Genomic DNA, 56985 nt, shown 5'->3' on the forward strand with positions numbered 1-56985 from the left:
CACAAAACCGGTCAGTGCCGCAGCACCATCTTTATCTTTGGACATACCGTAAGCCACACCAATGGCGAACAGTACGGACATGTGGTCGATGATAGCCGAACCGGATTTGATCAGCAGCGCCGCTAGAGCGTTGTCGCCACCCCAGCTAACCGGGTCAATCCAGTAACCGACACCCATTAAGATCGCTGCCGCTGGCAGCGTGGCGACCGGCACCATCAGTGCGCGACCAACCTTTTGTAAATAGCCTAGAATGCTCACTTTATTCCCCCTATTAGACCCCGTAAGGCTCGTGTAAAGCCATTTTTTTATTGTGTAACCAGGTCAGATTTTTAACTTACTGGTAAAGTGTGTTGAAAATTAATTCGTATCGCAAATTAATTACGTATTTTTTGTGACTATAATCACCAAATATCGTATTAACCCCTCCCGATGGCTGGCTAACTTCGAAAACTTATTTTATCATTCAAAAAATCAACACGGATTGACCCCGGTCGGCGTAGAGACTGCAATACTCTTAATAGTATGCTGGCGCCAATCCGCCAGGTTCTAATTTAACTATAGAGGTGAAGAATGAGACTGATCCCCCTGGTAACCGCTGAACAAGTCGGCAAATGGGCCGCTCGCCATATCGTTAATCGCATCAATGCGTTCAAACCGACAGCAGACCGTCCGTTTGTCCTTGGTCTGCCTACCGGTGGCACCCCTCTGACCGCTTACAAAGCGCTGGTTGAGATGCACAAATCAGGCCAGGTCAGCTTCAAACATGTTGTCACCTTCAACATGGACGAATACGTTGGTCTGCCGAAAGAGCATCCGGAAAGCTATCATAGCTTCATGCATCGCAACTTCTTTGATCACGTTGATATTCCGGCGGAAAACATTAACCTTCTGAATGGTAACGCGCCAGATATCGATGCAGAGTGCCGTCGTTATGAAGAAAAAATCCGCTCTTACGGCAAAATTAACCTGTTTATGGGCGGCGTGGGCAACGACGGACACATCGCGTTCAACGAACCAGCTTCTTCTCTGGCTTCTCGTACCCGCATTAAAACCCTGACCCATGACACCCGCGTGGCAAACTCCCGCTTCTTCGACGGCGACGTTGATCTGGTACCAAAATACGCCCTGACCGTTGGCGTGGGTACTCTGCTGGATGCCGAAGAAGTGATGATTCTGGTGCTGGGCCATCAGAAAGCGCTGGCGCTGCAGGCGGCGGTAGAAGGCAACGTCAACCATATGTGGACCATCACCTGTCTGCAGCTGCACCCGAAAGCGGTTGTGGTCTGCGACGAGCCGTCCACCATGGAGCTGAAAGTGAAGACGTTGAAATACTTCAATGAATTAGAAGCCGAAAACGTCAAAGGGCTGTAAGGTAGTCTGGTCCTGCGGCCCGTCCGCGGGACATTTCATTTTTTTGATGCGCCCGCTCCCCTCTCGCTACCCAGGCCTGGTCTGGAGAAGCCAGCGGCAGGAGCGTGCGTGAACCGGGGGTCGTAATGTATGCATTAACCCAAGGCCGGATTTATACCGGCCATGAAATTTTGGATGACCATGCGATTGTTATCGCTGATGGCCTTATCGAACGTATCTGTTCACTGGCTGATTTACCGTCTGGGATTGAGCAACGCTCGGTCAATGGCGCCATTCTTGCCCCCGGTTTTATCGACGTCCAGCTGAATGGCTGCGGCGGCGTGCAGTTTAACGACAGCCCTGATGCGGTCACTGTCGACACGCTGGAAATCATGCAAAAAGCCAACGAACGTTCTGGCTGCACCAGCTATCTGCCGACGCTGATCACCTCCAGCGACGAGCTGATGAAACAGGGCGTGCGCGTGATGCGCGAGTACCTGCAAAAACATCCGAACCAGGCGCTGGGCCTGCACCTCGAAGGCCCGTGGCTGAACATGGTGAAGAAAGGCACGCACAACCCGGATTATGTTCGCAAACCGGATGCGGCGCTGGTTGATTTCCTGTGTGAAAACGCCGATGTGATTACCAAAGTAACGCTTGCGCCTGAGCGCGTCGGTAGCGAAGTGATTCGCCAGCTGGTTGCGGCCGGGATCGTGGTGTCCGCCGGGCATTCCAACGCCACATTGAAAGAGGCAAAAGCAGGCTTCCGCGCTGGCATCACCTTCGCCACGCACCTGTATAATGCGATGCCGTATATTACCGGGCGTGAACCGGGCCTGGCGGGCGCGATTTTCGACGAGCCGGACGTCTACTGCGGTATTATCGTCGACGGGATGCACGTCGATTATGCTAATGTGCGAAATGCAAAACGCCTCAAAGGTGACAAGCTGTGTCTGGTCACCGATGCCACCGCCCCGGCGGGTGCAGAGATTGAGCAGTTCATTTTTGCTGGTAAAACAATATACTACCGGAATGGGCTGTGCGTGGATGAAAACGGAACCCTCAGCGGGTCTTCACTGACCATGATTGAAGGTGTCCGGAACCTCGTCGAACATTGCGGTATTGCGCTGGACGAAGTGTTGCGGATGGCAACCCTCTACCCTGCACGCGCGATTGGCGTAGAACAGCAGCTCGGCAGCATCGCACCGGGAATGGTCGCTAACCTGACCGCCTTTACCCGCGATTATAAAATCATCAAGACCATCGTTAATGGTAACGAGGTCGTCACTGAGTAAGTAAAGTATGACAGCAGGCGGACATGCTCAAATTGGTAACGTTGATCTCGTAAAACAGCTGAACAGCGCGGCCGTGTACCGGCTTATTGACCAGCACGGCCCTATCTCGCGCATTCAGATCGCGGAACAAAGCCAGCTTGCCCCTGCCAGCGTGACCAAAATCACGCGTCAACTGATTGAACGCGGACTGATCAAAGAAGTCGATCAGCAGGCCTCCACCGGAGGCCGCCGCGCCATTTCTATTATTGCGGAAACCCGTAATTTCCACGCGATCGGGGTACGTCTTGGCCGCCATGACGCCACCCTGACCCTGTACGATCTGAGCAGTAAGACGCTGGAAGAAGAACACTTCCCGCTGCCGGAGCGCACCCAGGAAACCCTGGAACATGCCCTGCTCAACATCATTGCTGCCTTTATTGAACGCTGTCAGCGCAAAATCCGCGAGCTTATCGCCATCTCGGTGATTCTTCCTGGTCTGGTTGATCCGGAAAGCGGCGTGATCCGCTACATGCCGCACATTCCGGTGGAGAACTGGGGGCTGGTCGAGGCGTTAGAAAAGCGTTTTAAAGTTACCTGCTTTGTGGGGCACGACATCCGTAGCCTGGCGCTGGCCGAACACTATTTTGGTGCAAGCCAGGACTGCGAAGACTCAATTCTGGTGCGTGTGCACCGCGGGACCGGCGCGGGGATTATCTCCAACGGTCGTATTTTTATCGGCCGTAACGGCAACGTTGGTGAAATTGGCCATATCCAGGTCGACCCGCTCGGCGAGCGCTGCCACTGCGGCAATTTCGGCTGTCTGGAAACCGTGGCGGCAAATGCTGCCATCGAGCACCGCGTGCATCACCTGCTCGAACAGGGTTACCAGAGCCGACTGACCCTCGATGACTGCTCGATCAAAACCATCTGCAAAGCCGCCAATAAGGGCGATGCGCTGGCTTGTGAAGTGGTCGAACACGTCGGGCGCCACCTCGGGAAAACCATCGCGATTGCGATTAACCTGTTTAACCCACAAAAAGTGGTGATCGCCGGCGAGATTGTCGAAGCGGAGAAAGTGCTGTTACCTGCCATTGAAGGCTGCATTAATGCCCAGGCGTTGAAGGCGTTTCGCAAAAACCTGCCGGTGGTGCGTTCCACGCTGGATCACCGTTCTGCCATCGGCGCTTTTGCGCTGGTGAAACGCGCCATGCTCAACGGTATTCTGCTCCAGCGTTTGCTGGAAAGCTAATGCAGCTATATAGTTTCGCCTTTCTTTTAATGATGTCGGACAGTCGATGACCATTCAAAACGTAATCTGTGATATTGACGGCGTGCTGATGCACGACAACGTGGCCGTACCGGGCGCGGCTGAATTTATCAAACGTATCCTCGATAAAGGGATGCCGTTGGTGATGTTAACCAACTACCCTTCCCAGACCGGGCAGGATCTGGCCAACCGCTTCGCGACCGCCGGGATCGATGTACCGGATAGCGCCTTTTACACCTCCGCGATGGCGACGGCGGATTTCCTGCGCCGTCAGGAAGGCAAGAAAGCCTACGTCGTCGGAGAAGGCGCGCTGATCCACGAACTGTATAAAGCCGGCTTCACCATTACCGATGTTAATCCGGACTTTGTTATCGTCGGTGAGACCCGCTCCTTTAACTGGGAGATGATGCATAAAGCCGCCTTCTTCGTCGCTAACGGCGCGCGTTTTATTGCCACCAACCCGGATACCCACGGGCGCGGTTTCTACCCGGCCTGCGGCGCGCTCTGTGCCGGTATTGAGAAAATCTCCGGGCGCAAACCCTTCTACGTGGGCAAACCCAGCCCGTGGATTATCCGCTCTGCGCTGAATAAAATGCAGGCGCACTCCGAGCAGACGGTCATCGTCGGCGATAACTTACGGACCGATATCCTGGCAGGCTTCCAGGCGGGCCTGGAGACAATCCTGGTGCTCTCCGGCGTCTCGACCCTCGACGATATCGACAGCCTGCCGTTCCGGCCGTCGTGGATCTATCCCTCCGTCGCCGAAATTGATGTTTTCTGAAAATAACCACGTCTCAGGACGTGGTTATTCATTTACACCCCACCGAAAAGCATCACCATCTAATAAAAAAGGCATATTACTGAGGATTCATCAATAAACCAGCTCAAAAGATGTGCTTTTTTTACTATTCAACAATCGTCATTGCGTTTTTTCTTTTAGTGACCCTAAATCCCTTGCGCCCCTCTCTCCTTTGCGGCATTTTCTTATCCATGCACTAAGACATCGCAGTAAGACGACGTCTGCACAACATCACAACACGATAGGGTAATGGAGAAGGTTATGTGTTCAATTTTCGGCGTACTGGATATTAAAACTGACGCGGTCGAACTGCGTAAAAAGGCACTGGAACTTTCCCGCCTGATGCGCCACCGCGGTCCTGACTGGTCCGGTGTGTACGCCAGTGACAAAGCGATTCTGGTCCATGAGCGTCTGTCTATCGTTGACGTTAACGCCGGCGCCCAGCCGCTGTACAACCAACAAAAAACTCATGCCCTGGCGGTCAACGGTGAAATCTACAACCACCAGGCGCTGCGTGCAGAATACGGCGACCGCTACACCTTCCAGACCGGCTCCGACTGTGAAGTGATCCTCGCGCTGTATCAGGAAAAAGGCCCGGCATTCCTCGACGATCTGCAGGGGATGTTCGCCTTCGCCCTGTACGACAGTGAGCAGGACGCCTACCTGATTGGCCGCGACCATATCGGTATCATTCCGCTGTATATGGGCCACGATGAACACGGTAACTTCTACGTTGCTTCTGAAATGAAAGCGCTGGTGCCGGTTTGCCGCACCATTAAAGAGTTCCCGGCAGGCAGCTACCTGTGGAGCAAAGACGGTGAAATCCGTGAGTACTATCAACGCGACTGGTTTGACTATGACGCGGTAAAAGACAACGTTACCGATAAAAACGAACTGCGCCAGGCGCTGGAAGAGTCGGTGAAAAGCCACCTGATGTCCGACGTTCCATACGGCGTGCTGCTGTCTGGCGGTCTGGATTCATCGGTGATTTCTGCCATCACCAAAAAATTTGCCGCACGCCGGGTTGAAGATCAGGAACGCAGCGAAGCCTGGTGGCCGCAGCTGCACTCCTTCGCCGTCGGCCTGCAGGGTTCACCAGATCTGAAAGCCGCACAGGAAGTGGCGAACCATCTGGGAACCGTGCACCACGAAATTCACTTCACCGTGCAGGAAGGCCTTGATGCCATCCGTGACGTTATCTATCACATCGAGACCTATGATGTGACCACCATCCGCGCCTCCACGCCGATGTATTTAATGTCGCGTAAAATCAAAGCCATGGGCATCAAAATGGTGCTGTCCGGCGAAGGTTCTGATGAAGTGTTCGGTGGCTACCTCTATTTCCACAAAGCCCCGAACGCCAAAGAGCTGCATGAAGAGACCGTGCGTAAACTGCAGTCGCTGCATATGTTTGACTGCGCGCGTGCCAACAAAGCGATGTCGGCCTGGGGTGTGGAAGCCCGCGTACCGTTCCTGGACAAACAGTTCCTTGATGTGGCGATGCGTATCAACCCGCAGGATAAAATGTGCGGCAACGGCAAAATGGAAAAGCATATTCTGCGTGAATGCTTTGAATCCTACCTGCCGGCCAGCGTCGCCTGGCGCCAGAAAGAGCAGTTCTCTGACGGCGTAGGCTACAGCTGGATTGATACGCTGAAAGAAGTTGCGGCAAAACAGGTCACTGACCAGCAGCTGGAAACCGCCAGCTTCCGTTTCCCGTACAACACGCCGTCATCAAAAGAGGCATACCTGTACCGCGAAATCTTTGAAGAGCTGTTCCCGGTTCCTAGCGCCGCGGAATGCGTACCGGGTGGTCCGTCCGTAGCCTGTTCTTCCGCTAAAGCGATTGAATGGGACGAAGCGTTCAAAACCATGAACGATCCGTCAGGACGCGCCGTCGGCGTTCACCAGTCAGCCTATAAATAAGCATTTTGCATCGACAACGGACCCTCAGGGGTCCGTTTTTTTTATGGTTTTTTTTCGCGTAAAAAACGAGAAATAACTAATAATTGCCGATTATTGCACCACGCTGTTCGCAACCTAACCAAACAGTCACATTCCGGCGATTTTCCGTGAAAAAGGGGTTGACGCTCGCAGGCCCAATACGCATAATGCGCCCCGCAACGCCGATAAGGTAACGCGAAAAAAAGATGGCTACGTAGCTCAGCTGGTTAGAGCACATCACTCATAATGATGGGGTCACAGGTTCGAATCCCGTCGTAGCCACCATCTTTTTTTGCGGGAGTGGCGAAATTGGTAGACGCACCAGATTTAGGTTCTGGCGCCGCAAGGTGTGCGAGTTCAAGTCTCGCCTCCCGCACCATTCACCCAAAGCGTTGCACGGATGGGGTATCTCCTGGTTGTAAGATAGCCATAAGGCTACCGGCAATAAGTTTGTAGATACCACTTCTGGCAGTACAAGATTTTCTGTTGGGGTATCGCCAAGCGGTAAGGCACCGGTTTTTGATACCGGCATTCCCTGGTTCGAATCCAGGTACCCCAGCCATATTTCTTCGATATTTGCGGTTCACCGCGACGGTCATTGGGGTATCGCCAAGCGGTAAGGCACCGGTTTTTGATACCGGCATTCCCTGGTTCGAATCCAGGTACCCCAGCCATCGAAGAATATGATAGTATCTGGCTACGTAGCTCAGCTGGTTAGAGCACATCACTCATAATGATGGGGTCACAGGTTCGAATCCCGTCGTAGCCACCATATAAAGTATTTATTGATTCAGTTCGATAAATCTAAAAAAATTGTTGGGGTATCGCCAAGCGGTAAGGCTCTGGTTTCTGATACCAGCATTCCGAGGTTCGAATCCTCGTACCCCAGCCAATTTAAAAAGTCGTTCACATGTGAGCGCACCCGTTGGGGTATCGCCAAGCGGTAAGGCTCTGGTTTCTGATACCAGCATTCCGAGGTTCGAATCCTCGTACCCCAGCCACTTATCGTAAAAAAGCTCGCTTCGGCGGGCTTTTTTGCTTTCTACGGTCGGTGATTTTAGCCAGCCCCCGACGGCGCACAACGCCAGCCGGGAGCCCGGAATTACAAACCTAACGCATACTTCAGTGCCCGACGCTTAACGACGCCAGCGCGTGCTGCAGCCATTAAACCGATATTACGCAGCACCCGTACAGGCGCCAGATCGTTGCTGAAGCCGGCGTAAAACAGATCCATCCCCGACTGCATCATTAAATTATCTGCCCGACGTCGCGCCTGATAGCGCTCGAGCACGGATAACCCCGCCCACGTCTCGCCGTGGCTTTTCGCCTCAGCCAGCACGTCCAACAGCGCATCGACGTCCCGATAGCCCAGATTAACGCCCTGTCCTGCCAGCGGATGAATGGTATGCGCTGCATCCCCTACCAGCGCCAGTCCCGGCTGCACATACTGCATCGCATGGCGGCGGGTCAGTGGAAATGCTCCGGCGTTAAGCGGCGTCACCTGCCCAAGTCGCGAAGGGAAATGACGCATAATCTCCTGCTGTAGCTGCGGCATACTCATGGCCTGCAGCTGGCGAATGCGCGCGGGCGTGTCGTACCACACCAGCGACGCCCAGTCGTCAAACAGCGGCAGAAAGGCCCGTGGACCCGTTGGCGTAAACTGTTGCCAGGTGCTGTCACCGGGGTCGTTGGCACACTGCACGCTGATGAGCATGCAGGATTGCTGATATTGCCACGCCTGCACGCCAATTCCCGCCAGCTGACGTACCTGCGAATTTGCGCCATCCGCACCGATCACCAGCGCCGCCGCGCACTCGCTGCCATCGCTCAGACGCAGCGTCGTGCCCGTAGGCTCGCGCTGTATCGCCTGTAACGCAGCCCCTACCCGCAGCGTGACCTGCTGATGTGCCTCCAGCGCCTGCCACAAGGCGAGCTGCAGTACGTTGTTTTCAACCATGTAGCCCAGCTCCGGCAGCTTCAGCTCCGCGGCATCAAACGTCACATGGGCGGATTCCCACTCCCAGGTCTCGAGACGGCGATAGGCATGCACGCGCATCGCCCGCATCGCATCCCAGACGCCGAGGCTTTTGAGCAGTGCCACCGATGAGGCACCGATGGCAGAAATACGCACATCCGGCGCTGCTGAAGCGTCAAATGCCGGCGGTGTAGACGGCTCAATGACCGTCACCGTAAACCCGTGTTGCGCCAGCCCCAACGCCAGGGCGCCGCCCACCATTCCGCCACCGACAATGGCGACATCTGTTGCATGAATTGTCATGGTGATTATCCTTAAACCAGAATCCGTTCAGTTTACCGGATTTTCCGTCACCTTGCGGTGATAACGCTCGTACTGGTCAGGGCGCGACCAAAGCATTACAATAACCTTCCTGCAATTCGACATTCACAGAACGACATTCACAGAATAAAAAGTATACGAACCCGTCATTTTGAATTTCTATCATTAAGCATGAGCAAGTCGATGACTAAAAAACTCCATATTAAAACCTGGGGCTGTCAGATGAACGAATACGATTCATCAAAGATGGCCGACCTGCTGGATGCCACGCACGGGTATCAGCTGACCGATGTGGCTGAAGAAGCGGATGTGCTGCTGCTCAATACCTGCTCAATTCGTGAGAAGGCACAGGAAAAAGTCTTCCACCAGCTGGGACGCTGGAAGCTGATTAAGGCCAAACGCCCGGATGTCATCATCGGCATTGGCGGCTGCGTGGCGTCTCAGGAAGGGAAACTCATTCGCCAGCGCGCGCATTACGTCGATATTATTTTTGGCCCGCAGACTCTGCACCGTCTGCCGGAAATGATCGACACGATTCGCGGCATGCGCGATCATCGTAAGCCAATCATCGACGTCAGCTTCCCGGAAATCGAAAAATTCGACCGCCTGCCGGAACCGAAAGCCGAAGGCCCAACCGCCTTTGTCTCCATCATGGAAGGCTGCAACAAATATTGTACTTACTGCGTGGTGCCCTACACCCGCGGGGAAGAAGTCAGCCGTCCCTCGGACGATATCCTGTTTGAAGTCGCCCAACTGGCGGCTCAGGGCGTCCGTGAAGTCAACCTGCTGGGTCAGAACGTTAACGCCTGGCGCGGAGAGAACTACGACGGCACCACCGGCAACTTTGCCGACCTGCTGCGTCTGGTAGCGGCGATCGACGGCATTGACCGCATCCGCTTTACCACCAGCCACCCGATTGAGTTCACCGATGACATTATCGATGTTTATCGCGATACGCCTGAGCTGGTGAGCTTCCTGCACCTGCCGGTACAAAGTGGTTCTGACCGGGTACTGAATATGATGGGCCGTACGCACACGGTACTGGAATATAAAGCCATCATCCGCAAGCTGTACGACGCCCGACCTGACATCCAGATAAGTTCCGACTTTATCGTCGGCTTCCCGGGTGAAACCGACGACGATTTCGAAAAGACCATGAAGGTTATTTCTGACGTCAATATGGACGTGAGCTACAGCTTTATCTTCTCCGCACGTCCGGGTACGCCGGCGGCCGATATGGTTGACGACGTGCCGGATGAGGTTAAAAAGCAGCGCCTGTACATTCTTCAGGAACGCATCAACCAGCAGGCCATGGCCTGGAGCCGGCGCATGCTCGGCACCACCCAGCGCATTCTGGTGGAAGGCACCTCGCGCAAGAGCATCATGGAGCTTTCCGGGCGCACCGAGAATAACCGCGTGGTCAACTTCGAAGGCTCCCCGGATATGGTTGGCAAGTTTGTCGATGTCGAAATCGTGGACGTCTACACCAATTCGCTACGCGGCAAAATTGTGCGTACTGAAGAGGAAATGGGGCTGCGTATCGTGGAATCTCCGGAATCCGTTATCGCCCGTACCCGCAAAGAAAACGATCTTGGCGTGAGCACTTACCAGCCGTGATCCGCAGAGGCCTGCCAAACCCGGCGGGCCTTGTTTTTCCTCTCCCTGGCCCAATATTTATCGCAATGCTTGCGCCATTTTTCCATGACGTGAATAATTTCCTTACTGGCCGGAGACGTTCGCCGTCCGGCAAAACGTGTAAAGAGGAACAGCTTGAACATAGAAACCCGTGAAATTACCCTCGAGCCCGCGGATAACGCACGCCTGTTGGGGCTGTGCGGCCCGTTTGATGACAACATCAAACAACTGGAACGCCGTCTGGGCATCGAAATTAATCGTCGTGACAATCACTTCAAACTGACCGGACGCATGATCTGCGTAAACGCCGCGGCCGATATTTTACGCAGCCTGTACGTTGATACCGCCCCTATGCGCGGCCAGATTCAGGATATTGAGCCGGAACAGATCCACCTGGCCATCAAAGAAGCCCGGGTGCTGGAGCAAAGCGCTGAGAGCGTGCCGGACTATGGCAAGGCTATCAATATCAAGACCAAACGTGGCGTCATCAAGCCGCGTACGCCAAATCAGGCGCAGTACATCGCCAATATTCTCGACCATGATATTACCTTCGGCGTCGGCCCGGCCGGGACCGGGAAAACCTATCTGGCAGTGGCCGCCGCGGTCGACGCGCTCGAGCGTCAGGACGTGCGCCGTATTCTGCTGACCCGCCCTGCCGTGGAAGCCGGGGAAAAACTGGGCTTCCTGCCAGGCGATCTGAGCCAGAAAGTCGATCCGTACCTGCGCCCGCTGTACGATGCGCTGTTCGAAATGCTTGGCTTCGAGAAAGTCGAAAAGCTGATTGAGCGTAACGTTATCGAAGTCGCCCCGCTGGCCTATATGCGCGGTCGTACGCTGAACGACGCCTTTATTATTCTCGATGAAAGCCAGAACACCACCATCGAACAGATGAAAATGTTCCTGACCCGTATCGGTTTTAACTCCAGGGCGGTGATCACCGGCGACGTCACGCAGATTGACCTGCCGCGCAGCACCAAGTCCGGCCTGCGCCACGCCATTGAAGTGCTGGCCGAAGTCGATGAAATCAGTTTCAACTTCTTCCACAGCGAAGACGTGGTCCGCCATCCGGTGGTTGCCCGTATCGTCAATGCGTATGAAGCATGGGAAGAAGCCGATCAAAAACGTAGAGCAGAACAGGCCGCCGAGCGCAAACGCGAAGCCCAGGAACAGGAGCAAAAATGAGTCAGGTTATTCTCGATTTACAACTGGCTTGCGAAGATAACGGCGGGTTGCCGGATGAAGCCCGGTTCCAACACTGGGTCGACGCGGTGATCCCTCAGTTCCAGGAAGAGTCAGAAGTGACGATTCGCCTGGTCGACGAAGCCGAAAGCCACGAGCTGAATCTGACCTATCGCGGCAAGGATAAGCCCACTAACGTGCTGTCCTTCCCGTTTGAAGCGCCGCCGGGGATCGAACTGCCGCTGCTGGGCGATCTGATCATCTGCCGTCAAGTGGTTGAACAGGAAGCCAAAGAGCAAGAAAAACCGCTGGAGGCGCACTGGGCGCACATGGTTATCCACGGCAGTCTGCATCTGCTGGGCTATGACCATATCATTGATGAAGAAGCGGAAGAGATGGAAGCCCTCGAAACAGAGATAATGCTTGCTCTGGGCTATGAGGATCCGTACATTGCCGAGAAGGAATAGCCTGCCGCCGGTCTGACCGGCGCGCAGCACCCGTGCCGTCCGGCGCTGAACATACGCGCGACGAGCGACATTTAACTAACATGAGAACCCACACGACGCCATGAGCGACGACAATTCACACAGTAGTGACACAGTAAACAGCAAAAAGGGATTCTTCTCCCTGTTACTCAGCCAGCTTTTTCACGGCGAACCAAAAAACCGTGATGAACTGCTGGAGCTGATCCGTGATTCCGGGCAAAACGACCTTATCGACGAAGATACTCGCGATATGCTCGAAGGGGTAATGGACATCGCCGACCAACGCGTCCGCGATATCATGATCCCTCGCTCGCAGATGATTACCCTGAAACGCAACCAGACGCTGGACGAATGCCTCGATGTGATCATCGAATCAGCTCACTCGCGTTTCCCGGTGATCAGCGAAGATAAAGATCACATTGAAGGGATTCTGATGGCCAAAGATTTACTGCCGTTTATGCGCAGTGACTCTGAAGCGTTCAGCATGGAAAAAGTGTTACGCCCGGCGGTTGTCGTGCCTGAAAGCAAGCGGGTTGACCGCATGCTGAAGGAGTTTCGCTCCCAACGCTATCATATGGCTATCGTGATCGATGAGTTTGGTGGCGTCTCTGGTCTGGTGACCATTGAGGACATTCTCGAACTGATCGTTGGTGAAATCGAAGACGAATACGATGAAGAAGAAGATATCGATTTTCGTCAACTGAGCCGCCACACCTGGACGGTGCGCGCCCTGGCTCCGATTGAAGACTTCAATAAAGCCTATGGTACCCATTTCAGTGATGAAGAAGTCGACACCATTGGTGGGCTGGTGATGCAGGCCTTTGGTCATCTGCCAGCACGTGGCGAGTCGGTTGACATTGATGGTTACCAATTCAAGGTCGCTATGGCCGACAGCCGACGTATCATCCAGGTTCATGTCAAACTTCCTGATGACGCACCGCAGCCGAAGCTGGAAGACTAATTACACGGGACGATTAGCCTAAATGGTATTTGCCTCTCTTATCGAACGCCAGCGCGTACGTCTGCTGCTGGCGCTATTATTCGGAGCCAGCGGAACGCTGGCTTTTTCTCCTTATGACATCTGGCCCGCGGCAATTGTCTCGTTAATCGGTCTGCAGGGACTGACCCTGAATCGTCGTCCGTTGCAAAGCGCCTCGATCGGTTTTTTCTGGGGCATGGGGCTGTTCGGCTCCGGCATCAACTGGGTGTATGTCAGCATTGCGCAGTTTGGCGGCATGCCCGGCCCGGTCAACGTCTTCCTGGTGGTGCTGCTGGCGGCGTATATGTCGCTATATACCGGGCTGTTTGCCGGTCTGCTGTCGCGCCTGTGGCCGAAAACCAACTGGCTGCGCCTCGCGATTGCCGCACCGGTGGTGTGGCAGATAACCGAATTCCTGCGCGGCTGGGTATTGACCGGTTTCCCGTGGCTACAGTTTGGCTACAGCCAGATTGACGGCCCGCTGAAAGGGCTGGCGCCGGTGATGGGCGTGGAGGCCATTAACTTCCTGTTAATGGTGGTGAGCGGTCTGCTGGTGCTGGCGCTGGTGCAGCGCAACCTGAAGCCGTTGATTGCCGCCGTGGTGCTGTTCGCCCTGCCCTTCCCGCTGCGCTATATCCAGTGGTATCAGCTGCTGCCGGAACGTGCCATGCAGGTCTCGTTAGTACAGGGGGATATTCCTCAGGCACTGAAATGGGATGAAAACCAGCTGGTCAACACGCTGAAAACCTACCTCGACCTGACGCAGCCGCATATGGGTTCGTCCCAGCTGATCATCTGGCCGGAGTCAGCCATTCCGGATCTGGAAATTAATCAGCAGCATTTCCTCAGCATGATGGACGACCTGCTGCGCGCCAAAAACAGCTCGCTGATCACCGGTATCGTCGACGCCCGTCTGAATAAGCAAAATCGTTACGATACCTACAACACCATCATCACCCTCGGCAAAGACAACCCGTACAGCTACGACTCCAAAGACCGCTACAACAAAAATCACCTGGTGCCGTTTGGCGAGTTCGTGCCGCTGGAGTCTATTCTGCGTCCGCTGGCGCCGTTCTTCGATCTGCCGATGTCCTCATTCAGCCGTGGCCCGTACGTCCAGCCACAGCTGGTGGCGCATAACATGAAGCTGACGGCCGCTATCTGCTACGAGATTATTCTCGGCGAACAGGTGCGCGATAATTTCCGCCCGGACACCGACTACCTGCTGACCATCTCAAACGACGCCTGGTTTGGTAAGTCCATCGGCCCGTGGCAGCACTTCCAGATGGCACGGATGCGCGCCCTGGAGCTGGCTCGTCCCCTGCTGCGTAGCACCAATAACGGCATTACGGCAGTGATTGGGCCACGCGGTGAAATTCAGGACATGATCCCGCAGTTCACCCGTGCGGTACTGACCACGAAAGTCACGCCAACCAGCGGTCTGACGCCGTATGCGCGTACCGGCAACTGGCCACTGTGGGCGCTCACCGCGCTCCTCGGTTTTGGCGCCCTGATCATGAGTCTGCGTCAACGTCGCCGATAGGCATTCTTACCTGAAACGGTAACCTCTGCACTGTTAGCCCCGGTCGACATTCGTCACCGGGGCAAATCTCTCCCTCGCCGTAATCTGGCACGCCCCTTGCTTAATAAACTCAGGTCACCACGCCATCGTGTACTGGTATAACCCGGTTGCACCAGCACAATACTGACCCGGCACTAGTTTGGTGCAATGACAGATTTTTGCCTTTAAATGGTGCGGAGTAGTTCGCAAAAATAAACAATATAACAGCAAAATCTTTACATTAAGCCAAACTAAATGCTAACAAACACATACAAATGCTGCACACAAATATCGCAGCAATAATAACGCACGCACACATTCACAATGGGTATCAAAAGCGTCGCTGACGCTGCGGATAAGGAGTTGGATATGCAATTACGTAAACTGACCACAGCAATGCTGGTCATGGGTATGACCGCCGGCCTGGCACATGCGGAAGAGGCAAAACCAGCCGCTGATGCAGGGCAAGCGCCTGCACAACAGCAGATGCCTACCCTTGAAAAAATCGCTAAAAACGATGTTATCGTCGTCGGCCACCGTGAATCATCGGTACCGTTCTCCTACTACGATAACCAGCAGAAAGTGGTGGGTTACTCTCAGGATTACTCCAACGCCATCGTTGATGCCATTAAGAAAAAACTGAACAAACCAAATCTGGAAGTCAAACTGATCCCGATTACCTCGCAAAACCGTATTCCGCTGCTGCAAAACGGCACCTTCGATTTTGAGTGCGGCTCTACCACTAACAACCTGGAACGCCAGAAACAAGCGGCCTTCAGCGACAGCATCTTCGTTGTCGGTACGCGTCTGCTGGTGAAAAAAGGCGGCCCGATTAAAGACTTCGCCGATCTGAAAGGCAAGGCAGTCGTCGTCACCTCCGGTACCACCTCAGAAATTCTGCTGCATAAGCTGAATGACGAGCAGAAAATGGACATGCGCATCATCGGCGCGAAAGATCACGGTGACTCCTTCCGTACCCTGGAAAGCGGTCGTGCTGTGGCCTTTATGATGGATGATGCACTGTTGGCCGGCGAGCGCGCCAAGGCGAAGAAACCGGACAACTGGGAAATTCTCGGCACGCCGCAATCCCATGAAGCCTACGGCTGCATGCTGCGTAAAAACGATCCGGAATTCAAAAAACTGTTAGACGATACCATTGCGCAGGCACAAACCTCAGGGGAAGCGGCGAAGTGGTTTGATACCTGGTTTAAAAATCCAATCCCACCAAAAGGGATGAACATCAACTTTGACCTCTCCGACGACATGAAGGCGCTGTTCAAATCACCAAATGACAAAGCTCTTAACTAATTAAAAAAATAAGGGGCAAAGCGACATGCCCTTCCGATTGTTGTGACAGCACGGACAGACTATACGGTGGCTGGTCGTTCCCCAGCCGCCGCGAATACCGAAACAGGCTGAACAATAATCTTCGAGGGTAGCGATGCTACCCTTTTTTTTCCAGGAGTCATTTATGTCAATAGACTGGAACTGGGGAATATTCCTGCAACAGGCCCCGTTCGGCAACACCACCTATCTGGGCTGGCTATGGAGCGGCTTTCAGGTCACTATCGCCTTGTCGATTAGCGCCTGGGTCATCGCTTTCCTCGTCGGCTCGCTGTTCGGTATTTTACGTACCGTCCCCAACCGCTGGTTATCCAGCATCGGCACCTGCTACGTTGAACTGTTCCGTAACGTACCGTTGATCGTCCAGTTCTTCACCTGGTATCTGGTCGTGCCTGAGCTCCTGCCGGAAGATATCGGCATGTGGTTCAAGTCCGAACTGGATCCTAATATTCAGTTCTTTGTCTCTTCCATGTTGTGCCTGGGGCTGTTTACCGCCGCTCGCGTCTGTGAACAGGTTCGTGCCGCTATTCAGTCGCTGCCGCGCGGGCAGAAAAATGCCGGCCTGGCCATGGGCCTGACGCTGCCGCAGACCTATCGTTATGTACTGCTGCCCAACGCTTACCGCGTCATCGTGCCGCCGATGACCTCCGAGATGATGAACCTGGTGAAAAACTCGGCCATCGCCTCAACCATCGGGCTGGCCGATATGGCAGCGCAGGCGGGTAAGCTGCTGGATTACTCCGCTCACGCGTGGGAATCCTTTACGGCGATTACCCTCGCCTACGTGCTGATTAACGCCGTGATTATGCTGATAATGTATGTGGTTGAACGTAAGGTCCGCCTGCCGGGCAATTTGGGGGGCAAATAATCATGTACGATTTTGACTGGAGTTCTATCGTTCCCTCCATGCCCTACCTGTTGGCCGGGCTGGTTATTACCCTGAAAATCACCGTTACCGCGATTATTATCGGTATCGTCTGGGGGACCCTGCTGGCGGTCATGCGCCTGTCGAGCTTCCTGCCGTTCTCCTGGTTCGCGAAAACCTACGTCAACGTGTTCCGTTCGATCCCGCTGGTCATGGTCCTGCTGTGGTTCTACCTGATCGTTCCCGGCTTCCTGCAGAACGTACTTGGCCTGTCGCCGAAGAGCGATATCCGGCTGATTTCCGCTATGGTGGCCTTCTCGATGTTTGAGGCGGCGTACTATTCGGAAATTATCCGCGCGGGTATCCAGAGCATCTCCCGCGGCCAGTCCAGCGCCGCGCTGGCGCTGGGTATGACCCACTGGCAATCCATGAAGCTGATTATTTTGCCGCAGGCGTTTCGCGCCATGGTGCCGTTGCTGCTGACGCAGGGGATTGTCCTGTTCCAGGATACCTCACTGGTCTACGTCCTGAGCCTGGCCGACTTCTTCCGTACCGCCTCCACCATCGGCGAGCGCGACGGAACGCAGGTCGAGATGATCCTGTTCGCAGGTGCCGTGTATTTTGTCATTAGTCTCAGCGCATCGCTGTTGGTCAGCTGGTTGAAGAAAAGGACTGTGTAATGATTACCCTGAAAAACGTTTCAAAATGGTATGGTCACTTTCAGGTGCTGACCGATTGCTCCACGGAAGTGAAGAAAGGTGAAGTGGTGGTGGTTTGCGGGCCGTCCGGCTCGGGTAAATCGACGCTGATTAAAACCGTCAACGGCCTCGAACCGATCCAACAGGGCGAGATCACCGTGAATGGCACCAAAGTGAACGATAAGAAAACCAACCTCGCCAAACTGCGCTCCCGCGTCGGGATGGTGTTCCAGCACTTTGAGCTGTTTCCGCATCTGTCGATCATCGACAACCTGACTCTGGCACAGGTCAAGGTGCTTAACCGCGACAAAGCGGCCTCACGGACCAAAGGCCTGAAATTGCTGGAGCGTGTGGGCCTGTCCGCCCATGCCGATAAATTCCCGGCCCAGCTCTCCGGCGGCCAGCAGCAGCGCGTGGCGATCGCCCGTGCGCTGTGTATGGATCCGATTGCCATGCTGTTTGACGAACCAACCTCAGCGCTGGATCCGGAGATGATCAACGAAGTGCTGGATGTGATGGTCGAACTGGCGAACGAAGGCATGACGATGATGGTGGTGACCCACGAAATGGGCTTTGCCCGCAAGGTGGCCAACCGGGTGATCTTTATGGATGAAGGCAAGATTGTCGAAGACTCGGACAAAGAGGCGTTCTTCGCCAACCCGCAGTCCGATCGCGCCAAAGACTTCCTCGCAAAAATCCTGCATTAATCTTAGAACCATCCCAGGCGCGCATCGCTCGGTGCGCGCCGGCTACCAGCTTAATCAGGGTTCAAAAGGACGGCGCTGGAACTGGTCATGGCCGCATTTCGGACAGCGTGGCAGCACATCCGGAGTATAGACCGCCAGATGATAATGGCAGTGCTCGCACACCAGATTCCCCAGCCCCACCACTTCTCCGCTATGGTAGACCCCGTGATGATTCAGATCCTGGAACACCTCACGCCATTCCAACTGGGTTTTATCGGTAATATCCGCCAGCTCCTGCCACAAGCTCTCTTTTATCACCCGCATAAACACGCTATCCGTCAGCTCATCCTGACTCTCTTCGTAGCTGCGGGCGAACTCTTCCAGGTCACGTCTGACCGCTTTGGTCAGGGTCTCTGTTTCGCGGTGTGTTAACTCACCCGACTCGCTAATTTTCGCCCGCGCCTGTTCCACCAGGGCGTCGATATCGCGCTCTCCATTGCGTAGCCGTTCACTGAGCGTCGACACCAGTTCACGGTAGAATTGAGCAACCTTGTTCATCATTTCGCCTCCGGTGTGGTTAACTTCTTCTAATAATAGACCTTATTTGTCATCTGCTTTGCCAGTTAGCCCACAGAGTCGCTAAATAGTCTGTGCCGCTTTTGCCGATGTTAATGTGCGAAAGGCTGTTTTGACGTGGGCGTTTGGGCTATGCTATGGCGATCTGATAACACATCCATTGGCTACACTTTGTAGCGGTTTGAAAACAGGACCACTGGCTGCCATGCAAGAGCAATACCGCCCGGAAGAGATAGAATCGAAAGTCCAGCTTCATTGGGACGATCATCGTACATTTGAAGTAACTGAAGACGAGAGCAAAGAGAAGTATTACTGCCTGTCGATGCTTCCTTATCCTTCTGGTCGACTACACATGGGCCACGTGCGTAACTATACCATCGGCGACGTCATTGCCCGCTACCAGCGTATGCTGGGCAAAAACGTACTGCAGCCTATCGGCTGGGATGCGTTTGGCCTGCCGGCTGAAGGCGCGGCGGTGAAAAACAACACCGCACCGGCACCGTGGACCTACGACAACATTGCCTACATGAAAAACCAGCTGAAAAAGCTGGGCTTCGGTTATGACTGGAGCCGTGAAGTGGCGACCTGTACCCCGGAATACTACCGTTGGGAACAGCAGTTCTTCACCGAGCTGTATAAAAAAGGCCTGGTGTACAAGAAGACCTCTGCGGTGAACTGGTGCCCTAACGACCAGACCGTACTGGCCAACGAACAGGTTATCGACGGCTGCTGCTGGCGCTGTGATACCAAAGTTGAACGTAAAGAGATCCCGCAGTGGTTTATCAAAATCACCGCCTATGCGGATGAGCTGCTCAACGATCTGGATACCCTGGATCACTGGCCAGACACCGTAAAAACCATGCAGCGTAACTGGATCGGCCGTTCTGAAGGGGTAGAAATCTCCTTCAACGTTAACGACTATGCCGACAAGCTGACCGTCTACACCACCCGTCCGGACACCTTCATGGGTTGTACCTACCTGGCCGTTGCGGCAGGTCACCCGCTGGCGCAACAGGCGGCGGCGAGCAACCCGAAACTGGCGGCGTTTATCGAAGAGTGCCGTAACACCAAAGTCGCAGAAGCTGAAATGGCGACGATGGAGAAAAAAGGGGTCGATACCGGTTTTAAAGCCATTCACCCGCTGACCGGTGAAGCCATCCCGGTGTGGGCTGCCAACTTCGTCCTGATGGAGTACGGTACCGGTGCGGTCATGGCGGTTCCAGGCCACGATCAGCGTGACTACGAGTTTGCCAACAAGTACGGCCTGAACATCAAGCCGGTTATCCTGGCTGCCGACGGTTCTGAACCGGACCTGTCCGAGCAGGCGCTGACCGAAAAAGGCGTTCTGTTTAACTCCGGCGAGTTCGATGGCCTGAGCTATGAAGCGGGTTTCAACGCTATCGCCGACAAACTGGTGGCAATGGGCGTTGGCGAGCGCAAAATTAACTACCGTCTGCGCGACTGGGGTGTTTCCCGTCAGCGTTACTGGGGCGCGCCGATTCCGATGGTGACCCTGGAAGATGGCACCGTGATGCCAACCCCAGCCGATCAGCTGCCGGTTATTCTGCCGGAAGATGTGGTTATGGACGGCATCACCAGCCCGATTAAGGCCGACCCGGAGTGGGCAAAAACCACCGTCAACGGTCAGCCTGCACTGCGTGAAACCGACACCTTCGATACCTTTATGGAGTCCTCCTGGTACTACGCGCGCTACACCTGCCCGCAGTACGACGACGGGATGCTGGATCCGAAAGCTGCCAACTACTGGCTGCCGGTTGATATCTATATCGGCGGGATCGAACACGCGATCATGCACCTGCTGTACTTCCGCTTCTTCCACAAGCTGATGCGTGACGCAGGCATGGTGAACTCCGATGAGCCGGCAAAACAGCTGCTGTGTCAGGGGATGGTACTGGCTGACGCCTTCTACTACGTTGGCGAAAACGGCGAGCGTAACTGGGTCTCCCCGGTTGATGCGACCGTCGAGCGTGACGAAAAAGGCCGTATCGTGAAAGCGTTCGACCCACAGGGCCGCGAGCTGGTGTATACCGGCATGAGCAAAATGTCCAAGTCGAAGAATAACGGCATCGACCCGCAGGTGATGGTTGAGCGTTACGGCGCGGATACCGTGCGTCTGTTTATGATGTTCGCCTCGCCGGCAGACATGACCCTCGAGTGGCAAGAGTCCGGCGTTGAAGGGGCTAACCGCTTCCTGAAACGTGTCTGGAAACTGGCCTATGAACACGCAAACCAGGGCCCGACCGTTGCACTGGATGCGGCCAGCCTGAGCGAAGATCAGCAGGCGCTGCGTCGCGATGTCCATAAAACCATCGCTAAAGTGACCGATGATATCGGCCGTCGTCAGACCTTCAACACCGCGATCGCCGCGATCATGGAGCTGATGAACAAACTGGCGAAAGCACCGCAGGAAAACGAACAGGATCGCGCGCTGATGCGTGAGGCTCTGTTGGCGGTCGTGCGCATGCTCAACCCGTTCACCCCGCACGCGAGCTTCACACTGTGGCAGGAACTGGGCGGCGAAGGCGATATCGACAACGCGCCGTGGCCGGTAGCCGATGAGAGCGCCATGGTTGAAAACACCACGCTGGTGGTGGTTCAGGTCAATGGTAAAGTCCGTGGTAAAATTACCGTGCCTGTCGATGCAACCGAAGAGCAGGTTCGTGAACGTGCGGGTCAGGAACACCTGGTCGCGAAGTATCTCGATGGCGTAACCGTACGTAAAGTGATCTACGTCCCGGGTAAACTGCTCAATCTGGTCGTTGGCTAAGCACAGGAGGAAGCGTGCGCTATCTGGCAACATTGTTGGTATCTCTGGCGGTGTTAATCACCGCTGGTTGCGGCTGGCATCTGCGTAGTACTACGCAGGTTCCCACCGCGATGAAGAGCATGATCTTTCAGTCGAGCGATCCGAACGGTCCGTTAAGTCGCGCCGTGCGTAATCAGCTGCGCCTGAACGGCGTTGAGCTGATCGATGGCACCACGCTGCGTAAGGACATCCCTTCCCTGCGTCTGGATTCATCGTCCATTCAGAAAGATACGGCCTCTATTTTCCAGGACGGTCGTACTGCTGAATACCAGATGGTGATGACGGTGCAGGCCAGCGTGCTGATCCCAGGTCATGATATTTATCCGATCTCCACGAAGGTCTACCGTTCGTTCTTCGATAACCCGCAGGCGGCGTTAGCGAAAGATGCCGAGCAGGATATGATCATCCAGGAGATGTACGACAAAGCCGCTGAACAGCTGATCCGTAAGCTGCCAAGCGTCCATGTTGCTGATGTCGAAGCGACGAAAGAGGGAGAGACGACGGTCACGCCGTCTCCGACAACCTCAACGTCTGGCAATCGCGTCTCCACCACGCTGGGTAACTGATGATTCGGTTGTACCCAGAACAACTCCGCGCACAGCTCTCCGAAGGGCTGCGCGCGGCCTATTTATTACTCGGCAGCGATCCACTGCTGCTGCAGGAAAGTCAGGACGCGATTCGCGAAGCCGCTGCCAGTCAGGGCTTTACCGAACACCATACCGCGACCATCGACGCCAGCACCGACTGGCCTGCCCTGTTCTCACTCAGCCAGGCGATGAGCCTGTTCGCCAGCCGGCAAACGCTGCTGCTGGTGCTGCCGGAAAACGGCCCTAATGCGGCGATCAACGAACAGCTTGCCACCCTGGTCGGCATGCTGCATGACGATCTGCTGTTGATAGTGCGCGGGAACAAGTTGACCAAGGCCCAGGAGAATGCCGCCTGGGTAACGGCGCTCGCCAGCCGGGCGGTGCAGATCAGCTGTCAAACGCCCGAATACGCCCAGCTGCCACGCTGGCTGGCGGCGCGTGCCAAACAGCATAATTTGCAGCTTGATGACGCGGCCAGCCAGTTGCTGTGTTACTGCTACGAAGGCAACCTGCTGGCGCTGGCACAGGCGCTGGAACGCCTCTCTCTGCTGTGGCCGGACGGCAAGCTCACGCTGCCTCGCGTCGAGCAGGCGGTCAACGACGCCGCCCACTTTACCCCTTATCACTGGGTTGATGCCCTGCTGGCCGGCAAGAGCAAACGGGTGCTGCATATCCTGCAACAGCTACGTCTGGAAGGCAGCGAGCCGGCGATTTTGCTGCGCACGCTCCAGCGCGAGCTGCTGCTGCTGGTCAACCTGAAACGCCAGTCGGCCCATACGCCACTGCGCAGCCTGTTTGATAAACACCGGGTGTGGCAAAACCGTCGTCAGCTGTTGAGCGATGCGCTTGCGCGCCTCAGCCCGGACCAGCTGCGCCAGGCCGTCACCCTGCTGGCTCGGGCGGAGATCACCTTTAAGCAGGATTACGGCAGCGACATCTGGCCGGAATTAGAAAGCCTTTCTTTGTTGCTCTGCCATAAAGCGCTGGCAGACGTGTTTATTGATGGTTGATATGACTCAGTTGCAGGCAATGTACGGCGGCACCTTCGATCCGGTGCATTATGGTCACCTTAAACCGGTTGAAATTCTGGCGAACCAGATCGGGCTGGGGAAAGTCATTATTGTGCCGAATAATGTCCCGCCGCATCGCCCGCAGCCTGAGGCCAGCAGCGCCCAGCGTAAACAAATGCTGGAGCTGGCTATCGCCGATAAACCCTTATTCGTTCTCGATGAACGTGAGCTTCAGCGCCAGACGCCATCGTATACCGCGCTGACGCTGGCCGAATGGCGACAGGAACAGGGGCCGGAGCGACCGCTGGCGTTTATTATCGGCCAGGATTCGCTGCTCACTTTCCCGACCTGGCACAACTACGCCACCATTCTGGATAATGCCCATCTGATCGTTTGCCGTCGCCCGGGCTACCCGCTGGTGATGAAGCAGGAAGCGGATCAGCGCTGGCTGGATCAGCATTTAACCCACGATGTAGAACAGCTGCACAACCGCCCTGCCGGAGCGATCTATCTGGCCGAAACCCCGTGGTTTGATATCTCCGCCACCCTCATTCGCCAGCGCCTGGAGCGCGGTGAATCCTGCGCCGACATGCTGCCGGCTGCGGTGCTGGACTATATTCATCAGCACAAGCTCTATTGCTAGACCTTGAGTAATGCCTCCCCAGTGCACCCGGGGACTTATACTCTCTTACCCACCCTCATTCGCATTGCCAGAAGGCCTGTATACCGTGAGATTATGGTTAGTTCGTCATGGCGAAACCGAGGCCAACGTCGCCGGCCTGTACAGCGGACACGCTCCGACCCCGTTAACCGCGCGCGGTCAGCGCCAGGCACAGACCCTCGGCAGCTTGCTGCAGGCCGTGCCGTTCGATCGTGTACTCTGTAGCGCGCTGGAACGAACCCAGCATACCGCCGATCTGCTGCTCGGTAGCCGGGAGATCCCGCGCCAGATTGTCCCCGAGCTCAACGAAATGTTTTTCGGCGACTGGGAAATGCGCCACCACCGGGATTTACAGCGCGAAGACGCAGAAAACTACGCCGCGTGGTGCGCGGACTGGCAGCATGCGGCACCAACCCACGGCGAGGACTTCCCGTCGTTCTCCCGGCGCATTACCGCCTTCGCCGCACAACTGCCCCACTACGCCCATCTTGACCATCTGCTGATCGTCGGTCATAAAGGTGCCCTTAGCCTGCTAATGACCACCTTAATGAAGCTTCCCGCGCAGGCGATGTGGCATTTCCCAATCGAGCATGGGGCGTGGAGCGCGCTCGACCTGCACTCTGATTTTGTCACCTTGCGGGTACTAAATAGCCGGGCCGTCTGGGTGGGCGAAGAAGAATTCCGTGCAGACCATTGACAGGTCAGAGCAGACTGTTATTCTCCGCAGCCTGAACGCATCCGCTAAACGATGTTTGCAGAAATTGTTTTACAAAAATGGCGATGCAATCGCGGGCGATGGATGGGATGATAGCCGCCTCCAGCGCCTGGCAACCGACATTTATCCCGACATTCAAGTAAGATCGGGTATACTGTCGGGCTGTTTACAATTATCACTCTTCACTCACCCAGGGGGAACTCTTGCAGGGTAAAGCACTCCAGGATTTTGTTATCGACAAAATTGATGACCTGAAAGGTCAGGACATCGTTGCCATTGATGTACATGGCAAATCCAGCATTACAGATTGCATGATTATTTGCACCGGCACGTCCACGCGCCATGTCATGTCGATTGCCGATCACGTGGTACAAGAATCCCGCGCTGCAGGTATGCTGCCGCTCGGCGTAGAAGGCGAAAGCGCCGCCGACTGGATTGTTGTCGACCTTGGCGACGTCATGGTTCACGTCATGCAAGAAGAGAGCCGTCATTTGTACGAGCTGGAAAAACTCTGGAGTTAATGCGTGAAGCTGCAACTGGTGGCCGTTGGCACCAAAATGCCGGACTGGGTTCAGACCGGCTTTAGTGAATATTTGCGTCGTTTTCCAAAAGATATGCCGTTCGAGCTGCTGGAAATTCCTGCTGGCAAACGCGGTAAAAATGCCGATATCAAGCGCATCCTCGATAAAGAGGGGGAAATGATGCTGGCGGCCGCGGGAAAAAACCGTATCGTGACCCTGGATATTCCGGGCAAGCCATGGGATACCCCGCAGCTGGCGCGCGAACTGGAACGCTGGAAACAGGATGGCCGCGATGTCAGTCTGCTGATCGGCGGTCCGGAAGGACTCTCCCCGGCCTGCAAAGCCGCCGCGGAACAGAGTTGGTCGCTCTCTACGCTCACGTTGCCTCATCCACTGGTTCGTGTACTGGTCGCTGAGAGCCTGTATCGTGCGTGGAGCATTACCACCAACCACCCTTACCACCGTGAATAATGATGACCAGGGTAGACTAAGCAGCGAATGAAATTACAGAATTCTTTCCGCGACTATTCGGCTGAATCCTCGCTGTTTGTGCGCCGGGCGCTGGTCGCTTTTTTGGGGATTTTGCTGCTTACCGGCATACTGGTTGCCAACCTTTATAACGTGCAGATTGTTCGTTACACCGACTATCAAACACGCTCAAACGAAAACCGTATTAAGCTGGTCCCGATCCCGCCGAGCCGCGGTATTATCTACGATCGCAACGGTACCCCCCTGGCGCTGAACCGCACTATCTACCAGCTGGAGATGATGCCGGAAAAAGTCGATAATGTGCAGCAAACGCTGGACGCGCTGCGCGACGTCATCGATCTGACCGATGACGATGTCGCCAACTTTAAGAAAGAGCGCGCGCGTTCTCACCGCTTCACCTCTATTCCCGTTAAGGTCAACCTCAGCGAAGTCCAGGTGGCTCGCTTTGCGGTCAATCAGTACCGTTTCCCGGGCGTAGAAGTCAAAGGCTACAAACGTCGTTACTATCCCTATAACTCCGCCCTGACCCACGTGATTGGCTACGTCTCCAAAATTAATGATAAAGACGTCGACCGCCTGGATAAAGAGGGCAAGCTGGCCAACTATGCCTCAACCCATGATATCGGCAAGCTGGGGATCGAACGCTACTATGAAGACGTGCTGCACGGTCAGACCGGATATGAAGAGGTCGAGGTTAACAACCGTGGCCGCGTCATCCGCCAGCTCAAAGAGGTGCCGCCGCAGGCCGGGCGCGATATCTACCTGACCCTCGACCTCAAGCTGCAACAGTATATTGAGACGCTGCTCGCCGGCAGCCGTGCTGCGGTGGTCGTCACCGACCCGCGCACCGGCAGCATCCTCGCACTGGTCTCCACGCCGAGCTACGACCCGAACCTGTTCGTTGACGGCATCTCCAGCAAAGACTACTCCGGGCTGCTGAACGACCCCAACACCCCGCTGGTCAACCGCGCGACCCAAGGGGTCTACCCGCCAGCATCGACGGTAAAACCTTACGTGGCGGTATCGGCACTTAGCGCTAACGTCATCACTCGCAATACCAGCCTGTTCGATCCGGGCTGGTGGCAGTTGCCGGGTTCTGACAAACGCTATCGCGACTGGAAAAAATGGGGCCACGGCCATCTGAACGTGACCAAAGCTCTCGAAGAGTCTGCGGATACCTATTTCTACCAGGTGGCCTACGACATGGGCATCGACCGTCTCTCTGAGTGGATGAGCAAATTCGGTTACGGCCACTACACCGGGATTGACCTGTCGGAAGAGCGTTCCGGGAATATGCCCACCCGTGAATGGAAGCTAAAACGCTTTAAAAAGCCCTGGTACCAGGGCGACACCATTCCGGTCGGTATCGGTCAGGGCTACTGGACTGCCACCCCGATTCAGATGAACAAGGCGCTGATGATCCTGATTAACGACGGCGTGGTCAAAGTGCCACACCTGCTGCAAAGCACGGTCGAAGATGGTAAACAGGTGCCCTGGGTGCAGCCGCACGAACCACCAGTCGGCGATATTCACTCCGGTTTTTGGGAGATCGCCAAAGACGGAATGTTCGGCGTGGCCAACCGTGGCAACGGTACCGCCCATAAATACTTCGCCAACGCGCCCTATAAAATTGCCGCTAAATCCGGTACTGCGCAGGTCTTTGGCCTGAAAGCCAACGAAACCTATAATGCGCACAGAATCGCCGAACGTCTGCGTGACCATAAACTCATGACGGCGTTTGCCCCCTATAACAACCCCGAAGTTGCGGTTGCCATTATTCTTGAGAACGGCGGTGCTGGCCCGGCGGTCGGTACCATCATGCGCCAAATTCTCGACCACATAATGCTGGGTGACAACAACACAAACCTGCCGAGCGAAAGCCCGGCGGCGACGGCGGGCGAGGATCAATAATGACCGATAATCCGAACAAAAAATCGCTATGGGATAAAATCCATCTCGACCCCACCATGCTCCTTATTCTGCTGGCGCTGCTGACCTACAGCGCGCTGGTTATCTGGAGCGCCAGCGGTCAGGATATGGGCATGATGGAGCGTAAAATCGGCCAGATCGCCATGGGGATTGTTATCATGATCGTCATGGCGCAAATCCCACCGCGGGTTTATGAAGGCTGGGCGCCCTATCTCTATATCTTCTGTATTATTCTGCTGGTGGCGGTTGACGCCTTCGGCGCTATCTCCAAAGGCGCACAGCGCTGGCTGGACCTCGGCATTGTCCGCTTCCAGCCCTCGGAAATCGCCAAAATCGCGGTGCCGTTGATGGTTGCGCGCTTTATCAACCGTGACGTCTGCCCGCCTTCGCTGAAAAACACCGCCATCGCGCTGGTGCTGATTTTCCTGCCGACGCTGCTGGTGGCCGCGCAGCCTGACCTCGGAACCTCGATCCTGGTCGCTCTGTCGGGCCTGTTCGTGCTGTTCCTGTCCGGCCTGAGCTGGCGTCTGATTGGCGTGGCGGTGGTGCTGGTTGCGGCGTTCATACCGATTCTGTGGTTCTTCCTGATGCATGATTATCAGCGTCAGCGTGTAATGATGCTGCTCGACCCGGAAACCGATCCGCTGGGCGCCGGTTATCATATCATCCAGTCGAAGATAGCCATCGGTTCCGGCGGGCTACGCGGCAAAGGCTGGCTGCACGGCACCCAGTCACAGCTGGAGTTTCTGCCAGAGCGCCATACCGACTTTATCTTTGCGGTCCTGGCCGAAGAGCTTGGCCTGATTGGCGTTCTGGTTCTGCTGGCGCTCTACATTCTACTGATCATGCGTGGGCTGTGGATTGCCGCCCAGGCGCAAACCACCTTCGGGCGCGTCATGGCCGGTGGTTTAATGTTGATTTTATTCGTTTATGTCTTCGTAAATATTGGTATGGTGAGTGGTATTTTACCAGTGGTGGGGGTACCGTTGCCGCTGGTCAGCTACGGGGGCTCCGCCCTGATCGTATTGATGGCCGGGTTTGGTATCGTAATGTCGATCCACACCCACAGAAAAATGTTGTCGAAAAGCGTTTAAGGGGTTTGCGATGCGTAAGCAATGGCTGGGGATCTGCATAGCAGCAGTGCTGCTGGCGGCATGTTCGGGTGAAGACGTTCAACAGAAAACGGTCAGCACGCCACAGCCGCCGGTTTGTAATGGCCCAAGCGTGGAAATCAGCGGTGCCGATCCGCACTATGAAACGCCCAATGCCACGGCGAATCAGGATTACGAGCGCGATGGGAAAAGTTATAAAATCGTCCAGGATCCGTCTAACTTTACTCAGACCGGTCTGGCCGCCATTTATGACGCGGAACCCAACAGCAACCTGACCGCTTCCGGCGAGGCTTTCGATCCGACGCAGCTCACCGCCGCGCACCCTACGCTGCCGATCCCGAGCTACGTGCGGATAACCAACACGGCCAACGGTCGCATGATCGTGGTGCGCATTAACGATCGTGGCCCGTACGGCAACGATCGCGTCATTTCGCTCTCACGCGCCTCCGCCGATCGACTGAATACCTCGAACAACACCAAAGTGCGTATCGATCCGATCATCGTCGCACCAGACGGATCGCTCTCTGGTCCGGGCATGGCCTGTACTACCGTCGCCAAACAAACCTATGCGTTACCTGCCCGTCCTGATCTGGACGGCGGCGGCGGCGCTGTCTCAACCGACCCGGCAAGCCAGGACAATGTGCGCGCCATCAGCAACTCCACGCTGAAACCGGAAGACAATATGGGTGCGCCGGTGAACAGCAGCGGCTTCCTTGGCGCGCCGACACCGCTGAACAACGGCGTACTGGAAAGCAGCGAACCGGCGGTGCAAACCGCACCGGTGACCGCACCAGGCTCTGTTCAGGGTAGCGTCACGCCAGCTCCGGCAGCCGCCGCAGCGGCGACGGCAACGACCGCAGCGGTCGCATCGACGGCCAGCGCCAGCGGCGATTTTGTCGTTCAGGTTGGTGCCGTCAGCGATCAGGCTCGCGCACAGCAATATCAGCAGCGTCTCAGCCAGCAGTTTTCCGTTCCTGGCCGCGTGATGCAGAACGGCGCAGTATGGCGCATTCAGCTAGGCCCGTTCGCCAGTAAAGCGCAGGCCAGCACCGTACAACAGCGTCTGCAAAGTGAAGCCCAGCTGCAATCATTTATTACTCACGCCAACTAAACACGCGTGGTCGCTCTCCGGATTGTTATGCGCATGAAAAAGTCATTAACAAAGTCATGCGCAATCTCGGATGAAGGCCCACAGAGCATTTGTTATAGTAAGGCACTTTTTTAAACTCGATCACGGATGCCGTTGTTCAGACCATGAAGACCTCTTTCACCGCACGTTTACTCGCTACGGCCCTCTCCGTTGCGGCGCTCTCCTCCGCTGCCCACGCCGATGACCTGAACCTCAAAACCATGATCCCAGGCGCACCGCAGATTGATGCAGAGTCCTGGGTCCTTATCGATTACAACTCAGGCAAAGTGCTGGCAGAGAACAATGCCGATGCCCGTCGTGACCCGGCCAGTCTGACCAAAATGATGACCAGCTACGTTATCGGCCAGGCCATGAAAGCGGGTAAATTTAAAGAATCCGATCTGGTAACCGTCGGTAACGATGCGTGGGCGACCGGTAACCCGGTGTTTAAAGGCTCCTCGCTGATGTTCCTCAAGCCTGGTATGCAGGTCCCGGTATCTCAGCTGATCCGTGGTATCAACCTGCAATCCGGTAACGACGCCTGCGTGGCGATGGCCGACTATGTTGCCGGCAGCCAGGATGCATTTGTCAGCCTGATGAACAGCTACGTCAACGCGCTGGGCCTGAAAAACAGCCACTTCCAGACCGTTCATGGTCTTGACGCTGAGGGCCAGTACAGCTCCGCGCGCGATATGGCGTTGATTGGTCAGGCGCTGATCCGCGACGTGCCGAACGAATACACCATCTATAAAGAAAAAGAGTTCACCTTTAACGGTATCCGTCAGATGAACCGTAACGGTCTGCTGTGGGACAACAGCCTGAACGTTGATGGCATTAAAACCGGCCATACCGACAAAGCAGGCTATAACCTCGTGGCATCCGCCACCGAAGGCCAGATGCGTCTGATCTCCGCGGTGATGGGCGGTCGTACCTTTAAAGGTCGTGAATCCGAAAGCAAAAAACTGCTGACCTGGGGCTTCCGCTTCTTTGAAACGGTTAACCCGCTGAAAGCCGGTAAAGAGTTCTCTTCCGAGCCAGCCTGGTTTGGCGACAGCGATCGCGCTTCACTGGGTGTCGATAAAGATGTTTATCTGACTATCCCACGCGGACGCATGAAAGACCTGAAAGCCAGCTATGTTCTGAACAACACCGAACTGCACGCGCCGCTGCAGAAAAACCAGGTGGTCGGCACCATTAACTTCCAGCTGGATGGCAAAACCATCGATCAACGCCCGCTGGTGGTCCTGCAGGAAATTCCAGAAGGCAATTTCTTCGGCAAAATGATTGATTACATTAAGTTAATGTTCCACCACTGGTTTGGTTAAAAATCGAACACTTGAAAGTGTGATTTACATCCCCATATACTAATCATCAAAGTAACCTGATAACTCCCACCCACGTGGGAGTTATTATTTTTTGTCGTAACACCGGAGCTGACATGAAAACCAAACTTAACGAACTGCTTGAATTCCCTACTCCATTTACTTACAAAGTAATGGGGCAGGCGTTGCCTGAGCTGGTTGATCAGGTGGTGGAAGTGGTACAGCGCCATGCGCCTGGTGATTACTCTCCGCAAGTAAAACCGAGCAGCAAGGGTAACTACCACTCGGTCTCTATCACCATCAACGCGACCCATATCGAGCAGGTCGAAACCCTGTACGAAGAGCTGGGCAATATTGAAATCGTCCGGATGGTGCTGTAATCCATTCCCTGACCCGGCCCTGGCGCCGGGTCATCTCTCTCCCACCCTGCTGTGATATACTCGCCTCCTTAAGTCACTTCTCTCTCTGCGGAGACGTTGTTTTGCAGCATAATAAAATCCTTATCCGTCAACTTGGCCTGCAACCTTATGAACCTGTCTCGCAGGCAATGCATGACTTTACCGACACCCGCGATGAGACAACCCTGGATGAAATCTGGCTGGTAGAACATCACCCGGTCTTTACCCAGGGCCAGGCAGGAAAAGCCGAACACGTTCTGGTTCCCGGTGATATCCCGGTGATTCAAAGCGACCGCGGCGGTCAGGTCACCTATCACGGGCCGGGACAGCAGGTGATGTACGTCCTGCTGAATCTCAAACGCCGCAAGCTTGGCGTACGCGAGCTGGTGACGCTGCTGGAGCAAACCGTCGTTAACACCCTCGCGGAGTACGATATAGCATCGCATCCGCGTGCCGATGCCCCTGGCGTCTATGTCGGTGAGCAAAAAATCTGTTCACTCGGTCTACGCATCCGTAAAGGATGCTCATTCCATGGCCTGGCGTTAAATATCGCCATGGATCTGGCACCGTTCCAGCGCATCAACCCCTGCGGATATGCTGGCATGGAGATGGCGCAGATGCGTCAGTGGCAGCCCGATATCACGCCGACGATGGTAGCCCCCCATCTGGTAACCAGCCTGCTGGCCTTGCTCGACCATCCGCCACACGAGTTTGTGACCGCGTAATCATTTTTCTCTCTTTGCGCCCTCCGGGGTGCAATATCCTGCCATCATTTCTCGTTAAGTCATTATATTTGCAATTAAATGCCACTCACGACCGAGCGACTGACCGCTATACTTGCGCTATGCACGATCACAGGAATCACTGAGTGGACAATAATAAGCCTTCACCCGAATTACCCATACCGCAGGAGCGACATCACGACCGCCAGGTACTGCGTGTATTACGCAATGTGGATCTTAACCTGCTGACTATTTTTGAAGCGGTGTATGTTCATAAGGGCATCGTTAATGCCGCAAAAGTCCTGAATATCACCCCCTCGGCCATCAGCCAGTCGATTAACAAACTTCGCACCCTCTTCCCCGACCCGCTGTTTATCCGTAAAGGTCAGGGCGTCACGCCCACGGCTTACGCCACCCATCTTCACCAGTACATCAGTCAGGGGATGGAGTCGTTCCTGAGCGCGCTGGATTTAGCCGGCAGCGCCCATCAGCAACGCGTTATTACCGTGGCGACCTCGCCGAACATCGGGGCCTTAATCCTTCCCGATATCGCCAAAGTGCTGAAACAGCGCTTTCCGCAGGTGCTGCTGCATAACGTCGCCATTACCGATGCCACCAACCAGCTGAATCAACGTCAGGTTGATCTACTGATCGACAGCTTCGCCCACAGCGGTCAGCTTATCGCCCACCATCTGCTGTTTCAGGATCGACTGGTGATGTACTGCCGGGAGGGACATCCGGTTCTGCAGATGCCGCTGAGCGATGAGAACCTGCAGCGCTATGAGTTTGCGCTGATCCTGCCGGAAGGCCAGCGTTACCCCGCCATCCACCGTCAGCTGCAGGAGCAGCTGGGGGATCGCCGCTGCGGCTTCAGCAGTTACAATCTGTTTACCCAGGCGGCCATGATCGGCCACAGCGATATGCTTGGTCTGATGCCGGAACGCATGTTTGCCATGATGTCGCAGACCTGGCCGCTTGTGGCGATCGACTACCCGCGCCTGCAGCAGGAACGTATTGATGTCTCGCTGCATTACAACCGGCTCAGCGCCCAGGAATCGTTACTGAATGACATTATCGAGATGGTCCGTCAGGCGTTCCGGCAGGAAAACCCGTGAGGGGAAGCAGAAAACAACAACTATTTTACAATTTGCCGAACGGGCAGGCTGCTTTCTGTCCCGTATCGATGATATACTGCCTGTCCTTAATTCAAAAATAGTTGATAAATACAACATTTCCTTGAATTGATTCGCTTTCTTTCGTGACTCGCAACTGGAACACGCACGCTATGAGTAAACCCATTGTGATGGAACGCGGTGTTAAGTACCGCGACGCCGATAAAATGGCCCTTATCCCGGTGAAAAACGTGGCAACTGAGCGTGAAGCTCTGCTCAGAAAACCGGAATGGATGAAAATCAAACTTCCGGCTGACTCATCCCGTATCCAGGGTATCAAAGCAGCGATGCGTAAGAACGGCCTGCACTCCGTGTGCGAAGAAGCATCTTGCCCAAACCTGGCGGAGTGCTTCAACCACGGTACCGCAACCTTTATGATCCTCGGCGCGATTTGTACCCGCCGCTGCCCGTTCTGCGACGTAGCCCACGGCCGCCCGGTCACACCGGATGCCAATGAACCGCAGAAACTGGCGCAAACCATCGCCGACATGGCGCTGCGCTATGTCGTTGTAACCTCCGTTGACCGCGATGACCTGCGCGATGGTGGTGCTCAGCACTTTGCCGATTGTATCAGCGCGATCCGTGAGAAAAACCCGACGATCAAGATTGAGACTCTGGTCCCAGACTTCCGTGGCCGTATGGATCGTGCGTTGGATATCCTCACCGTGACGCCGCCAGACGTGTTTAACCACAACCTGGAAAACGTGCCGCGTCTGTATCGTCAGGTTCGTCCGGGCGCTGATTATAACTGGTCGCTGAAGCTGCTGGAGCGTTTTAAAGAAGCGCACCCGGAGATCCCGACCAAATCAGGCCTGATGGTGGGTCTTGGCGAAACCAACGAAGAGATCATCGAGGTCATGCGTGACCTGCGCCGTCATGGCGTTACCATGCTCACCCTGGGTCAGTACCTGCAGCCGAGCCGTCACCACCTGCCGGTTCAGCGTTACGTCAGCCCGGATGAGTTTGAAGAGATGAAAGCCGAAGCGCTGGCAATGGGCTTCACCCATGCGGCCTGTGGCCCGTTCGTGCGTTCTTCCTACCACGCCGACCTGCAAGCCAAAGGGATGGAAGTGAAGTAACCTTCACCGCGTCCTTACCGCTGCGTGAAGCCTTTCGCGCAGCGGTCTGTCTTCCCCTTCCAGCCCTCGCCTTCCCATTTTACCGCCCCCTGTAACACCTGGTTGCATTTTTGGGCCTTCAGCCATCATCTTTACCGAAACGCGGCCATAAAAAAGGCCACAGCGGTTTGCGCTGCAGCCTCTTCTGACGTTCAGGCTCGTGCCTGACGGTTACACCTTCCCGTCGTCGGGGAACGCGCCTTTAATTACTCTTTATGAGAGAGTTTCTGTGCCGGAGCTTCTGCTTCCGCACTGGTTTTTTTCGCACTATCATCGTCATCATTCATGGCTTTTTTGAAGCCTTTGATAGCGGAACCCAGGTCTCCACCCAGCGTACGTAATTTTTTGGTACCAAACACTAAGATAATCAGTGCTGCGACCACCAGCAGTTTGGTAATACTAATCTCACCCATAGCTTACAACCTTCTTCTCTAATACACGCTGCGAATACGCCATCATACACGCGAACAATTAACGGCTATTTGACGCGCGGACACAATAGCAATCTGTAACAAGGTGAATCAAGCCTTGTTTAAAAAAACGTCACAATAATTGCGGTGGCGCAAAGCGCCGGTTCATTAAGACCGGCAAACGTTCGCGTACCTGGCGGAGCACCTCGCCAGACAGGTCGGCGACAATCATCTGCGGCCGGTCCGTCGCCCCTGCTAGCGTCATCCCCAGCGGATCGACAATCCGGCTTTGGCCGATATTACGGGTACCGCACTCTCCTGCCGCCACCAGGTAACAGGTCGTGTCCAGCGCCCTGGCCGCCAGTAGCGTAGTCCAGTGATGCTCTTTCATCGGCCCGCGCACCCACGCCGTCGGTAATACCAGCACGTCAGCCCCCTCCAGCGCCAACGCTAACGCCAGCTCAGGGAAGCGTAGATCGTAGCAGGTCATCAGGCCAACCCGCATCCCGTCGACCTCAATCAGCGAAGGGATCTGCTGACCCGCATCGACAAGCCGCGACTCCTGCATCGAAAAGGCATCATAGAGATGGAGCTTCTGGTACTGCGCGATAACCTCACCCTGGCGTATCGCCACCAGCGTGTTGGTTGCTCGTCCTTCACCAGAAGGGACATGCACCGTCAGCACCGTGGTGAGCGCGTTGCTTCGGCTCTCCTCACACAGCTGCTGCAGAAAGCCCCCATCGATCTCCTGCGCCGATTTGACCGATAAATCAGGGTCGCTATCGTCACGAGCCAGTAATGCTTCCGGTAAAACCAGCAAGGATACGCCCTGCCCGGCCGCCTGCTTCATCAACTCAACGCAGGTTTGCGCATTGGTTTTCCAGTCCGGCGTGACGGCAAATTGTCCAGCAGCAGCCAACATCGTTGTCTCCCCTCAGGTATTTCGTAGCCAGCCACGCAGTGTGCGCGCTACACTCGTTTCTATATTAACTGATTAGCAGGGAATGAGTGTGTCACAACTACTTTTAGCCGTTTTTGTTGGTGGCGGCACCGGCAGCGTGTTGCGCTGGTGGTTAGGTATGAAGTTCAATCCAATGCATCATGCGATTCCCATCGGTACGCTGACAGCGAACCTGCTGGGCGCGTTTATCATTGGTGCCGGGCTGGCATGGTTTAACCGCCTGACCGACGTTGACCCGATGTGGAAGCTGCTGATCACCACCGGATTCTGCGGCGGGCTGACCACCTTCTCTACCTTCTCCGCAGAAGTCGTGTTCCTGCTGCAACAGGGCCGCTTCAGCTGGGCGCTGCTCAATATCGTGGTCAATTTGTTAGGCTCATTTGCCATGACCGCGGCGGCATTCTGGATCTTTTCCCACGCCAGTCGCTGACAACAGGCAAAAAAAAACCCGCTAAACGCGGGTTTTTATATTCTACTGACGTAATGCTTAGATAGCGTTTACGTTTGCAGCAGAAGGGCCTTTGGCACCGTTAGTGATTTCGAACTCTACACGCTGACCTTCAGCCAGAGTTTTGAAACCGTTGGACTGGATTGCAGAGAAATGTACGAATACATCTTTGCTGCCATCTTCCGGAGTAATGAAACCGAATCCTTTGGACTCATTAAACCACTTAACGTTACCTTTAATCTTAGACATCAAAATTACCTTTATATGAAAAAAAGACACTAATCTGTGTCGGACACCAGTACACCAATTGCGGTGCCTTTTGTCCAGCCTAACTTTGTTAAAAAGTGACAAAAGTCGCTATCTTTTTTAGTGGGCCACGCCTTAGTTGTTGTTTTTGCACAGGAGTGACGGTTTATCTCTTTTACTGCTAAGTTATGCCAGATTTAAAACTGAATACGAGCCCACGCGAAGTAAACGTTGCCGTTATTATAGGTGCCGGGGATATAGGTCATCTGGAAAGTAGCAGGCCCATAACCAATTGATGCCAAAGGCAATATTACCGGAATTGGAATGTACTTCCAGTTGTCTCGTGCCGTCACGCCCAACGTGTAGCCGAGGCCCAGATGGAAGTTTTCGTCCGCCAACGGACGCCAGGTTTTTTCCCAGCCGTAGCCGCCGATGGGCTCCCATTTGTTATATGAGTCTTTAAACGCCATCAGGTACAGGCCATGCCAGTTACCTTTGTCATCCCAACGCGTTACACCAAACCCCGCCCCCCAGGGACGTTCATTGTACTTATCGGTTTTTTCTTTGTCGTAAGCGAAGCGGGCATGCCAGGTGATCGCGGGAACATACAGATCGTAATGCTCAGGTTCCTGCCAGGTTTGCGCCACGTTATTGCTTAAGGTGGTATACCCGTCGCTAATCGTCGAACTAAACGACGCATTCGCCGCGCGGCAAGAGAGCAAGATCCCAAGGAGAACGAGGAAAAACGGTACGATCTGACGTTGTTTAAACACTATTTTATTACCAATGTCTATGCTAGAACTCACAAAGATAACAAGTGTAAACTTAATATTACCTTAACGAAACCAGGCAAATTCCTGTTTTTGCCCCGAGAAAACCTCCGCATTCGTCTTTCGCATTTTGTGATGATCGCCTCCCCTTCGTTGATGAGCACCGGATTCTCATCGATTTATTGATTTGCATCAGCATGTTTCGCCCATTTTTTCGGCACATTCGCTCACTTAATTTTTTCTTCAGTTTATTTATTAGCATATTCTTTTGGTTAAGGGCTTAGGGGTAAATAATGCTTACGCTAGTTGAAATCCTCATTGGGATTGTGGTCATTGTGGGGGTGGCCCGCTATATCATCAAAGGGTACTCCGCCACCGGCGTGCTGTTTGTTGGCGGTTTGACACTGCTGATCGTCAGCGCGTTGATGGGACATAAGATTTTACCGGGTGAGACAAAAAGCACCGGTTATTCCGCCACGGATATTATCGAATACGTCAAAATCCTGCTGATGAGCCGTGGCGGCGATCTCGGCATGATGATCATGATGCTCTGCGGATTTGCCACCTACATGACCCATATTGGCGCCAACGACATGGTGGTCAAACTGGCCTCAAAACCGCTGCGCTACATTAACTCCCCCTATCTGCTGATGATTGCGGCCTACTTCGTGGCCTGCCTGATGTCGCTGGCCGTCTCATCGGCCACCGGCCTTGGCGTACTGCTGATGGCAACCCTGTTCCCGGTCATGGTTAACGTCGGGATCAGTCGTGGCGCCGCCGCCGCCATTTGCGCCTCGCCGGCCGCGATTATTCTCTCGCCGACCTCTGGTGACGTGGTGCTGGCCGCCAAAGCGGCGGAAATGCCGTTAATCGACTTCGCGTTTAAAACCACTCTGCCGATTTCCATCGTCGCGATTATCAGCATGGCCATCGCCCACTTCTTCTGGCAGCGCTATCTGGATAAAAAAGAGAACGTCGTTCATGAAATGCTCGATGTGAATGAAATCACCACCACCGCCCCTTCCTTCTATGCCCTGCTGCCGTTTACGCCGATTATCGGCGTGCTGATTTTTGACGGCAAATGGGGTCCGGAACTGCATATTATCGCCATTCTGGTGATCTGCATGCTGCTGGCGGCAGTGCTGGAATTCTTCCGCGGTTTCAATACGCAAAACGTCTTCGCGGGGCTGGAAGTCGCCTACCGTGGGATGGCCGATGCGTTTGCCGGCGTAGTCATGCTGTTAGTCGCCGCCGGGGTCTTCGCCCAGGGGCTGAGTACCATCGGCTTTATTAACAGCCTGATTTCCATTGCCACCTCGTTTGGTTCGGCGAGCATTATTTTGATGCTGGTGCTGGTGATCCTCACCATGCTCGCAGCCATGACCACCGGTTCTGGTAACGCCCCGTTCTACGCCTTCGTGGAGATGATCCCCAAGCTGGCCCATTCGTCGGGCATCAACCCGGCCTACCTGTCGATTCCGATGCTGCAGGCCTCTAACCTCGGCCGCACGATTTCACCGGTTTCTGGTGTCGTGGTAGCGGTGGCCGGCATGGCGAAAATATCGCCGTTTGAAGTGGTGAAACGCACCTCCGTTCCGGTGATCGTCGGGCTGGTGGTGGTGATTATCGCCACTGAAGTGCTGGTCCCCGGCAGCGCCATGTAATAAACGCGAAAAGGCGCCAGCAGGCGCCTTTTTTGTGCTTTAATATTTTCCTGTAAATCATTGTCATCCACCACCAGGAATAAACATGTTCAGGAAGGAATTCGCCGCCCTTGCCCTCTTATTAACGGCAACCCAGGCCGGTGCTGAACCGCTCACCGCAACGCAATATGGCGATTTTGACCGCTACGTGCTGGCTTTGTCATGGCAAACGGGGTTCTGCCAGAGCATGTATGACCGCAACCGCAGCGAACCAGAAGAGTGCCGTTTGCAGCAGGAGTTGCCCAACAAAGCCGATTTCTTGACGGTTCACGGTCTCTGGCCGGGGCTGCCGAAATCCGTTGCGGCCCGTGGGGTTGACGAGCGACGCTGGATGCGTTTTGGTTGTGCCACGCGCCCGGTGCCCAATATGCCGGAAGTGAAAGGCAGTAAAAAATGCCAGGCCGCCGAGACCGGTTTGTCGCTGGAGATGGCCAACAAACTCAATAGCGTGATGCCCGGTGCGGGCGGCAATTCGTGCCTTGAGCGGTACGAATACGCCAAACACGGCGTCTGTTTTGGTTTCGACCCCGATAGCTACTTCGGGACGATGGTGCGCCTTGATGAAGACGTGAAACGCAGTTCGCTGGGCGCTTTCCTGGTGAAACACTACGGGCAAAAAGTCAGCCGTGACGACTTCTATGCGGCAATCGCCCAGACCTACGGTAAGCAAAGCGTCAAAGCATTCAGGCTAACCTGTAACGGTAATCCGTCCTATCTGACCGAAATACAAATCGCCATCAAAGCGACCGCCATCAACCAGCCCCTATCTGCCGACTCCTTCCTGCCCCAGCCACACCCGGGGAATTGCGGCCAGCAGTTTATTATTGATAAAGCTGGCAACTGACCGCAGCGCGGGTAACCTGAACGGATAAATGTCAGCATCACCTCACAGTGAACGTGAGTTAATGTGCGTTTAATCACTTCAAACTACCGACAAGTCTCAGTATGATGGGAAGACATTAACCCTTGCCCTTTTCGGTGAGGGTTTTCTTTTACGGACAGGTTCCTGGATAACATGGAGTATGCGATGACCAGACCCGCAATCATCATTAATGAGCTTGATGCCGAACGCATCGACAAGCTGCTGGAGCAGCCTGCTTATGCCAATTCCCCGGTCGCAGACGCGCTGAACGACGAACTGGATCGCGCACAGATGCTGGCACCGGCGGCGATGCCGCACGATGTTGTCAGTATGAACAGCAAAGTCAGATTTCGTGATTTGACCAGCGGTGAAGAGCGCGTGCGGACGTTGGTGTTTCCTTCGCAGGTCACCGATAGCGCCACTCAGCTTTCGGTGCTCGCCCCCGTCGGCGCAGCGCTGCTCGGGCTGAAAGTCGGCAGCACCATTCACTGGGAATTACCGGGTGGCGCTGCGGCACACCTTGAGGTGCTTGAGCTGCTGTACCAGCCAGAAGCCGCCGGTGAGTACCATCGTTAATTCCTCCGCTGCCTGAAGCATTACGCTTTATTCAGAGGATGCCCTGCATCCTCTTTCTGCCTCTCGTTTCTGCCCCTCTCCTTGCCCCTACTGACACCTGACAAAATTTTACGCCCCTTTGCGCCTGAGCCGACAGTTTTGCGACCTGAATGACACTATAAGCTTGTATAATGTGTTGATATAGAAACAGTCGAACAAGGAGGAATGCATATGTATAACACTATCATTATGCCGGTTGATGTTTTTGAGATGGAGTTGAGCGACAAGGCCGTCCGCCACGCGGAATTTTTGGCCCAGCAGGACGGGATTATTCACCTGCTCCACGTATTACCCGGGTCGTCCAGCTTCACGATGAGCCGTTTTACCGCCGATCTGCGTCGCTTTGAAGAGCATTTACAGCACGAGGCGGAGACCCGGCTGAAAACCATGGCCGGTCATTTCAGCATCGACCCGTCGCGGATAAAAATGCACGTCCGTTTTGGCAACGTGCGCGATATGGTGAACGAGCTGGCGAATGAGATTAAAGCCGATGTGGTGGTGATTGGTTCCCGCAATCCGTCAATCAGTACCCATCTGCTCGGCTCTAATGCCTCGAGCGTTATTCGCCATGCCCATATCCCGGTGATGGTGGTCAGATAAGCGTCTCCGCGCTGACCAGAAAGAAAAGAAAAAAAGAAAAAAAGAAAAGAGGCTACCCATGGGTAGCCTCTTTGATATGCAGGTATAGTCTTACGCTTTTTTTATGCTGTTTTGGTGCGAATCAGATAATCAAAGGAGCTCAGGGATGCTTTCGCCCCTTCGCCCGCGGCGATAATAATCTGTTTGTACGGCACGGTGGTGCAGTCGCCCGCAGCAAACACGCCTTTGACGTTAGTTTCGCATTTCGCATCGATGATAATTTCACCCATCCGATTGCGTTCAATGGTGCCTTCCAGCCAGGTGGTGTTCGGCAACAATCCGATCTGCACAAAAATCCCCGCCAGCGCAACATGGTGTTCATCGCCGCTCACCCGGTCGCGATACTGCAGGCCGGTGACTTTGCTGCCGTCGCCGGTCACTTCCGTGGTCTGCGCGTTCAGAATGATATCGACATTTTTCAGGCTGCGGACTTTATCCTGCAGCACCTGATCCGCTTTCATCTCTGGGGCGAACTCCAGCAGCGTAACGTGCTCAACCAGCCCGGCCAGATCGATGGCCGCTTCAACGCCGGAGTTACCGCCGCCGATGACCGCCACACGCTTACCTTTAAACAGCGGGCCGTCGCAGTGCGGGCAATAGGTCACCCCTTTGGTACGATACTGGTCTTCACCCGGTACGTTCATGTTACGCCATTTCGCACCGGTGGCAATGATCACGCTACGCGCTTGCAGCACCGCGCCCGAGGCGGTTTCAACCTGATGCAGGCCGCCTTCAACCGCTGCCGGGGTCAGTTTTGCCGCACTCTGAGAGTCAATCACATCGACGTTATAGTCGTTGACGTGGGCTTTTAACGCCCCGGCCAGCTTCTGCCCTTCCGTTTTCGGTACCGAGATATAGTTTTCGATATCGACGGTATCCAGCACCTGGCCACCGAAACGCTCACCCATCAGTCCGGTACGAATACCTTTACGTGCAGAGTAGACCGCAGCAGCGGCGCCTGACGGGCCGGAACCAACAATCAGCACGTCATAGGCATCACGTTTGTTCAGCTCTTCTGCCGCCCGTTTTTCCGCGCCGGTATCGACCTTCGCAACAATTTCCGCCAGCGTCATACGACCCTGACCAAACTCATTGCCATTGAGGTACACCGCCGGCACGCCCATGACGTTGCGATCGGTTATCTCGTTCTGGAAGGTGCCGCCGTCAATCGCGGTATGCTTAATACGCGGGTTTAGCACCGCCATCAGGTTCAGCGCCTGCACCACGTCCGGGCAGTTGTGGCAGGAGAGCGAGTAGTAGGTTTCGAACTCAAAATCACCGTCCAGCGCGCTAATCTGCTCCAGCAGAGACTGGGTCTCTTTCGAAGGATGACCGCCGGTCCACAGCAGCGCCAGCACCAGAGAGGTGAACTCGTGTCCCAGCGGCGAGCCGGCAAAACGCGGCCCCTGAAGCGAGCCAGGATTGGCGATCAGGAAAGAAGGCTTGCGGACAGGCAAGCTGTTGTCTTCTTTGAAGGTCACTTTTTCCGACAGTTCGGCGATTTCAACCAGCAGTTCCTTGATTTCCGCCGATTTGGCACTGTCATCCAGTGTGGCAATCAGCTCAACTGGCTTAGTCAGTTTCTCAAGGTAGGCCTTAAGCTGGGTTTTCATGTTGGTATCGAGCATGGTTCTTCCCTCTCTAAAAACGTCATCATGCAAGCTGCCTTATAAGACAACCTGAATGCGGCTTGCATCATGGGGTTTGTCGTGAGAATCGGGCGCCTGAGCACCCGATATATGCACATAAATTCTTATGAATTTCACGTCACGCCAAGGCAGCGTTGGCCTGAAAGACAACGGAATTTTTAGATCTTGCCGACCAGGTCCAGAGATGGAGCCAGCGTCGCTTCGCCTTCTTTCCATTTCGCCGGGCAGACTTCGCCTGGGTGAGAAGCAACGTACTGAGCCGCTTTGATTTTACGCAGCAGATCAGAAGCGTCACGGCCGATACCTTCAGCGGTAACTTCGATGGCCTGGATGATACCCTGCGGGTCAACAACGAAGGTGGCACGGTCAGCCAGGCCTTCATCTTCACGCATGTTTTCGAAGTTACGGGTCAGGGCGCCAGTCGGGTCACCGATCATCGCATATTTGATTTTTGCGATGGTGTCAGAGCTGCTGTGCCATGCTTTGTGGGTGAAATGGGTGTCGGTAGAAACGGAATACACGTCTACGCCCAGTTTCTGCAGTTCTTCGTAATGGTCAGCAACGTCGCCCAGCTCGGTCGGACATACGAAGGTGAAGTCAGCCGGATAGAAGAAGAATACGCTCCAACGGCCTTCGGTGTCTTTCTCAGTGACTTCGATGAACTCACCGTTTTTGAATGCCTGGTTTTTAAAAGGTTTGATCTTAGTGTTAATCAAGGACATCTATACTTCCTCCGTGTTTTCGTTGAGGTCTAAGTTAACGAACTTTTCCTGATTCGACCAATGCGTTTGCATTATCAAATCAATAAGCGATATCTAACAACCGCAACAAGACAACTTTGTGAACCTGTCGCGATGAACGCCACTTTTCGCTACTTTTGCATCCCACAGCCCTGAAGGTAAAAAGGCCACCTTATTCAGGCGGCCCCGTTACCTGAAATACCCGCAGGTAGGTTCAGTGCCAGACAAGCTGGCTATGCGTTGCGCTCTACATTAACCTTAATGTAACAGCAGGCCGATTACACCATCCGTAGATTCAAAGGGCAATCGGCCCATCAGCAGGTCTTACCTATAACTGTAATAGGCTGTACCATGCCTTCACCTTACGCATTGATTTAACAAGGAATGATTATGTTTAAGCGTCTGCTTTTTCTGAGTTTTTTACCCTTTTTTAGCCAGGCAGAAGATCTTCCGGCACCCGTAAAAGCGATAGAAAAACAGGGTATCACCATTATCAAACCCTTCGAGGCGCCGGGTGGTGTGAAAGGCTGGCTGGGGAAATACCAGGACATGGGCGTCGCCATCTATCTGACGCCAGACGGCAAGCATGCCATTTCCGGCTACATGTACGACGAAAACGGCAACAACCTCAGTGAGCAGTTGTTCCAGAAAGAACTCTACACCCCGGCAGGACAGGCCATGTGGAAAAAAATGGAAGCCGCTAGCTGGTTGCTGGAAGGGAAAAAAGAGGCGCCGGTTATCCTGTATGTCTTTGCCGATCCTTTCTGCCCCTACTGCCTGCAGTTCTGGCAACAGGCCCGCCCGTGGGTCGAGTCAGGTAAAGTTCAGATCCGTACCCTGTTAGTCGGCGTTATCAAACCAGAAAGCCAGGCGACCGCTGCCGCCATTCTGGCTACCCCTGACCCGGCTCAAACCTGGCATGACTACGAGCAGTCCGGCGGCAAGGTGAAAATTGATATCCCCGGCAATCTTTCCTCGGACAAGATGAAAGTCGTCAGCGATAACCAACAGCTCATGGATCAGCTCGGGGCCAACGCTACGCCGGCGATTTACTACATGAATAAAGAGAATATGTTGCAACAGGTGGTCGGGTTGCCTGAAGCCGATAAATTACCGGCTATCATGGGAGATAAATAGCCCGCGTTAAATATCATATCCCGCCAGGCTCTTGCAGTAAAAGAGACTGGCTAATCAGGCGCGAGTCAGATACATTTGCTATAAATTATCGCTAGCGCCTGATTAATTCACATAAATAATTATTAAAGCCAATAAAATACAAATAACAAATAATAAATAACACTCAACACCACGACTGAATATGGATATTAGCCATGGCGAATCTGTATGGCCTTAAAAAATTTGACCTTAACTTATTGGTTATTTTTACCTGCGTCTATCGGCATCTGAGCATCAGTCGGGCGGCGGAAACCCTGTTTATTACCCCTTCAGCGGTTAGTCAGTCTTTACAGCGACTGCGTAATCAGTTCAATGACCCTCTTTTTATTCGCAGCGGGAAAGGGATTGCACCCACCGAGACTGCCACCAGACTGTATGCCCGGCTTGAAAAAAACCTGTACCAACTTGAACAGACGCTCAACCACGCCGGCGATATCGACTTAAGAAAACGCTTTGTTATCTATAGCCCGCAGCTCATTATTACGCCTGAAACATCTCGGCTAATCAGCGCTCTGTATCAGTTTCCCACTTTGCAGGTGGAGCACCACAACCTGCAACTGATGGGCGAAACGGTAGAGACGTTACTTTCACAGCGCAAAGCGGACCTGATACTAACGTTATCTCCGCATGCAAGCCCGGAGACCCTGTGCCAGCCTTTTCAGGAGGTTGAAATGGCGCTCGTGTGCCGCCAGAGCCACCCAAGGGCTGCGGAGATGACCTCCGCCGAAGCGGTTCGCGACGCAAACTTCACAGGCTATATCACCAATGATCCCGGCGTAAAAATCTTCCATTCGCAAACGAAAAAATTATTTCCACCACACACTATTGCCTTTCGCAGCGACTCGTTAATGGCAATTATCGATATGATCAACCAAAGCGATTTGATCGGATTTATTCCAAAAATGGTTTTCGAACATCCACTTTTCAACCTGAATCTGAAAGTGCTACCTGTAACGGTACCTTCGCTGATGACTTACATCATTTATAGCCGAAACCGGATGAATACGCAGCCCTTCACATCGCTGATAAAAACAAACACAGCAAAAATAAATAAACAACAACTAATAAACCAACCAAATAAATAACGGTCAGACAAGGGCCAGGTACTATCAACGCAACCGCGAACGCATCAACCAAAAACGCCAACAATGGGGGATCCTATGCGACAACAAATAATGCATAACCTTGACCACTACCTGAACACCTTGCCGGAAGCCGATCGCATCGAGGCGCTGAACGCCTTCCGCCAGCTTTTACACCATCACAGCCCGTTCAAATCGCACCCCGTTGACTGTGTGTTATGGGTAAAACAAGAGAGCGTTTCACCTAACGATTACAACCCTAACAATCTGGCACCGCCGGAAAAGCGTCTGCTGCTGACGTCTCTTCAATCGGACGGGTTTACCCAGCCTGTCGTGGTGCTCAGAAAGGATGACACGCGTTACACCATCGTGGATGGATTCCACCGTCATGAACTGGCTAAAGGTAAAACACCGTTAAAACAACAGCTCAATGGTTATATCCCGATCGCCTGCCTGGAGAGCAGTAGCTCCAGACGTGATGCATTAATGGCCTCGACCATTCGCCATAACCGCGCCAGGGGCCGCCATCAGATCCATGCGATGTCAGACATCGTCCAGGAGCTGGCGAAACTCGGCTGGTCGGACGATAAAATCAGTCAGGAGCTGGGGATGGATGCAGATGAAGTGTTACGCCTGAAGCAAATTAACGGTCTGGTGGAACTGTTCGGCGACCGGCAATTTTCTCAGGCGTGGACCGTCAAATAACTACAGCTGACACAGACGTTCTGCGGCTGCCAGCAGGGTCGCCGGCTGTTTGGCAAAACACAGACGTATCAGCTTGTGCGGGAACGGATCGGCGCAGAATACCGACAGCGGAATGGCCGCCACGCCCACGTCGGTCGTCAGCCAGCGACAGAAGCTCACATCATCGAGATCGGAAATGGCGCTGTAATCGGCCAGCAGGAAGTAGGTGCCCTCGCAGGGTAAAATCTCCAGACGACTGGCGCGCAGCGCTTCCACAAACAGGTCACGGCGTTCACCATAGAACGTCGGGAGCTGGCGATAATGCTCAGGCTCATTACGCAGCATATCGGCGATCGCCAGCTGGGCAGGCGTATTCACCGCGAAGGTCAGATACTGATGCACTTTGCGCAGCTCGGCGCTTATCGCCGCAGGCGCCACGCAATAGCCCACTTTCCAGCCGGTCATGTGGAAGGTTTTACCGAATGACGACACCGCCACCGCCCGCTCGCGCAGCTGAGGATGTGCCAGCACGCTGGCATGTCCGTCCGGCGCAAAACAGATGTGCTCGTACACCTCGTCGCTAATCACATAGATCTCATGCTCAGCAATCGCCTGCCACAGCGCCGCGAAATCCTCGCGCTGCCACACCGTCGCCGACGGGTTGTGCGGGGTATTGAGGATCACCAGCCGGGTCCGCTCGCTCAACGCGGCGGCAAACTGTGACCAGTCCACGCGAAAATGTGGCGGCTGCAGGGCAATACGTTTCAACACCCCGCCGGACAGCTCCACCGCCGGGGCGTAGCTGTCGTAGCTAGGGTCAAAACAGATCACCTCATCGCCACGACGCACCAGCGCGGTGATCGCCGCATACAGCGCTTCGGTGGCACCAGCGGTGACGGTAATATCGCTGTTCTCATCAGGACGATAGCCATACAGCTCTGCGGTTTTATCGGCAATCGCCTCACGCAGCGCCGGGACACCGGTCATCGGCGCATACTGGTTAGCCCCCTGCGCAACATGGTGCGCCAGGCGCTCTTGCAGGTAGCGCGGCCCGTCGAAATCCGGGAATCCCTGCGACAAATTAATCGCCTGATGCTGCTGCGCCAGGGCGCTCATCTGCGTAAAAATAGTGGTGCCCAGTGAAGGGAGTTTACTTTCAGGAATCAGTGGCTTATTGCTCATTATGTGATGACCAGTTGTAATGCTGTTGTTGAAGCCACTATAACACGATGTTAATATTTGGCAATCAAGACGCTTAGACGTCTAAATGCTAATGTTATATCGGTTATCGCCTGACGTAGCCCACAGCACGGCGTACCGCCCACTCTGGAGAGACCATGATCCGCGCTATCGTGACTGACATAGAAGGCACCACCAGCGACATTTCCTTTGTCCATAACGTTCTGTTCCCGTATGCCCGCGAGCGGCTGGCAGGCTTTGTCACCGCCCAGCAATACGCCGACCCGGTGAAGACGATCCTCGATAATCTGCGTACAGAAATCAGCGAGCCCACCGCCAGCACCGCACAGCTCATCGAGACACTGTTCGCCTTTATGGACCAGGACCGCAAATCGACGGCGCTGAAAGCGCTGCAGGGCATTATCTGGCGCGAAGGCTATGTCAACGGTGACTTCACCGGCCATCTCTACCCGGACGTCCTGCCGGCGCTGGAGAAATGGAAGTCGCAGGGGATTGATTTATATATATATTCCTCAGGCTCGGTCGCCGCACAGAAATTGTTATTTGGCTATAGCGATGAAGGTGATATTACTCATCTGTTTACTGGCTATTTCGATACCCTGGTAGGGGCCAAGCGCGAGACGCAATCCTACCGTAATATTGCTGAACAGTTGGGGCAGCATCCGGCGAATATCCTGTTCCTCTCCGATATTCATCAGGAGCTGGATGCCGCAGAAGCCGCCGGTTTTCGTACCATTCAGTTGGTGCGTGGCGACCGCGATCCGGCCAGCCACCATCCGCAGGTTCAGCGTTTTGACGACATTCACCCGGAGCAGATCCCCGCATGAGCGCATTAACGATTTATTCTGACCACGACGCCAGTACGCCTCTCTGGCACAGCGTGAATGGTGATGAAATCCAGCAGCAGCTTAACGCCAAAGGCGTTCGCTTCGAACGCTGGCAGGCCGACCGCGATTTAGGCACCTCCCCGACGGCGGAAACGGTGCTGGAAGCCTATCAGCACGCCATCGCCAGGCTGGTCGCGGAGAAAGGCTATCAGAGCTGGGACGTCATCAGCCTGCGCGCCGACAACCCGCAAAAAGAGGCGCTGCGCGCGAAGTTCCTCAACGAACACACCCACGGCGAAGATGAAGTCCGCTTCTTTGTGGAGGGTGCCGGGCTGTTCTGCCTGCATATCGGCAATGAAGTGTTTCAGGTGCTGTGTGAAAAGAACGATTTGATTTCCGTGCCGGCTGATACGCCGCACTGGTTTGATATGGGTTCAGAGCCTGACTTCACCGCGATCCGCATTTTTGATAACCCGGAAGGCTGGGTGGCGCAGTTTACCGGCAATGATATTGCCGATGCCTATCCGCGTCTGGCGTAATCCCCTCGCCCCTGAACATCGGTGATAATTCTGGCAGCGATCACATCGCTGCCATCACCTTGCGCTACTCTGTTTCTCAAATGCGGGCTACGGGCGATCAGCGATCCGACGGCGCAAAAGCCCCGGCCGCGACCGCTTCAGGCGTCACCACACCGCTGTCGAGCACCCAGCCATCAATCAGCGCCGCCGGGGTCACATCAAACGCCGGGTTGTAAACCGGCGCATTCTCCGGCGCCCACTGCACGGCCCCGAAGCTGCCGGCAACACCGGTCACTTCCGCTGCCGCACGCTGCTCAATCGGAATGGCCTCGCCGTTCGGGCAATGACGATCGAGGGTGGTCTGCGGTGCCGCGACATAGAACGGTATACCGTGGTACTTCGCCAGAACCGCCAGCGAATAGGTGCCGATTTTATTCGCCACATCTCCGTTGGCGGCAATCCGGTCGGCACCGACCCACACCGCATCGACCTGCCCTTTTGCCATCAGGCTGGCGGCCATCGAATCGGTAATCAGCTGATACGGCACGCCCAGCTCGCCCAGTTCCCAGGCAGTCAGTCGCCCACCCTGTAACAGCGGGCGCGTCTCATCGACCCAGACAGTTTCAACCTGCCCGCGTTGATGGGCCAGGGCAATCACCCCCAGCGCTGTCCCGACCCCTGCGGTAGCCAGCCCGCCGGTATTACAATGGGTCAGCAGGCGGCTGCCCGGTTTCACCAACGCGCAGCCGGTTTCGGCAATCCGGGCGCACAGCTGTTTATCTTCGGCGATCAGGCGCAGGGCTTCATCTTCCAGCGCCTGGATATAGTTGTCCTGCGCCAGCGCCAGCTTCATGCGGTCGAGATTGTTCATCAGGTTCACCGCCGTCGGGCGCGCCGCGCGCAACGTTTCCAGCGCCTGCCCGAGCTCCGCCTGGCTCAGGCCGCGTCCGGCAAGCAGGGCCAGCAGCAGGCTGGCAGAAAGCCCGATCAGCGGCGCCCCACGCACCCGCAGCGCGTGAATATGGTCCACCAGCAACGAAACGTTATCCGCCGCCAGCCAGCGTTTTTCCTGCGGCAAGGCCTGCTGGTCAAGAATAAAAAGCTGATTTTCGCTTACCCGCAGGCTGGTGGTCTGTAGTGTCTGCATATCGTTAAATCCCTGTTGCGTTGTTGTATCACATTGTGTCAGGATGAATTCCAGAAGTATAGACGTCTGAACGGCTTAACCAGAACTTTTGAGGATCGAGGCAATGTCGCAATACCATACCTTCACCCCCGGCGATGCCGTGGCTTACGCACAACAATTTGGCGGCATCGATAACCCGTCGGAGCTGGTGTCCGCGCAGGAAGTGGGGGACGGCAACCTCAACCTGGTCTTTAAGATTTACGATCTCCACGGCGTGAGCCGCATCGTAGTGAAACAGGCCCTGCCGTACGTTCGCTGCGTCGGCGAATCCTGGCCGCTGACCCTCGACCGCGCCCGCCTCGAAGCGCAGACGCTGGTGGAGCACTATCAGCACAGCCCGCAGCACACGGTGAAAATCCACCATTTCGATCCCGAACTGGCGGTCATGGTGATGGAAGATCTCTCCGATCACCGTATCTGGCGCGGCGAATTAATTGGTAACGTCGACTACCCGCGGGCCGCGAGCCAACTGGGTGAATACCTTGCTCAGGTGTTGTTCCATACCAGCGATTTCTATCTGCATCCGCATGATAAAAAAGCGCAGGTCGCCCGGTTTACGAACCCGGAGATGTGCGAAATCACCGAGGATCTGTTCTTCAACGACCCGTACCAGATTCACGAGCGTAATAACTATCCGTCAGAGCTTGAGGCCGACGTAGCCGCCCTGCGCGACGACGTGCAGCTCAAACTGGCGGTAGCGTCGCTAAAGCATCGCTTCTTCTCTCACGCCGAAGCCCTGCTGCACGGCGATATTCACAGCGGCTCCATTTTTGTCGCCGAGGGTAGCTTTAAAGCCATCGACGCGGAATTCGGCTTTTTCGGCCCGATCGGCTTTGATATCGGCACCGCCATTGGCAACCTGCTGCTCAACTATTGCGGGCTGCCGGGACACCTGGGGATCCGCGATGCCGACGCGGCCCGCGAACAGCGTCTGCGCGACATTCAGGTGCTGTGGAACACTTTCGCCGAGCGCTTCCAGTCCCTGGCGACGGAGAAAACCCGCGACGCAGCCCTCTCCTGCCCCGGCTACGCCAGCCTGTTCCTGAAAAAAGTCTGGCACGACGCCATTGGCTTCTGCGGCAGCGAGTTGATTCGCCGTAGCGTCGGCCTTTCTCACGTGGCCGACATCGAAACCATCCAGGATCCGGCCATGCGCCACGACTGCCTGCGCCACGCCATTACCCTCGGTAAAGCGCTGATCGTCATTGCCGATCGCATTGAGAATGCCGAGGATCTGATCGCCCGCATTCGTCAGTACGGCTAAACCGACAACACGCTCCCCGGTGGCACGCGGCTTACCGGGGTGATTGCGCAGCCCCTATCCCTGATACTCAATCACCGACAGCCCGCCGTTATAATCGGTGCTGTAAATAATCCCCTGGGCATCCACAAACACATCGCAGGATTGAATCACCTGCGGGCGTCCCGGACGCGTATCCATCATTGTCGCCGGCGCAGCAGGCACCAGCGCCCCGGTTTCCACCGGCCGGTAAGGGTCCGAAATATCATAGGCGCGCACGCCAGCGTTCTGATAAGTGGCGAAAATCAACGTTGAGCTGACAAAGCTACCGGGGCGGTTTTCATGCAGGTTATGCGGGCCAAAATGGGCCCCTTTCGCCACATAATCGGTCTCCTGCGGCTGCGGGAAGGTAGAAATACTCACCGGGTTGGCCGGCTCACGGATATCAAACAGCCAGATCAGCTTCTCGCCATCCTGCTGGTTATCCAGCACCGCCTCATCCAGCACCACCAGCAGATCGCGGTCCGGCAACGGCAGCGCCGTATGGGTCCCGCCGCCAAACGGCGGGCTCCAGTTACGGTGGCTAATCAGCTTCGGCTGAGTGCGGTCCTTGACGTCGAGCAGCGTCAGGCCGCCGTCGCGCCAGCTACCGTAAGCGGTATCCCCGGCGATAATGGCGTGATGCAGCGCGTAACGCTTGCCCTCCGGCCACTCCGCCGTCTCTCCCGCCGCCTGATGCATCCCCGGCAACCACCAGCGCCCGGCCACTTCCGGCTTACGCGGATCCGCCATGTCGATAGTCAGGAAGATGTAGTCGCTAAAACCGTCGATCAGCGCGGAAACATAGGCCCAACGGCCGCCAACGTACCAGATCCGGTGGATACCGATCCCGTCGAGCGACAGAAAACCAATTTCGCGCGGCGTATCAGGACGGGAAATATCAAACACCCGCAGCCCGGCGCTCCAGCCGCGATCCTGCACATCGCTCACCGTCTCCCCCACCGAACGGGTGTAATACACTTTCTCGTCGGCAAAGCGGGTATCGGCGAACAGATCCCGGGCGTTGATCACCAGCAGAAGATCATCATGGGCCTGCAAATGGACGTTCCAGGTTCCCGGCGGCGCGGCAATGTAGTTCACCGTCTGCGGATGGCACGGGTCGCGCACATCCACCACCGAAAAACCTTGCGACACCATATGGCCGATATAGGCAAAACCACGGTGTACCATTAGCTGGACGCCGTCCGGGCGTCCCCCCTGATCGCTATGCCCAATCAGCCGCATATTGCGGCTGTAATCGGGGCGCGGGAGTGCCGTCGCCATAGCTGCTCCTTATTTGTTTTTTGCTTCCAGCGTGGCGAACCACGGGGCGATAAAGTCTTCGGTCTGACCCCAGCCCGGAATAATTTTGCCCAGCGAGGCCACGTTAACCGCCCCTGGTTGCGCCGCCAGCAGCGCCTGCGGAATCGCCGCCGCTTTAAAGTCATAGGTTGCAGGGGTCGGCTCGCCGGCAATTTTGTTGGCGATAAGCCGCACGTTTGTGACCCCGATAAGCTTCGGATCCACCGCGACGCTGACCTTCCATGGGCTGCCGGCTTCACGCATCAGTTGCAGATCCTGATTCGAGATGTCGATGCTGTAGAGTTTGATTTCGGTGCGGCCGTTCTCTTTCAGCGCCTTATAGGCTCCCTGGCTAAACGCATCCCAGGTGCCCCAGATCGCATCGATTTTGCCTTTCGGGTACTTGGCTAAAATGGCGCCGACTTTATTGGCGGTATCGCCCTGCACGTCGGAAGAGACCGCGCCGATCGACTCCAGTTCTTTAATCCCTGGATTTTGCTTGAGCAAAGTCTGGTAAGCAGCCTGGCGGCGCTCCATCGGCGGGAAACCGGCCACCCACAGTTTGATAATGTTGGCTTTGCCATTGAAATCCTTCACCAACTGGCCGAAAGAGAGGTCGGTCAGCGAAGCATCATCCTGCTGGGTGACGGTTACACCCGGGATCTCCCCGCTGACGGCGGTGTCGAACACCGCCACTTTGATGCCAGCATCCACCGCCTTTTTCACCAGCGCGGTGGAGTACGGATCGCGCCCCTGAGAGAGAATGATGCCGTCGTATTTCTGGCTAATAGCCTGATTCACGAAGTCCTGGAATTTAGCGTCATCGCCGTTGCTGAGGAAGGTGCTCATTTTAAAACCGAGCTTTTTGCCCTCCTGAATCGCCCCGGAGACAAACTGAGTGGTGTTATCGTCAGAGCCAAGATTGCGAATGACCGCGATACGAATCGGCCCTTCATGCCCGGCGATGGCCGCCGGGACCGGCGTCGGGGTTTCAGCAAAGGCCGCCGCAGAGTTGAACAACCCCAATGCGATGAGTGAATACGTTATCTTTTTCATGGTGTTTACCCTGTCATTTTTTATGTGCGGCGCTGAAAATAGGTCAGTGCGAGCGCGCCAGCCAGCACCAGCCCTTTAATAATGTCCATCGCGTAGTACGGCACCGACAGCATCACCAGGCCGTTGGAGAGCACGCCAAGAATCACCGCCCCCACCAGCGTACCCAGCGCGTTCGGTTTGCCGGATCCCGCCAGTGAAAAGCCGATCCACGCCGCCGCCACCGCATCCATCAGGTAGCCGCCTCCGGCGTTCACCTGCGAAGAGCCGATACGCGATGCCAGTAAAATGCCGCCCAGTCCCGCCAGCAACGAGGCGATCACGTAGGCCGCCACTTTGTAGCGGGTAATGCGCAGGCCGGAGAGGCGCGCGGCCTCAGGATTGCCGCCAATGGCGTACATCCTGCGCCCGTGGGTGGTGAAAGAGAGCGCCAACTGGGCAATCACGGTCACCACCAGCATGACAATCACAATCGTCGGAACCTGCCCCAGCGCGCCAAAGGCCGCCGGAATGGTCCCTTCTGCCATATCGCCGCTCGGTAACACCATGTTCTCGGTGATCGAGCCGCCGTAGCTGTAGGTCATCGCCACGCCCTGGATTACAAACAGGCTGGCAAGGGTGGCGAGCATGTCGGGAATGCGCAGAATGACGATTAAAAAGGCGTTAAACAGCCCCACCAACGTACAGAGCGCGAGGGTGACCACAATCGCTTCCGTGGTGCCAAAGCCGTGCCAGACAAACAGCGAAATCACCAGCGCGTTGGCCAGAGAGGCGGTCGACCCCACCGACAGGTCAAAACCGCCGATGGTCAGCGAAATGGACACGCCGATCGCAATCACCGTCACTATGGCGATAGAACGCAAAATATTGATGATGTTGAACGGGTCGAGGAAGTTGTCCGACGCAAGGCCAAACACCGCAATCAGCAGCACCACGGTCAGCAACATGCCCCACTTATAAAGAAAATCAAAAAACCGCTGACGGCCCGATACCGTCGCGTTCACTGCCAGGGCCTTACTCACGCTGCTGCTCCTCCGGTGGAGTAATAAAGAAGTGTCTCTTCCCGGGCTTCAGCGCCCGGTATTTCTGCCACGATACGCCCGTCCCACAACACGCAAATACGGTCACATAACCCCACCAGCTCTGAGAATTCACCCGAGGCGTAGATCACCCCTTTTCCCTCTCGTGCCAGCCCGTCGATCAGGGTGAACAGGTCGGTTTTTGCTTTCACATCGACGCCTTTGGTCGGCTCGTCGAAGATCAGGACGTTGGCGCTGCCGCGCAGCCATTTGCCGATTGCCACCTTCTGCTGATTCCCGCCGGAGAGGCGGCGCAGGGTCTGGGCCGGGCCGGTGGTGCGAATACCCACGCGGGCGATCACCTCTTCCGCCCAGCGCCACGCCTGGCGATGCCCAAACAGGCTCCAGCGCGAAAAGCTGCGATCGGCGCTGACCGCAAGGTTCATGCCGATCGGTTCATCGATAAAAATGCCCTCTTTGCGCCGTTCTTCCGGCACCAGCGCCAGCCCGCGCATCACCGAATCCGCCGGATCACGCGGCCGCCACGGCTGGCTGTTCAGCTCACCGTGGTTCAAACGACTTTTACTGGCGCCAAACAGCGCTTTGCACAGTTCGGTTTTCCCGGCCCCGGCCAAGCCCGCGATGCCAAGGATTTCGCCCTTGCGCAGACGCAGCGAAATATCCTGCAGCAGCCCCTCGTCGTGCAGCCCCTCGACCTGCAGCAGAATCTCTTCGCTGTGGGGCGGGCGCGGCGGCGGGAAAATATCCTGCAGTTCGTGGCCGAGCATCTTCTCGACGATCTGCTCCCCGCTGAGATCCGCCATCGGGCCGCTTTCAATCAGCTTGCCGTCGCGCAGGACCGTCAGGGTGTCGCAGATCGCTTTCAGTTCGTGAATGCGGTGGGAGATAAACACCACCCCAATCCCCTGCTGTTGCAGGCGACGCACCACCGTGAACAAGCGCTCACTTTCGTGCTGGTCCAGCGGTGCGGTGGGTTCATCAAGAATCAAAAAGCGGCAATGATGCGACAGCGCACGGGCCAGCAGGATTTGCTGCTTCTCCGCCAGGGTGCAGCTCTCAATAGTGCGGCGCACGTCAAGGCTGATATCCAACTGAGCCAGCGCTTCACGCGCCTGCTCGCGCACCCGACGCCAGCGAAAACGCAGCCCCGGCTCCGCCAGGCGATCCAACATGATGTTTTCCGCAATGGTCAGGCCCGGCACCAGCGCCACATCCACCTCTTGCTGCACCAGGTGAATGCCCAGCAGCTTCGCATCCCGTGGGGAGCGAATGCTCACCGGCTGGTTATTGATAACAATCTCGCCCTCATAATGGGCGTGCGTACCGCACAGCACCGCCATCAGCGTCGATTTCCCCGCGCCGTTGGCGCCGGTCAAGGCATGCACCGACCCGCCCCGCAGAGTGAAGGCGACCTGACTGAGCGCCCTGAAGCCGGAAAAGGCCAGGTTAATGCTGTTCATCTCCAGACGATTCACTGCCGTCCCCCGCAACCTTTGTCATTAATGTTCTGATTTAACGAATTTTTCACAGCTTCCCTTGACTGACAACTGCGTAAAAGGCATAAGATAAAACGAAATAATATTAGCCATCCGGATGTCCAGACATAACATCAGGTTAGCAAATCGAAATAAGGACAGCGTTCATGAGCAACAGCGATATCCGTGTGGTACCCGGCCCGGCCAACTATTTCTCCCATCCCGGTAGCCTCGCCCGGCTGCACGATTTTTTCAGCGACGAGCAGCTCTCCCGGGCAATCTGGATCTACGGTGAACGCGCCATCGCCGGTGCGGAATCCTTCCTGCCGGCGGCATTTCACGCCGAGGGGGCCAAAAAGGTGCTGTTTAAAGGGCACTGCAGCGAAAGCGACGTCGCGCGCCTGGTCGATGAGGCCGGCAACGATCGTCGCGTGGTGATTGGCATCGGCGGCGGCGCGCTGCTCGATACC

General features: G+C 55.3%; 57 protein-coding genes and 7 tRNA genes (2 of these 64 running past the window's edge). 48 read left to right on the top strand and 16 right to left on the bottom strand.

Annotation, left to right across the window (positions count from 1 at the left end; translation table 11 throughout):
- Window positions 1-258, bottom strand: the 5' end (the start) of a protein-coding gene (nagE, locus tag ACMYSN_RS07735) for an N-acetylglucosamine-specific PTS transporter subunit IIBC (protein WP_462497592.1). It extends 1764 nt beyond the left edge of the window; 258 of the gene's 2022 nt are visible here — the first part of the coding sequence; its start codon is at window positions 256-258; its stop codon lies off the left edge, out of view.
- A gap of 312 nt (window positions 259-570) precedes the next feature.
- On the opposite strand from nagE, the gene nagB reads away from it, so the two are divergent.
- The 12 genes from nagB (at window position 571) to ACMYSN_RS07795 (ending at window position 7635) form a co-directional block, all read left to right on the top strand.
- Window positions 571-1371 carry a glucosamine-6-phosphate deaminase gene (gene nagB / locus ACMYSN_RS07740; RefSeq protein ID WP_123755961.1) on the top strand — a complete coding sequence of 267 codons (801 nt, stop codon included), beginning with the start codon at window positions 571-573 and terminating at the stop codon, window positions 1369-1371.
- Window positions 1372-1496: 125 nt separating this feature from the next.
- Window positions 1497-2645 carry an N-acetylglucosamine-6-phosphate deacetylase gene (gene nagA, locus ACMYSN_RS07745; RefSeq protein WP_123755960.1) on the top strand — a complete coding sequence of 383 codons (1149 nt, stop codon included), beginning with the start codon at window positions 1497-1499 and terminating at the stop codon, window positions 2643-2645.
- Between the two features lie 7 nt (window positions 2646-2652).
- On the top strand, window positions 2653-3873 hold the full coding sequence (gene nagC, locus ACMYSN_RS07750; protein ID WP_462497593.1) for an N-acetylglucosamine repressor: 1221 nt from the start codon (window positions 2653-2655) through the stop codon (window positions 3871-3873).
- Window positions 3874-3919: 46 nt separating this feature from the next.
- A complete protein-coding gene (locus tag ACMYSN_RS07755) occupies window positions 3920-4672 on the top strand; it encodes an HAD-IIA family hydrolase (protein ID WP_123755958.1) in 753 nt (250 codons plus the stop codon).
- A gap of 279 nt (window positions 4673-4951) precedes the next feature.
- The gene (gene asnB, locus ACMYSN_RS07760; protein ID WP_123755957.1) at window positions 4952-6616 is read left to right on the top strand and encodes an asparagine synthase B; all 1665 of its coding nucleotides are present in this window, start codon (window positions 4952-4954) and stop codon (window positions 6614-6616) included.
- 226 nt (window positions 6617-6842) lie between these two features.
- Window positions 6843-6919, top strand: a tRNA-Met gene (locus ACMYSN_RS07765).
- Window positions 6920-6928: 9 nt separating this feature from the next.
- Window positions 6929-7013 (top strand) — tRNA-Leu (locus ACMYSN_RS07770).
- Between the two features lie 108 nt (window positions 7014-7121).
- Window positions 7122-7196, top strand: a tRNA-Gln gene (locus tag ACMYSN_RS07775).
- A 37-nt stretch (window positions 7197-7233) separates the two neighbouring features.
- Window positions 7234-7308 (top strand) — tRNA-Gln (locus ACMYSN_RS07780).
- A gap of 21 nt (window positions 7309-7329) precedes the next feature.
- A tRNA-Met gene (locus ACMYSN_RS07785) sits at window positions 7330-7406 on the top strand.
- 45 nt (window positions 7407-7451) lie between these two features.
- A tRNA-Gln gene (locus ACMYSN_RS07790) sits at window positions 7452-7526 on the top strand.
- Between the two features lie 34 nt (window positions 7527-7560).
- Window positions 7561-7635, top strand: a tRNA-Gln gene (locus tag ACMYSN_RS07795).
- A 101-nt stretch (window positions 7636-7736) separates the two neighbouring features.
- On the opposite strand, the gene ubiF is transcribed toward ACMYSN_RS07795, so the two are convergent.
- Window positions 7737-8912 carry a 2-octaprenyl-3-methyl-6-methoxy-1,4-benzoquinol hydroxylase gene (gene ubiF / locus ACMYSN_RS07800; protein ID WP_462497594.1) on the bottom strand — a complete coding sequence of 392 codons (1176 nt, stop codon included), beginning with the start codon at window positions 8910-8912 and terminating at the stop codon, window positions 7737-7739.
- Between the two features lie 201 nt (window positions 8913-9113).
- Here ubiF and miaB point away from each other — a divergent pair, with 201 nt between their 5' ends.
- Window positions 9114-10547: a tRNA (N6-isopentenyl adenosine(37)-C2)-methylthiotransferase MiaB gene (gene miaB, locus ACMYSN_RS07805; RefSeq protein ID WP_462497595.1), complete on the top strand. Its 1434-nt coding sequence runs from the start codon at window positions 9114-9116 to the stop codon at window positions 10545-10547.
- Here the strand turns inward: miaB and ACMYSN_RS07810 are convergent.
- Complete coding sequence (locus ACMYSN_RS07810; protein ID WP_462497596.1) at window positions 10535-10708, bottom strand: hypothetical protein; 174 nt, start codon at window positions 10706-10708, stop codon at window positions 10535-10537. The two genes, miaB and ACMYSN_RS07810, sit on opposite strands and share 13 nt — an antisense overlap.
- Between ACMYSN_RS07810 and ACMYSN_RS07815 the strand changes: the two genes are divergently transcribed.
- The 8 genes from ACMYSN_RS07815 (at window position 10701) to ACMYSN_RS07850 (ending at window position 18383) form a co-directional block, all read left to right on the top strand.
- Window positions 10701-11747, top strand: coding sequence for a PhoH family protein (locus ACMYSN_RS07815; protein ID WP_462497597.1), 1047 nt, complete (start codon window positions 10701-10703; stop codon window positions 11745-11747). The genes ACMYSN_RS07810 and ACMYSN_RS07815 overlap by 8 nt on opposite strands.
- A complete protein-coding gene (ybeY, locus tag ACMYSN_RS07820) occupies window positions 11744-12211 on the top strand; it encodes an rRNA maturation RNase YbeY (RefSeq protein ID WP_434585912.1) in 468 nt (155 codons plus the stop codon). The genes ACMYSN_RS07815 and ybeY overlap by 4 nt, the downstream gene beginning before the upstream one ends.
- Window positions 12212-12311: 100 nt before the next feature.
- A complete protein-coding gene (gene corC / locus ACMYSN_RS07825) occupies window positions 12312-13190 on the top strand; it encodes a CNNM family magnesium/cobalt transport protein CorC (RefSeq protein ID WP_123755952.1) in 879 nt (292 codons plus the stop codon).
- A 22-nt stretch (window positions 13191-13212) separates the two neighbouring features.
- On the top strand, window positions 13213-14751 hold the full coding sequence (lnt, locus tag ACMYSN_RS07830) for an apolipoprotein N-acyltransferase (protein ID WP_123755951.1): 1539 nt from the start codon (window positions 13213-13215) through the stop codon (window positions 14749-14751).
- Window positions 14752-15138: 387 nt separating this feature from the next.
- Complete coding sequence (locus ACMYSN_RS07835) at window positions 15139-16077, top strand: amino acid ABC transporter substrate-binding protein (protein ID WP_462497598.1); 939 nt, start codon at window positions 15139-15141, stop codon at window positions 16075-16077.
- A 163-nt stretch (window positions 16078-16240) separates the two neighbouring features.
- The gene (locus ACMYSN_RS07840) at window positions 16241-16981 is read left to right on the top strand and encodes an amino acid ABC transporter permease (RefSeq protein ID WP_123755950.1); all 741 of its coding nucleotides are present in this window, start codon (window positions 16241-16243) and stop codon (window positions 16979-16981) included.
- Between the two features lie 2 nt (window positions 16982-16983).
- Entirely contained in the window at window positions 16984-17658 is a 675-nt protein-coding gene (gene gltK / locus ACMYSN_RS07845) for a glutamate/aspartate ABC transporter permease GltK (RefSeq protein WP_462497599.1), read from the top strand.
- Window positions 17658-18383 (top strand): amino acid ABC transporter ATP-binding protein, encoded by a 726-nt coding sequence (locus ACMYSN_RS07850; protein WP_462497600.1) that lies wholly within the window; start codon window positions 17658-17660, stop codon window positions 18381-18383. Before gltK ends, ACMYSN_RS07850 begins: the two co-directional genes overlap by 1 nt.
- A gap of 54 nt (window positions 18384-18437) precedes the next feature.
- Here the strand turns inward: ACMYSN_RS07850 and ACMYSN_RS07855 are convergent, their stop codons facing one another.
- Complete coding sequence (locus tag ACMYSN_RS07855; RefSeq protein ID WP_462497601.1) at window positions 18438-18923, bottom strand: zinc ribbon-containing protein; 486 nt, start codon at window positions 18921-18923, stop codon at window positions 18438-18440.
- A gap of 220 nt (window positions 18924-19143) precedes the next feature.
- Here ACMYSN_RS07855 and leuS point away from each other — a divergent pair, with 220 nt between their 5' ends.
- The 15 genes from leuS (at window position 19144) to lipA (ending at window position 34611) form a co-directional block, all read left to right on the top strand.
- Window positions 19144-21726 carry a leucine--tRNA ligase gene (gene leuS, locus ACMYSN_RS07860; RefSeq protein WP_462497602.1) on the top strand — a complete coding sequence of 861 codons (2583 nt, stop codon included), beginning with the start codon at window positions 19144-19146 and terminating at the stop codon, window positions 21724-21726.
- Window positions 21727-21740: 14 nt separating this feature from the next.
- Complete coding sequence (lptE, locus tag ACMYSN_RS07865) at window positions 21741-22331, top strand: LPS assembly lipoprotein LptE (protein WP_434667524.1); 591 nt, start codon at window positions 21741-21743, stop codon at window positions 22329-22331.
- The gene (gene holA / locus ACMYSN_RS07870) at window positions 22331-23362 is read left to right on the top strand and encodes a DNA polymerase III subunit delta (protein ID WP_331851610.1); all 1032 of its coding nucleotides are present in this window, start codon (window positions 22331-22333) and stop codon (window positions 23360-23362) included. Before lptE ends, holA begins: the two co-directional genes overlap by 1 nt.
- Complete coding sequence (nadD, locus tag ACMYSN_RS07875) at window positions 23355-24005, top strand: nicotinate-nicotinamide nucleotide adenylyltransferase (RefSeq protein ID WP_462497603.1); 651 nt, start codon at window positions 23355-23357, stop codon at window positions 24003-24005. Before holA ends, nadD begins: the two co-directional genes overlap by 8 nt.
- Before the next feature lie 85 nt (window positions 24006-24090).
- The gene (locus tag ACMYSN_RS07880) at window positions 24091-24720 is read left to right on the top strand and encodes an adenosylcobalamin/alpha-ribazole phosphatase (protein WP_462497604.1); all 630 of its coding nucleotides are present in this window, start codon (window positions 24091-24093) and stop codon (window positions 24718-24720) included.
- 221 nt (window positions 24721-24941) lie between these two features.
- Window positions 24942-25259 carry a ribosome silencing factor gene (gene rsfS, locus ACMYSN_RS07885; protein WP_123755943.1) on the top strand — a complete coding sequence of 106 codons (318 nt, stop codon included), beginning with the start codon at window positions 24942-24944 and terminating at the stop codon, window positions 25257-25259.
- 3 nt (window positions 25260-25262) lie between these two features.
- Window positions 25263-25730 carry a 23S rRNA (pseudouridine(1915)-N(3))-methyltransferase RlmH gene (gene rlmH, locus ACMYSN_RS07890; protein ID WP_015584895.1) on the top strand — a complete coding sequence of 156 codons (468 nt, stop codon included), beginning with the start codon at window positions 25263-25265 and terminating at the stop codon, window positions 25728-25730.
- Between the two features lie 27 nt (window positions 25731-25757).
- On the top strand, window positions 25758-27659 hold the full coding sequence (mrdA, locus tag ACMYSN_RS07895; RefSeq protein WP_123755942.1) for a peptidoglycan DD-transpeptidase MrdA: 1902 nt from the start codon (window positions 25758-25760) through the stop codon (window positions 27657-27659).
- The gene (gene mrdB, locus ACMYSN_RS07900; protein ID WP_123755941.1) at window positions 27659-28771 is read left to right on the top strand and encodes a peptidoglycan glycosyltransferase MrdB; all 1113 of its coding nucleotides are present in this window, start codon (window positions 27659-27661) and stop codon (window positions 28769-28771) included. Before mrdA ends, mrdB begins: the two co-directional genes overlap by 1 nt.
- Window positions 28772-28781: 10 nt before the next feature.
- Window positions 28782-29900 carry a septal ring lytic transglycosylase RlpA family protein gene (gene rlpA, locus ACMYSN_RS07905; protein ID WP_462497605.1) on the top strand — a complete coding sequence of 373 codons (1119 nt, stop codon included), beginning with the start codon at window positions 28782-28784 and terminating at the stop codon, window positions 29898-29900.
- 143 nt (window positions 29901-30043) lie between these two features.
- A complete protein-coding gene (gene dacA, locus ACMYSN_RS07910) occupies window positions 30044-31243 on the top strand; it encodes a D-alanyl-D-alanine carboxypeptidase DacA (RefSeq protein WP_123755939.1) in 1200 nt (399 codons plus the stop codon).
- A 113-nt stretch (window positions 31244-31356) separates the two neighbouring features.
- Entirely contained in the window at window positions 31357-31620 is a 264-nt protein-coding gene (gene ybeD, locus ACMYSN_RS07915; protein WP_041144576.1) for a DUF493 family protein YbeD, read from the top strand.
- Between the two features lie 101 nt (window positions 31621-31721).
- Window positions 31722-32363, top strand: a complete 642-nt coding sequence (gene lipB, locus ACMYSN_RS07920; RefSeq protein ID WP_462497606.1) for a lipoyl(octanoyl) transferase LipB — start codon at window positions 31722-31724, stop codon at window positions 32361-32363.
- A 176-nt stretch (window positions 32364-32539) separates the two neighbouring features.
- Entirely contained in the window at window positions 32540-33475 is a 936-nt protein-coding gene (locus ACMYSN_RS07925; RefSeq protein WP_462498222.1) for a DNA-binding transcriptional regulator, read from the top strand.
- Window positions 33476-33645: 170 nt separating this feature from the next.
- Window positions 33646-34611: a lipoyl synthase gene (lipA, locus tag ACMYSN_RS07930; protein ID WP_123755935.1), complete on the top strand. Its 966-nt coding sequence runs from the start codon at window positions 33646-33648 to the stop codon at window positions 34609-34611.
- A gap of 245 nt (window positions 34612-34856) precedes the next feature.
- On the opposite strand, the gene tatE is transcribed toward lipA, so the two are convergent.
- Together tatE and ACMYSN_RS07940 are read right to left on the bottom strand one after the other, a co-directional pair.
- On the bottom strand, window positions 34857-35063 hold the full coding sequence (tatE, locus tag ACMYSN_RS07935; protein ID WP_123755934.1) for a twin-arginine translocase subunit TatE: 207 nt from the start codon (window positions 35061-35063) through the stop codon (window positions 34857-34859).
- A gap of 130 nt (window positions 35064-35193) precedes the next feature.
- Window positions 35194-35982: a deaminated glutathione amidase gene (locus ACMYSN_RS07940; RefSeq protein ID WP_462497607.1), complete on the bottom strand. Its 789-nt coding sequence runs from the start codon at window positions 35980-35982 to the stop codon at window positions 35194-35196.
- 82 nt (window positions 35983-36064) lie between these two features.
- Here ACMYSN_RS07940 and crcB point away from each other — a divergent pair, with 82 nt between their 5' ends.
- Window positions 36065-36451 (top strand): fluoride efflux transporter CrcB, encoded by a 387-nt coding sequence (gene crcB / locus ACMYSN_RS07945; RefSeq protein ID WP_434585928.1) that lies wholly within the window; start codon window positions 36065-36067, stop codon window positions 36449-36451.
- Between the two features lie 57 nt (window positions 36452-36508).
- On the opposite strand, the gene cspE is transcribed toward crcB, so the two are convergent.
- Window positions 36509-36718, bottom strand: a complete 210-nt coding sequence (gene cspE / locus ACMYSN_RS07950) for a transcription antiterminator/RNA stability regulator CspE (protein ID WP_004859511.1) — start codon at window positions 36716-36718, stop codon at window positions 36509-36511.
- Between the two features lie 194 nt (window positions 36719-36912).
- Window positions 36913-37488 carry a phospholipid:lipid A palmitoyltransferase gene (gene pagP / locus ACMYSN_RS07955; RefSeq protein ID WP_462497608.1) on the bottom strand — a complete coding sequence of 192 codons (576 nt, stop codon included), beginning with the start codon at window positions 37486-37488 and terminating at the stop codon, window positions 36913-36915.
- A gap of 290 nt (window positions 37489-37778) precedes the next feature.
- Between pagP and dcuC the strand changes: the two genes are divergently transcribed.
- From dcuC to uspG, 4 genes are all read left to right on the top strand, one after another.
- Window positions 37779-39149 (top strand): anaerobic C4-dicarboxylate transporter DcuC, encoded by a 1371-nt coding sequence (dcuC, locus tag ACMYSN_RS07960; RefSeq protein ID WP_434585930.1) that lies wholly within the window; start codon window positions 37779-37781, stop codon window positions 39147-39149.
- 85 nt (window positions 39150-39234) lie between these two features.
- On the top strand, window positions 39235-40032 hold the full coding sequence (gene rna / locus ACMYSN_RS07965) for a T2 family ribonuclease (protein ID WP_462497609.1): 798 nt from the start codon (window positions 39235-39237) through the stop codon (window positions 40030-40032).
- Window positions 40033-40215: 183 nt separating this feature from the next.
- A complete protein-coding gene (rnk, locus tag ACMYSN_RS07970; RefSeq protein WP_462497610.1) occupies window positions 40216-40626 on the top strand; it encodes a nucleoside diphosphate kinase regulator in 411 nt (136 codons plus the stop codon).
- A gap of 210 nt (window positions 40627-40836) precedes the next feature.
- The gene (gene uspG / locus ACMYSN_RS07975) at window positions 40837-41265 is read left to right on the top strand and encodes a universal stress protein UspG (protein ID WP_123755928.1); all 429 of its coding nucleotides are present in this window, start codon (window positions 40837-40839) and stop codon (window positions 41263-41265) included.
- 101 nt (window positions 41266-41366) lie between these two features.
- Here uspG and ahpF read toward each other — a convergent pair whose 3' ends face one another.
- Together ahpF and ahpC are read right to left on the bottom strand one after the other, a co-directional pair.
- Complete coding sequence (gene ahpF / locus ACMYSN_RS07980; protein ID WP_462497611.1) at window positions 41367-42932, bottom strand: alkyl hydroperoxide reductase subunit F; 1566 nt, start codon at window positions 42930-42932, stop codon at window positions 41367-41369.
- A 179-nt stretch (window positions 42933-43111) separates the two neighbouring features.
- Entirely contained in the window at window positions 43112-43675 is a 564-nt protein-coding gene (gene ahpC, locus ACMYSN_RS07985) for an alkyl hydroperoxide reductase subunit C (protein WP_123755926.1), read from the bottom strand.
- A gap of 408 nt (window positions 43676-44083) precedes the next feature.
- Here ahpC and dsbG point away from each other — a divergent pair, with 408 nt between their 5' ends.
- The 3 genes from dsbG (at window position 44084) to ACMYSN_RS08000 (ending at window position 46656) form a co-directional block, all read left to right on the top strand.
- Entirely contained in the window at window positions 44084-44830 is a 747-nt protein-coding gene (gene dsbG / locus ACMYSN_RS07990; protein WP_462497612.1) for a thiol:disulfide interchange protein DsbG, read from the top strand.
- Between the two features lie 194 nt (window positions 44831-45024).
- Window positions 45025-45954, top strand: coding sequence for a LysR family transcriptional regulator (locus ACMYSN_RS07995; RefSeq protein WP_462497613.1), 930 nt, complete (start codon window positions 45025-45027; stop codon window positions 45952-45954).
- Between the two features lie 75 nt (window positions 45955-46029).
- Window positions 46030-46656, top strand: a complete 627-nt coding sequence (locus ACMYSN_RS08000) for an IbrB-like domain-containing protein (RefSeq protein ID WP_462497614.1) — start codon at window positions 46030-46032, stop codon at window positions 46654-46656.
- Here the strand turns inward: ACMYSN_RS08000 and ACMYSN_RS08005 are convergent, their stop codons facing one another.
- Window positions 46657-47802 carry a pyridoxal phosphate-dependent aminotransferase gene (locus ACMYSN_RS08005; RefSeq protein WP_462498223.1) on the bottom strand — a complete coding sequence of 382 codons (1146 nt, stop codon included), beginning with the start codon at window positions 47800-47802 and terminating at the stop codon, window positions 46657-46659.
- Window positions 47803-47972: 170 nt separating this feature from the next.
- Here ACMYSN_RS08005 and mtnC point away from each other — a divergent pair, with 170 nt between their 5' ends.
- Together mtnC and ACMYSN_RS08015 are read left to right on the top strand one after the other, a co-directional pair.
- Entirely contained in the window at window positions 47973-48662 is a 690-nt protein-coding gene (mtnC, locus tag ACMYSN_RS08010) for an acireductone synthase (protein ID WP_462497615.1), read from the top strand.
- Window positions 48659-49201, top strand: a complete 543-nt coding sequence (locus ACMYSN_RS08015; RefSeq protein WP_123755919.1) for a 1,2-dihydroxy-3-keto-5-methylthiopentene dioxygenase — start codon at window positions 48659-48661, stop codon at window positions 49199-49201. The genes mtnC and ACMYSN_RS08015 overlap by 4 nt, the downstream gene beginning before the upstream one ends.
- Before the next feature lie 97 nt (window positions 49202-49298).
- On the opposite strand, the gene mtnA is transcribed toward ACMYSN_RS08015, so the two are convergent.
- Window positions 49299-50327, bottom strand: coding sequence for an S-methyl-5-thioribose-1-phosphate isomerase (gene mtnA, locus ACMYSN_RS08020; protein WP_462497616.1), 1029 nt, complete (start codon window positions 50325-50327; stop codon window positions 49299-49301).
- Between the two features lie 103 nt (window positions 50328-50430).
- Here mtnA and mtnK point away from each other — a divergent pair, with 103 nt between their 5' ends.
- Entirely contained in the window at window positions 50431-51630 is a 1200-nt protein-coding gene (gene mtnK, locus ACMYSN_RS08025; RefSeq protein WP_462497617.1) for an S-methyl-5-thioribose kinase, read from the top strand.
- Between the two features lie 54 nt (window positions 51631-51684).
- On the opposite strand, the gene ACMYSN_RS08030 is transcribed toward mtnK, so the two are convergent.
- The 4 genes from ACMYSN_RS08030 to ACMYSN_RS08045 are packed head-to-tail and all read right to left on the bottom strand — an operon-like array spanning window position 51685 to window position 56500.
- Window positions 51685-52929, bottom strand: a complete 1245-nt coding sequence (locus ACMYSN_RS08030) for an LVIVD repeat-containing protein (RefSeq protein ID WP_462497618.1) — start codon at window positions 52927-52929, stop codon at window positions 51685-51687.
- Window positions 52930-52938: 9 nt separating this feature from the next.
- Window positions 52939-54003 carry a sugar ABC transporter substrate-binding protein gene (locus ACMYSN_RS08035; RefSeq protein WP_462497619.1) on the bottom strand — a complete coding sequence of 355 codons (1065 nt, stop codon included), beginning with the start codon at window positions 54001-54003 and terminating at the stop codon, window positions 52939-52941.
- A gap of 20 nt (window positions 54004-54023) precedes the next feature.
- Window positions 54024-55022, bottom strand: a complete 999-nt coding sequence (locus ACMYSN_RS08040; protein ID WP_123755914.1) for an ABC transporter permease — start codon at window positions 55020-55022, stop codon at window positions 54024-54026.
- Window positions 55019-56500 carry a sugar ABC transporter ATP-binding protein gene (locus ACMYSN_RS08045; protein ID WP_123755913.1) on the bottom strand — a complete coding sequence of 494 codons (1482 nt, stop codon included), beginning with the start codon at window positions 56498-56500 and terminating at the stop codon, window positions 55019-55021. The genes ACMYSN_RS08040 and ACMYSN_RS08045 overlap by 4 nt, the downstream gene beginning before the upstream one ends.
- A gap of 182 nt (window positions 56501-56682) precedes the next feature.
- On the opposite strand from ACMYSN_RS08045, the gene ACMYSN_RS08050 reads away from it, so the two are divergent.
- On the top strand, window positions 56683-56985 hold the start of the coding sequence (locus tag ACMYSN_RS08050) for an iron-containing alcohol dehydrogenase (RefSeq protein WP_462497620.1). Its footprint extends 795 nt past the window's final position; only the first 303 of its 1098 coding nucleotides appear in the window; its start codon is at window positions 56683-56685; the stop codon falls past the right edge of the window.

It is taken from the genome of Klebsiella sp. R445 (assembly GCF_051131755.1).
In the GTDB taxonomy this organism is placed as follows: Bacteria; Pseudomonadota; Gammaproteobacteria; order Enterobacterales; family Enterobacteriaceae; genus Klebsiella; species Klebsiella lignicola.

Bases quoted from the DNA above. Each gene is read 5' to 3' on its own strand.
- nagB (WP_123755961.1), top strand. From the start codon at position 571: ATGAGACTGATCCCCCTGGTAACCGCTGAACAAGTCGGCAAATGGGCC.
- nagA (WP_123755960.1), top strand. From the start codon at position 1,497: ATGTATGCATTAACCCAAGGCCGGATTTATACCGGCCATGAAATTTTG.
- nagC (WP_462497593.1), top strand. From the start codon at position 2,653: ATGACAGCAGGCGGACATGCTCAAATTGGTAACGTTGATCTCGTAAAA.
- ACMYSN_RS07755 (WP_123755958.1), top strand. From the start codon at position 3,920: ATGACCATTCAAAACGTAATCTGTGATATTGACGGCGTGCTGATGCAC.
- asnB (WP_123755957.1), top strand. From the start codon at position 4,952: ATGTGTTCAATTTTCGGCGTACTGGATATTAAAACTGACGCGGTCGAA.
- ubiF (WP_462497594.1), bottom strand. From the start codon at position 8,912: ATGACAATTCATGCAACAGATGTCGCCATTGTCGGTGGCGGAATGGTG.
- miaB (WP_462497595.1), top strand. From the start codon at position 9,114: ATGACTAAAAAACTCCATATTAAAACCTGGGGCTGTCAGATGAACGAA.
- ACMYSN_RS07810 (WP_462497596.1), bottom strand. From the start codon at position 10,708: ATGTTCAAGCTGTTCCTCTTTACACGTTTTGCCGGACGGCGAACGTCT.
- ybeY (WP_434585912.1), top strand. From the start codon at position 11,744: ATGAGTCAGGTTATTCTCGATTTACAACTGGCTTGCGAAGATAACGGC.
- corC (WP_123755952.1), top strand. From the start codon at position 12,312: ATGAGCGACGACAATTCACACAGTAGTGACACAGTAAACAGCAAAAAG.
- lnt (WP_123755951.1), top strand. From the start codon at position 13,213: ATGGTATTTGCCTCTCTTATCGAACGCCAGCGCGTACGTCTGCTGCTG.
- ACMYSN_RS07835 (WP_462497598.1), top strand. From the start codon at position 15,139: ATGCAATTACGTAAACTGACCACAGCAATGCTGGTCATGGGTATGACC.
- ACMYSN_RS07840 (WP_123755950.1), top strand. From the start codon at position 16,241: ATGTCAATAGACTGGAACTGGGGAATATTCCTGCAACAGGCCCCGTTC.
- gltK (WP_462497599.1), top strand. From the start codon at position 16,984: ATGTACGATTTTGACTGGAGTTCTATCGTTCCCTCCATGCCCTACCTG.
- ACMYSN_RS07850 (WP_462497600.1), top strand. From the start codon at position 17,658: ATGATTACCCTGAAAAACGTTTCAAAATGGTATGGTCACTTTCAGGTG.
- ACMYSN_RS07855 (WP_462497601.1), bottom strand. From the start codon at position 18,923: ATGATGAACAAGGTTGCTCAATTCTACCGTGAACTGGTGTCGACGCTC.
- leuS (WP_462497602.1), top strand. From the start codon at position 19,144: ATGCAAGAGCAATACCGCCCGGAAGAGATAGAATCGAAAGTCCAGCTT.
- holA (WP_331851610.1), top strand. From the start codon at position 22,331: ATGATTCGGTTGTACCCAGAACAACTCCGCGCACAGCTCTCCGAAGGG.
- nadD (WP_462497603.1), top strand. From the start codon at position 23,355: ATGGTTGATATGACTCAGTTGCAGGCAATGTACGGCGGCACCTTCGAT.
- mrdA (WP_123755942.1), top strand. From the start codon at position 25,758: ATGAAATTACAGAATTCTTTCCGCGACTATTCGGCTGAATCCTCGCTG.
- mrdB (WP_123755941.1), top strand. From the start codon at position 27,659: ATGACCGATAATCCGAACAAAAAATCGCTATGGGATAAAATCCATCTC.
- rlpA (WP_462497605.1), top strand. From the start codon at position 28,782: ATGCGTAAGCAATGGCTGGGGATCTGCATAGCAGCAGTGCTGCTGGCG.
- dacA (WP_123755939.1), top strand. From the start codon at position 30,044: ATGAAGACCTCTTTCACCGCACGTTTACTCGCTACGGCCCTCTCCGTT.
- ybeD (WP_041144576.1), top strand. From the start codon at position 31,357: ATGAAAACCAAACTTAACGAACTGCTTGAATTCCCTACTCCATTTACT.
- lipA (WP_123755935.1), top strand. From the start codon at position 33,646: ATGAGTAAACCCATTGTGATGGAACGCGGTGTTAAGTACCGCGACGCC.
- tatE (WP_123755934.1), bottom strand. From the start codon at position 35,063: ATGGGTGAGATTAGTATTACCAAACTGCTGGTGGTCGCAGCACTGATT.
- ACMYSN_RS07940 (WP_462497607.1), bottom strand. From the start codon at position 35,982: ATGTTGGCTGCTGCTGGACAATTTGCCGTCACGCCGGACTGGAAAACC.
- crcB (WP_434585928.1), top strand. From the start codon at position 36,065: ATGAGTGTGTCACAACTACTTTTAGCCGTTTTTGTTGGTGGCGGCACC.
- cspE (WP_004859511.1), bottom strand. From the start codon at position 36,718: ATGTCTAAGATTAAAGGTAACGTTAAGTGGTTTAATGAGTCCAAAGGA.
- dcuC (WP_434585930.1), top strand. From the start codon at position 37,779: ATGCTTACGCTAGTTGAAATCCTCATTGGGATTGTGGTCATTGTGGGG.
- rna (WP_462497609.1), top strand. From the start codon at position 39,235: ATGTTCAGGAAGGAATTCGCCGCCCTTGCCCTCTTATTAACGGCAACC.
- rnk (WP_462497610.1), top strand. From the start codon at position 40,216: ATGACCAGACCCGCAATCATCATTAATGAGCTTGATGCCGAACGCATC.
- uspG (WP_123755928.1), top strand. From the start codon at position 40,837: ATGTATAACACTATCATTATGCCGGTTGATGTTTTTGAGATGGAGTTG.
- ahpF (WP_462497611.1), bottom strand. From the start codon at position 42,932: ATGCTCGATACCAACATGAAAACCCAGCTTAAGGCCTACCTTGAGAAA.
- ahpC (WP_123755926.1), bottom strand. From the start codon at position 43,675: ATGTCCTTGATTAACACTAAGATCAAACCTTTTAAAAACCAGGCATTC.
- dsbG (WP_462497612.1), top strand. From the start codon at position 44,084: ATGTTTAAGCGTCTGCTTTTTCTGAGTTTTTTACCCTTTTTTAGCCAG.
- ACMYSN_RS07995 (WP_462497613.1), top strand. From the start codon at position 45,025: ATGGCGAATCTGTATGGCCTTAAAAAATTTGACCTTAACTTATTGGTT.
- ACMYSN_RS08000 (WP_462497614.1), top strand. From the start codon at position 46,030: ATGCGACAACAAATAATGCATAACCTTGACCACTACCTGAACACCTTG.
- mtnC (WP_462497615.1), top strand. From the start codon at position 47,973: ATGATCCGCGCTATCGTGACTGACATAGAAGGCACCACCAGCGACATT.
- ACMYSN_RS08015 (WP_123755919.1), top strand. From the start codon at position 48,659: ATGAGCGCATTAACGATTTATTCTGACCACGACGCCAGTACGCCTCTC.
- mtnA (WP_462497616.1), bottom strand. From the start codon at position 50,327: ATGCAGACACTACAGACCACCAGCCTGCGGGTAAGCGAAAATCAGCTT.
- mtnK (WP_462497617.1), top strand. From the start codon at position 50,431: ATGTCGCAATACCATACCTTCACCCCCGGCGATGCCGTGGCTTACGCA.
- ACMYSN_RS08030 (WP_462497618.1), bottom strand. From the start codon at position 52,929: ATGGCGACGGCACTCCCGCGCCCCGATTACAGCCGCAATATGCGGCTG.
- ACMYSN_RS08035 (WP_462497619.1), bottom strand. From the start codon at position 54,003: ATGAAAAAGATAACGTATTCACTCATCGCATTGGGGTTGTTCAACTCT.
- ACMYSN_RS08045 (WP_123755913.1), bottom strand. From the start codon at position 56,500: ATGAACAGCATTAACCTGGCCTTTTCCGGCTTCAGGGCGCTCAGTCAG.